The sequence below is a fragment of the Bradyrhizobium sp. B039 genome (genome assembly GCF_038965675.1).
Classification (GTDB): Bacteria; Pseudomonadota; Alphaproteobacteria; order Rhizobiales; family Xanthobacteraceae; genus Bradyrhizobium; species Bradyrhizobium diazoefficiens.
The window spans coordinates 6,482,870-6,538,376 of the sequence record NZ_CP152416.1 but is presented as its reverse complement, the minus strand read 5'-3'; the positions used below and the strand labels follow the sequence as shown (position 1 = coordinate 6,538,376).

At 65.0% G+C, this 55,507-nt stretch carries 54 protein-coding genes (2 of these 54 cut by a window edge); 23 read left to right on the top strand and 31 right to left on the bottom strand.

What is annotated here, in order from left to right; translation table 11 throughout:
- Positions 1–899: the 3' portion of an AraC family transcriptional regulator gene (locus AAFG50_RS31170; protein WP_028174327.1), read on the top strand. Its footprint begins 34 nt before the window's first position; 899 of the gene's 933 nt are visible here — the last part of the coding sequence; its start codon lies beyond the left edge, outside the window; it ends in the stop codon at positions 897–899.
- A gap of 19 nt (positions 900–918) precedes the next feature.
- On the opposite strand, the gene AAFG50_RS31165 is transcribed toward AAFG50_RS31170, so the two are convergent.
- The 8 genes from AAFG50_RS31165 to AAFG50_RS31130 form a co-directional block, all read right to left on the bottom strand.
- The gene (locus tag AAFG50_RS31165; RefSeq protein WP_028174328.1) at positions 919–1,845 is read right to left on the bottom strand and encodes a catalase family peroxidase; all 927 of its coding nucleotides are present in this window, start codon (positions 1,843–1,845) and stop codon (positions 919–921) included.
- Positions 1,846–1,991: 146 nt separating this feature from the next.
- Positions 1,992–2,705 (bottom strand): phosphoribosyltransferase, encoded by a 714-nt coding sequence (locus AAFG50_RS31160; RefSeq protein ID WP_028174329.1) that lies wholly within the window; start codon positions 2,703–2,705, stop codon positions 1,992–1,994.
- A 15-nt stretch (positions 2,706–2,720) separates the two neighbouring features.
- Positions 2,721–3,953, bottom strand: coding sequence for a Zn-dependent hydrolase (locus AAFG50_RS31155; RefSeq protein WP_028174330.1), 1,233 nt, complete (start codon positions 3,951–3,953; stop codon positions 2,721–2,723).
- Positions 3,946–4,731 (bottom strand): ABC transporter ATP-binding protein, encoded by a 786-nt coding sequence (locus tag AAFG50_RS31150; protein WP_028174331.1) that lies wholly within the window; start codon positions 4,729–4,731, stop codon positions 3,946–3,948. The genes AAFG50_RS31155 and AAFG50_RS31150 overlap by 8 nt, the downstream gene beginning before the upstream one ends.
- On the bottom strand, positions 4,728–5,501 hold the full coding sequence (locus tag AAFG50_RS31145) for an ABC transporter permease (protein WP_011088987.1): 774 nt from the start codon (positions 5,499–5,501) through the stop codon (positions 4,728–4,730). The genes AAFG50_RS31150 and AAFG50_RS31145 overlap by 4 nt, the downstream gene beginning before the upstream one ends.
- Positions 5,502–5,572: 71 nt before the next feature.
- A complete protein-coding gene (locus AAFG50_RS31140) occupies positions 5,573–6,517 on the bottom strand; it encodes an ABC transporter substrate-binding protein (protein ID WP_011088986.1) in 945 nt (314 codons plus the stop codon).
- Between the two features lie 110 nt (positions 6,518–6,627).
- Entirely contained in the window at positions 6,628–7,356 is a 729-nt protein-coding gene (gene hutC / locus AAFG50_RS31135; RefSeq protein WP_028174332.1) for a histidine utilization repressor, read from the bottom strand.
- Positions 7,353–8,711 (bottom strand): formimidoylglutamate deiminase, encoded by a 1,359-nt coding sequence (locus AAFG50_RS31130; protein ID WP_028174333.1) that lies wholly within the window; start codon positions 8,709–8,711, stop codon positions 7,353–7,355. Before AAFG50_RS31130 ends, hutC begins: the two co-directional genes overlap by 4 nt.
- 99 nt (positions 8,712–8,810) lie before the next feature.
- Between AAFG50_RS31130 and hutI the strand changes: the two genes are divergently transcribed.
- The 3 genes from hutI to hutU are packed head-to-tail and all read left to right on the top strand — an operon-like array spanning position 8,811 to position 13,265.
- On the top strand, positions 8,811–10,025 hold the full coding sequence (gene hutI, locus AAFG50_RS31125) for an imidazolonepropionase (RefSeq protein ID WP_028174334.1): 1,215 nt from the start codon (positions 8,811–8,813) through the stop codon (positions 10,023–10,025).
- Positions 10,022–11,581, top strand: a complete 1,560-nt coding sequence (gene hutH, locus AAFG50_RS31120; protein ID WP_028174335.1) for a histidine ammonia-lyase — start codon at positions 10,022–10,024, stop codon at positions 11,579–11,581. The genes hutI and hutH overlap by 4 nt, the downstream gene beginning before the upstream one ends.
- A 13-nt stretch (positions 11,582–11,594) precedes the next feature.
- Positions 11,595–13,265: a urocanate hydratase gene (gene hutU, locus AAFG50_RS31115; protein WP_028174336.1), complete on the top strand. Its 1,671-nt coding sequence runs from the start codon at positions 11,595–11,597 to the stop codon at positions 13,263–13,265.
- On the opposite strand, the gene AAFG50_RS31110 is transcribed toward hutU, so the two are convergent.
- Positions 13,266–13,886, bottom strand: a complete 621-nt coding sequence (locus AAFG50_RS31110) for a TetR/AcrR family transcriptional regulator (protein WP_028174337.1) — start codon at positions 13,884–13,886, stop codon at positions 13,266–13,268.
- Between the two features lie 254 nt (positions 13,887–14,140).
- On the opposite strand from AAFG50_RS31110, the gene AAFG50_RS31105 reads away from it, so the two are divergent.
- The 8 genes from AAFG50_RS31105 to AAFG50_RS31070 are packed head-to-tail and all read left to right on the top strand — an operon-like array spanning position 14,141 to position 22,505.
- On the top strand, positions 14,141–15,001 hold the full coding sequence (locus AAFG50_RS31105; RefSeq protein ID WP_097532463.1) for a xanthine dehydrogenase family protein subunit M: 861 nt from the start codon (positions 14,141–14,143) through the stop codon (positions 14,999–15,001).
- Positions 14,998–15,522, top strand: coding sequence for a (2Fe-2S)-binding protein (locus AAFG50_RS31100; protein ID WP_028174339.1), 525 nt, complete (start codon positions 14,998–15,000; stop codon positions 15,520–15,522). Before AAFG50_RS31105 ends, AAFG50_RS31100 begins: the two co-directional genes overlap by 4 nt.
- The gene (locus AAFG50_RS31095) at positions 15,519–17,894 is read left to right on the top strand and encodes a xanthine dehydrogenase family protein molybdopterin-binding subunit (RefSeq protein ID WP_028174340.1); all 2,376 of its coding nucleotides are present in this window, start codon (positions 15,519–15,521) and stop codon (positions 17,892–17,894) included. Before AAFG50_RS31100 ends, AAFG50_RS31095 begins: the two co-directional genes overlap by 4 nt.
- A 23-nt stretch (positions 17,895–17,917) precedes the next feature.
- Positions 17,918–19,159 (top strand): ABC transporter substrate-binding protein, encoded by a 1,242-nt coding sequence (locus AAFG50_RS31090; RefSeq protein ID WP_028174341.1) that lies wholly within the window; start codon positions 17,918–17,920, stop codon positions 19,157–19,159.
- Positions 19,160–19,170: 11 nt separating this feature from the next.
- Complete coding sequence (locus AAFG50_RS31085; RefSeq protein ID WP_028174342.1) at positions 19,171–20,046, top strand: branched-chain amino acid ABC transporter permease; 876 nt, start codon at positions 19,171–19,173, stop codon at positions 20,044–20,046.
- Positions 20,043–21,041 carry a branched-chain amino acid ABC transporter permease gene (locus AAFG50_RS31080; RefSeq protein WP_028174343.1) on the top strand — a complete coding sequence of 333 codons (999 nt, stop codon included), beginning with the start codon at positions 20,043–20,045 and terminating at the stop codon, positions 21,039–21,041. Before AAFG50_RS31085 ends, AAFG50_RS31080 begins: the two co-directional genes overlap by 4 nt.
- The gene (locus tag AAFG50_RS31075; RefSeq protein ID WP_028174344.1) at positions 21,038–21,793 is read left to right on the top strand and encodes an ABC transporter ATP-binding protein; all 756 of its coding nucleotides are present in this window, start codon (positions 21,038–21,040) and stop codon (positions 21,791–21,793) included. The genes AAFG50_RS31080 and AAFG50_RS31075 overlap by 4 nt, the downstream gene beginning before the upstream one ends.
- Positions 21,786–22,505, top strand: a complete 720-nt coding sequence (locus tag AAFG50_RS31070; RefSeq protein WP_039185714.1) for an ABC transporter ATP-binding protein — start codon at positions 21,786–21,788, stop codon at positions 22,503–22,505. Before AAFG50_RS31075 ends, AAFG50_RS31070 begins: the two co-directional genes overlap by 8 nt.
- A 2-nt stretch (positions 22,506–22,507) precedes the next feature.
- Here AAFG50_RS31070 and AAFG50_RS31065 read toward each other — a convergent pair whose 3' ends face one another.
- From AAFG50_RS31065 to AAFG50_RS31050, 4 genes are all read right to left on the bottom strand, one after another.
- Complete coding sequence (locus tag AAFG50_RS31065; protein ID WP_028174346.1) at positions 22,508–24,517, bottom strand: EAL domain-containing protein; 2,010 nt, start codon at positions 24,515–24,517, stop codon at positions 22,508–22,510.
- Positions 24,518–24,812: 295 nt separating this feature from the next.
- On the bottom strand, positions 24,813–25,697 hold the full coding sequence (gene blaBJP, locus AAFG50_RS31060; protein ID WP_028174347.1) for a BJP family subclass B3 metallo-beta-lactamase: 885 nt from the start codon (positions 25,695–25,697) through the stop codon (positions 24,813–24,815).
- 168 nt (positions 25,698–25,865) lie between these two features.
- A complete protein-coding gene (locus AAFG50_RS31055) occupies positions 25,866–26,150 on the bottom strand; it encodes a TonB-dependent receptor plug domain-containing protein (protein WP_028174348.1) in 285 nt (94 codons plus the stop codon).
- A gap of 62 nt (positions 26,151–26,212) precedes the next feature.
- Positions 26,213–27,478, bottom strand: coding sequence for a hypothetical protein (locus tag AAFG50_RS31050; protein ID WP_028174349.1), 1,266 nt, complete (start codon positions 27,476–27,478; stop codon positions 26,213–26,215).
- A 297-nt stretch (positions 27,479–27,775) separates the two neighbouring features.
- Here AAFG50_RS31050 and AAFG50_RS31045 point away from each other — a divergent pair, with 297 nt between their 5' ends.
- Positions 27,776–28,585, top strand: coding sequence for an extracellular solute-binding protein (locus tag AAFG50_RS31045; protein WP_028174350.1), 810 nt, complete (start codon positions 27,776–27,778; stop codon positions 28,583–28,585).
- On the opposite strand, the gene AAFG50_RS31040 is transcribed toward AAFG50_RS31045, so the two are convergent.
- The gene (locus tag AAFG50_RS31040) at positions 28,559–29,257 is read right to left on the bottom strand and encodes an ABC transporter permease (RefSeq protein WP_028174351.1); all 699 of its coding nucleotides are present in this window, start codon (positions 29,255–29,257) and stop codon (positions 28,559–28,561) included. The two genes, AAFG50_RS31045 and AAFG50_RS31040, sit on opposite strands and share 27 nt — an antisense overlap.
- A 128-nt stretch (positions 29,258–29,385) precedes the next feature.
- On the bottom strand, positions 29,386–30,438 hold the full coding sequence (hisC, locus tag AAFG50_RS31035; protein WP_028174352.1) for a histidinol-phosphate transaminase: 1,053 nt from the start codon (positions 30,436–30,438) through the stop codon (positions 29,386–29,388).
- 227 nt (positions 30,439–30,665) lie between these two features.
- Here hisC and AAFG50_RS31030 point away from each other — a divergent pair, with 227 nt between their 5' ends.
- The 5 genes from AAFG50_RS31030 (at position 30,666) to AAFG50_RS31010 (ending at position 36,609) form a co-directional block, all read left to right on the top strand.
- Complete coding sequence (locus AAFG50_RS31030; RefSeq protein ID WP_028174353.1) at positions 30,666–32,144, top strand: FAD-binding oxidoreductase; 1,479 nt, start codon at positions 30,666–30,668, stop codon at positions 32,142–32,144.
- 264 nt (positions 32,145–32,408) lie between these two features.
- Entirely contained in the window at positions 32,409–33,260 is an 852-nt protein-coding gene (locus tag AAFG50_RS31025; RefSeq protein ID WP_011088963.1) for a 3-hydroxybutyryl-CoA dehydrogenase, read from the top strand.
- Positions 33,261–33,399: 139 nt separating this feature from the next.
- A complete protein-coding gene (locus AAFG50_RS31020; RefSeq protein ID WP_011088962.1) occupies positions 33,400–33,864 on the top strand; it encodes a group III truncated hemoglobin in 465 nt (154 codons plus the stop codon).
- A gap of 245 nt (positions 33,865–34,109) precedes the next feature.
- On the top strand, positions 34,110–34,763 hold the full coding sequence (locus tag AAFG50_RS31015) for a Rieske (2Fe-2S) protein (RefSeq protein ID WP_011088961.1): 654 nt from the start codon (positions 34,110–34,112) through the stop codon (positions 34,761–34,763).
- Between the two features lie 118 nt (positions 34,764–34,881).
- Positions 34,882–36,609, top strand: coding sequence for a methanol/ethanol family PQQ-dependent dehydrogenase (locus AAFG50_RS31010; protein ID WP_028174355.1), 1,728 nt, complete (start codon positions 34,882–34,884; stop codon positions 36,607–36,609).
- A gap of 275 nt (positions 36,610–36,884) precedes the next feature.
- On the opposite strand, the gene AAFG50_RS31005 is transcribed toward AAFG50_RS31010, so the two are convergent.
- The 6 genes from AAFG50_RS31005 to xoxF5 form a co-directional block, all read right to left on the bottom strand.
- Positions 36,885–39,197, bottom strand: coding sequence for a molybdopterin cofactor-binding domain-containing protein (locus AAFG50_RS31005; RefSeq protein ID WP_028174356.1), 2,313 nt, complete (start codon positions 39,195–39,197; stop codon positions 36,885–36,887).
- Position 39,198: 1 nt separating this feature from the next.
- Positions 39,199–39,651 (bottom strand): (2Fe-2S)-binding protein, encoded by a 453-nt coding sequence (locus tag AAFG50_RS31000; protein WP_011088958.1) that lies wholly within the window; start codon positions 39,649–39,651, stop codon positions 39,199–39,201.
- A 638-nt stretch (positions 39,652–40,289) separates the two neighbouring features.
- Positions 40,290–40,853: an S-(hydroxymethyl)glutathione synthase gene (gfa, locus tag AAFG50_RS30995; RefSeq protein WP_011088956.1), complete on the bottom strand. Its 564-nt coding sequence runs from the start codon at positions 40,851–40,853 to the stop codon at positions 40,290–40,292.
- Between the two features lie 32 nt (positions 40,854–40,885).
- Positions 40,886–41,995: an S-(hydroxymethyl)glutathione dehydrogenase/class III alcohol dehydrogenase gene (locus tag AAFG50_RS30990; protein ID WP_028174357.1), complete on the bottom strand. Its 1,110-nt coding sequence runs from the start codon at positions 41,993–41,995 to the stop codon at positions 40,886–40,888.
- Between the two features lie 57 nt (positions 41,996–42,052).
- Positions 42,053–42,544 (bottom strand): c-type cytochrome, methanol metabolism-related, encoded by a 492-nt coding sequence (locus AAFG50_RS30985; protein WP_038966766.1) that lies wholly within the window; start codon positions 42,542–42,544, stop codon positions 42,053–42,055.
- A gap of 111 nt (positions 42,545–42,655) precedes the next feature.
- The gene (gene xoxF5 / locus AAFG50_RS30980; RefSeq protein ID WP_011088953.1) at positions 42,656–44,464 is read right to left on the bottom strand and encodes a lanthanide-dependent methanol dehydrogenase XoxF5; all 1,809 of its coding nucleotides are present in this window, start codon (positions 44,462–44,464) and stop codon (positions 42,656–42,658) included.
- 515 nt (positions 44,465–44,979) lie between these two features.
- Between xoxF5 and AAFG50_RS30975 the strand changes: the two genes are divergently transcribed.
- Positions 44,980–45,948 (top strand): helix-turn-helix domain-containing protein, encoded by a 969-nt coding sequence (locus tag AAFG50_RS30975; RefSeq protein ID WP_028174358.1) that lies wholly within the window; start codon positions 44,980–44,982, stop codon positions 45,946–45,948.
- Positions 45,949–45,986: 38 nt separating this feature from the next.
- On the opposite strand, the gene AAFG50_RS30970 is transcribed toward AAFG50_RS30975, so the two are convergent.
- The 6 genes from AAFG50_RS30970 to AAFG50_RS30945 form a co-directional block, all read right to left on the bottom strand.
- Positions 45,987–46,412 carry a hypothetical protein gene (locus AAFG50_RS30970; RefSeq protein ID WP_028174359.1) on the bottom strand — a complete coding sequence of 142 codons (426 nt, stop codon included), beginning with the start codon at positions 46,410–46,412 and terminating at the stop codon, positions 45,987–45,989.
- A gap of 141 nt (positions 46,413–46,553) precedes the next feature.
- Complete coding sequence (locus tag AAFG50_RS30965; protein ID WP_028174360.1) at positions 46,554–47,555, bottom strand: tripartite tricarboxylate transporter substrate binding protein; 1,002 nt, start codon at positions 47,553–47,555, stop codon at positions 46,554–46,556.
- Positions 47,556–47,589: 34 nt separating this feature from the next.
- Positions 47,590–47,748 (bottom strand): hypothetical protein, encoded by a 159-nt coding sequence (locus AAFG50_RS30960; protein ID WP_231166554.1) that lies wholly within the window; start codon positions 47,746–47,748, stop codon positions 47,590–47,592.
- A 180-nt stretch (positions 47,749–47,928) separates the two neighbouring features.
- A complete protein-coding gene (locus AAFG50_RS30955; RefSeq protein ID WP_028174361.1) occupies positions 47,929–48,852 on the bottom strand; it encodes a transporter substrate-binding domain-containing protein in 924 nt (307 codons plus the stop codon).
- Positions 48,849–49,205, bottom strand: coding sequence for a cytochrome c (locus AAFG50_RS30950; protein ID WP_028174362.1), 357 nt, complete (start codon positions 49,203–49,205; stop codon positions 48,849–48,851). The genes AAFG50_RS30955 and AAFG50_RS30950 overlap by 4 nt, the downstream gene beginning before the upstream one ends.
- 10 nt (positions 49,206–49,215) lie before the next feature.
- Positions 49,216–50,880, bottom strand: coding sequence for a methanol/ethanol family PQQ-dependent dehydrogenase (locus tag AAFG50_RS30945; protein ID WP_028174363.1), 1,665 nt, complete (start codon positions 50,878–50,880; stop codon positions 49,216–49,218).
- Positions 50,881–51,221: 341 nt separating this feature from the next.
- On the opposite strand from AAFG50_RS30945, the gene AAFG50_RS30940 reads away from it, so the two are divergent.
- From AAFG50_RS30940 to AAFG50_RS30925, 4 genes are all read left to right on the top strand, one after another.
- Positions 51,222–51,614 carry a calcium-binding protein gene (locus tag AAFG50_RS30940; protein ID WP_028174364.1) on the top strand — a complete coding sequence of 131 codons (393 nt, stop codon included), beginning with the start codon at positions 51,222–51,224 and terminating at the stop codon, positions 51,612–51,614.
- Between the two features lie 171 nt (positions 51,615–51,785).
- Positions 51,786–51,866, top strand: coding sequence for a pyrroloquinoline quinone precursor peptide PqqA (gene pqqA / locus AAFG50_RS30935; protein ID WP_008562446.1), 81 nt, complete (start codon positions 51,786–51,788; stop codon positions 51,864–51,866).
- A gap of 25 nt (positions 51,867–51,891) precedes the next feature.
- The gene (locus tag AAFG50_RS30930) at positions 51,892–52,797 is read left to right on the top strand and encodes a hypothetical protein (RefSeq protein ID WP_028174365.1); all 906 of its coding nucleotides are present in this window, start codon (positions 51,892–51,894) and stop codon (positions 52,795–52,797) included.
- Positions 52,798–53,056: 259 nt separating this feature from the next.
- Entirely contained in the window at positions 53,057–53,266 is a 210-nt protein-coding gene (locus AAFG50_RS30925) for a hypothetical protein (protein ID WP_011088944.1), read from the top strand.
- A gap of 10 nt (positions 53,267–53,276) precedes the next feature.
- On the opposite strand, the gene AAFG50_RS30920 is transcribed toward AAFG50_RS30925, so the two are convergent.
- The 4 genes in view from AAFG50_RS30920 to AAFG50_RS30905 are tightly spaced (at most 46 nt apart) and all read right to left on the bottom strand, a layout consistent with a single transcriptional unit that may run on beyond the window.
- Positions 53,277–53,624 carry a hypothetical protein gene (locus tag AAFG50_RS30920; RefSeq protein WP_074076720.1) on the bottom strand — a complete coding sequence of 116 codons (348 nt, stop codon included), beginning with the start codon at positions 53,622–53,624 and terminating at the stop codon, positions 53,277–53,279.
- A gap of 26 nt (positions 53,625–53,650) precedes the next feature.
- Entirely contained in the window at positions 53,651–54,448 is a 798-nt protein-coding gene (locus AAFG50_RS30915) for a pentapeptide repeat-containing protein (protein WP_074076721.1), read from the bottom strand.
- 46 nt (positions 54,449–54,494) lie between these two features.
- On the bottom strand, positions 54,495–55,235 hold the full coding sequence (locus AAFG50_RS30910; RefSeq protein WP_028174368.1) for an ABC transporter ATP-binding protein: 741 nt from the start codon (positions 55,233–55,235) through the stop codon (positions 54,495–54,497).
- Positions 55,225–55,507, bottom strand: the 3' end of a protein-coding gene (locus tag AAFG50_RS30905; RefSeq protein WP_028174369.1) for an ABC transporter permease subunit. 455 nt of this gene lie beyond the right edge of the window; 283 of the gene's 738 nt are visible here — the last part of the coding sequence; its start codon lies beyond the right edge, outside the window; it ends in the stop codon at positions 55,225–55,227. Before AAFG50_RS30905 ends, AAFG50_RS30910 begins: the two co-directional genes overlap by 11 nt.

Genomic DNA, 55,507 nt, shown 5'->3' with positions numbered 1-55,507 from the left:
GGCAGTTCCTGCGTTTGAAGGATGCGCCGCCCTCGCTGGTTACGCGCTCGCTGCGTAGCGCCGAGCTCGCGGTGACCGAAACCCGGAATGACAACCCGGTGCCCGGCCTGTCCGGATCGCTCGCCGCCGAAGATGCCTTTCTCGTCAGCCTGAAGCTGCACGACTACCCGGATTGCGAGCTCTGGGAGCGCGGCAAATGCATCATGACCGCGGACGTCCATGCGGGTACGACCTATTTGTACGACCTCAAGTGCGATCCGCGCTACGTGATCGACAAGCCGTTCCACTCCCTGTTCTTCTACATTCCACGTTCGGCGCTCGACAGCATCGCCGAACAGTGCAACGCGCCGCGGGTTGACGAGCTCGACTGTCAGATCGGTGTTGGCCATGACGACCGAATCGTCCGACACATCGGCGCGTCGCTGCAGGAGGGCCTGCGCCGGCCGGACGAGGCCAATCAGCTTTTCATCGATCACATGATGCTCGGGCTGACCGCCCATGTCGCCCAGACCTATGGCGGGCTCCAGCGCACGTCCGGGCTTGCGCGCGGCGGTCTCGCGCCATGGCAGGCGAAACGCGCCTGCGAGAGGCTCGAATCGGATCTCGGCGGCAAGCTCTCGCTGCAGAGGATCGCGGCCGAGCTCGACCTTTCGGTCAGCCATTTCTCCCGCGCGTTTCGAATCTCGGTCGGTGTGCCGCCGCACCAATGGCTGCTTCAGCAGCGCGTGAAGGCCGCCAAGCAGTTGATGAGCGTCCGCGACCTGCCGCTGTCGGAGATCGCGATCTCGGCCGGGTTTGCCAACCAGAGTCACTTCACGCGCGTGTTCTCCTCGATCGTCGGCGTCAGCCCGGCAGCGTGGCGCCGCGAGATGCTCGGTGCATCGAACGGCGAGACGTGAAGCCGGGTGCCTTCCGTCCTCAGCGGCGCTTCGCGAGCGAGATCATGTAGGCGGCGCGCCGCGCCGCAAAGATTTCGTCCGGCGGGTGACCGATGCCCTCGGCGAGATTGGCCGGATTGAAGATGGTGACGTCGCAGGCCTGATCCGGCTCGAAGCCCGTGATCACGATCGTGCCCAGGCGCACCTCGTCGCGAAGATCCTCGTCCGGCCAGCGTGTGGTGACATCCATGGTCGGGTCGCCGGGGCGGTCGAGCAGCGCCATCACGTTGAAGCGGACATTGCCCGCAGCGATCCGCGTGCCGAGGTCGTCGTGCAGGAAGTCGGCCGGCTTCGTCCTGGCTTCGTCCTCGCTCAGCGTGATCTCGCCGCGGGCCGGGACGACCTTGAACTTGATGAAGCGCGTCTCATTCTCGGCATTGGTCGCCGGAAAGGAATGCACGCCCCAATAGGTGGTGCCGGCGAAGCTTCCGGGCAGCGGACGCGCGGCGACGTAGTTCGCCTGGTTGAGCGTTTCGGGATTGGCCGTCGAGAAGGCCTTGACCTTCGCCATGTCAGGCTTGCCATCGGGGCCCGGGATGCGCGCCTCGAGGAAGGCCAGCATCTGGTCGAGCGTTCGTGCAAAGTGCACAGGCGCGCTTTCCACGAGAATGTCGGATCGATGATCCTCGTCGCCGAGCCTGAAGCTGAAGCCGCGCAGCACGAGGTTGTTGGTATCCGCGACGTTGGGATTGCCGCCGCCGACCGAGAAGCGCGCCAGCACACGCGATGGCCTAGTGAAGCTCCGCGATCGCGTAATCTCCTCCGCGCGGTCCGACGGGGTGTAGGTACCCCGAACGCACCAGCCCTTGGCGAAGCTGGCGCGGACCTTCGGCGGATTGCCGGCGACGGCCTTCAGGGCCTCGACGATGGAGGCGGGCGTTGCGGCATCGTTCGGGCTCTCGGCCATGGCGGATCTCTCGCGTGTGCGAGCCAGATTCTAGCCGCGATACGGACCCGCGATCTTTCCCAAAGCGGTCGGGTTTTGCCCAATCCTGCTCAAGACAGGTGCCTCGGGCCGGCCAACATAGCCGATGCTCGCAATCGCCTGACCCATCAGGGAATGTTGGGTTGCGTCTCCGCGAGCGGTATCCAGCCGCCGTCGCCACGTTGGAAGAGCGGGCACCCGAAGACTGCGCGAACCGGAAGGGCCGTGGTCGAGGCATGCCAGCGATTGGTTTGCTTCATCGCAACGACTATGCCGGCAATTTCGACGCCGATCGTCTGCAAAAGCCGCACCGCCGCGAGCGCAGTCGCGCCGGTCGAGATCGCATCGTCGACCAGCACCACCCGGCGGCTTTCGAGCAGGGGCAGCAGGTTCGGATCCAGCCGCAGCCTTTTGCCGGCGTCGGGGCTGGTGATTGAACTCACGGGCTCGGACAGCACGTCGTCGTACCAGAATTTGCGCGAATAGCCGAGCGGGACATAGCGCGGCTGTCCGAGCCGTTCTGCGACCTGCGATGCGAAGGCAAGACCAAGGGTCGGGAGCCCGACGATGATCTCGGCATCGAGCGCGCGCGCCTGCGTCGCCATATGGTAGGCCAGCGCGGCGACGACGAGGTGTGAGGCCTGATTGGCGATCAGCGATGCGACGGCGCGGTCGCCATCGGGCAGTTGGCGCAGCGGCAGAACCAGGATACGGCCGCAGGGGAGTGTCGCGGGATAGCCCAAGCGATAAGGTGGCATAGCCGGGAAACGCAAGGGAACCTCCGGCGTCAGCTCCTGCCAGTAGCCGGTCGTCGCCTCGGTATAAGTCTCGCTTGCGCTCATGCCGGCATCAGAGGCCTAACCCCCGAGGATTCGCCGGCAGGCGTCGACGAAGACCTGCGCGCCCGTGACGATGTCGGCGTCCGCGGTGTTCTCGGTCCAGTGATGGCTGATGCCGCCGATCGACGGCACGAACAGCATCCCCGCGGGCATGATGGTCGCGAGCATCTGTGCGTCGTGGCCGGCGCCGCTGGGCATGCGGATGGATCGTCCGCCGGCGACAGCCTTGCTCGCAGCTTCGATCGCGTCCTGAAAGCCTGAGTTCATCAAGGCGGGAGCACCGGTCCGCAGCTTCTCCACGGTCACGGCGCAGGGGCCGCTGGCGTTGACCTCGTCCGCCATGGCCTTCAGCAATCCCTCCAGCCGCGCGATGACCGCCGGGTTGTCGTCGCGGATCTGGAACAGCATTTCGGCGCCACCCGGAATGATGCTCGGCGCGCCCGGATCGAGCGTGATGCGGCCCGTGGTCCAGACCGTGCGCGGACCGCACGCGGCCGGGAAGCGCTCGTCGATCGCGACGCAGAATTTGGCCAGCGCAAGGCCGGCATCCTTGCGTGCAGCCATGCGGGTGGTGCCGGCGTGGTTCTGCTCGCCGACGAAATTGATCCGGTATTGCCAGATGCCGACGATCGAGGTCACGACGCCGACCGCGAGCTGTCCGCTCTCGAGCGTATCGCCCTGCTCGATATGCGCCTCCAGATATCCGACGTGCCGCCCCTTCTCGGCGGTGATGCGCGAGCGTCCCGCGAGCCCCATGTCGGCAAGCGCATCGCGCATGGGCCGCCCGTTGGTGCGGTCGCGCGCGGCGTCGATGTCAGCCTCGGTCACTTGCCCCACATAGGAGCGCGAGCCGAGGAAGCTGCCAAAATGTCCTTCCTCGTCGCACCAGGCAGCGACTTCGACCGCGCCGTTCACGGACGGATCGGCATTGAGCACCCGCGCGGCTTCGAGCGCGTAGACGACACCGAGCGGACCATCGAGCCAGCCGGCGTAGTTCTGGCTTTCCAGGTGCGAGCCCGCCAGAAGCTTTGGGCCGGGCTTGGCGCTCGTCCCGAACACATTGCCGATGCCGTCAATCGCGGCGGAGAGATCCGCGTCGGGCAGCTTCTGCACCAGCCAGTCCAGCGATTGCTTGTGCGGTTCGGAGAAGGTCGGCTTGTGCACGCCGGTCTTGTAGGCGCCGATGGCGCGCAGCGCATTGAGGTCGGCGAGAACGCGTGCGCCGTCGAAGGAAGGACCATTGTCAGGCATGTTCGGCAACCTTCAACGCCTCGGCACGGATTTCCTCGACCAGCCGTTCCTTGAGCTGGACGAATTCCGGCGTGGTCTTGATCTTGTAGGAACGCGGATGCGGCAGGTCTATGGCAATCTCGGCCTTGATGCGGCCGGGGCGTGCGCTCATGACGATGACGCGGCTGCCGAGGAAGATCGCCTCCTCGATGTCGTGGGTCACGAACAGCACGGTCTTCTGGTCGCGCTCCCAGATCCCGAGCAGCATTTCCTGCATCAAGGCGCGAGTCTGGTTGTCGAGCGCGCCGAAGGGCTCGTCGAGCAGCAGAATCTTTGGATCATTGGCAAGCGCGCGGGCGATTGCCGTGCGCTGCTGCATGCCGCCGGAGAGCTGCTTGGGCCAATGGTTCTCGAAGCCGGACAATCCGACCTGGCGGATGAAGGCGTCGGCGATCTTGTACCGTTCGTCCTGCGACACGCCGCGCTCGCGCAGGCCGAAGGCGATGTTCTCGCGCACGGTCAGCCAGGGAAACAGCGTGTAGGACTGGAACACCATGCCGCGATCCGCCCCCGGGCCCGTCACCTCGCGCCCGTCGAGCGTGACGCGCCCGCCGGTCGGCCGGTCAAGGCCGGCGACGATACGAAGCAGCGTGGACTTGCCGCAGCCGGAGGGGCCGAGGATGGTGACGAAGTCGTTGTTGCCGATGATGAGGTCGGTCGGCTCCAGCGCCCTGGTCGGCGCATTGCCGTGGCGCGCGGGGAAGGTCCGTGAGACCTGTTCGATCTTCAGCGTCGTCATGCGAGCTTCCACGGAAACAGCCAGGCGTTGAACGCCTTGAACAGGAAGTCGGAGACGAGGCCGATCAGCCCGATCACGATGATGCCGAAGATGATCTGGCCGGTGTTGAGCAGCGCCTGGCTGTCGGTGATCATATGGCCGATACCGGAGGACGAGCCGATCAGCTCGGCGACGATGACATAGGTCCAGGCCCAGCCCAGCACCAGCCGCAGGATCTCGGCGATCTCCGGCGCGGAGGAGGGCAGCAGCACACGGCGGATGATGCCGCGGTCGCTGGCCCCGAGCGTATAGGCCGCCTCGACCAGATCGCGCCGCGTCGCGCCGACGGTCACCGCCACCATCAGGATCACCTGGAACACCGAACCGATGAAGATGACGAGCAGCTTTTGCAGCTCGCCGATGCCGGCCCACAGGATCAAGAGCGGGATGAAGGCGGAGGCGGGCAGGTAGCGTGCAAAGGAGACGAACGGTTCGAGAAAGGCCTCGACCGGCTTGTAGGCACCCATCAGCACGCCGAACGGCACCGCGATGATCGCGGCGAGCGCGAAGCCGCCGACGACGCGCCAGATCGTCATGCCGATGTCGAACATGAAGCCTTGCTTCGTCAGCAGGTCAAAACCTTCCTGCACCATAGTCAGCGGGTTGGCGAGGAAGGTCTTCGACACATGGCCGCCGAAGGTCGCCCAGGACCAGAGGGCAACGAACAGCACGAAGAAAGCGAGGCCAAAGGCCACACGCTGCCTCGATGTCACGGGATCCAGGGGACGCATCAAACTGTCTATCCGAATAATCGATCACGCGCCGGCTCCGCCTCCTGGCGGAACCGGCAGCTTGCAGAAGTCTACTTGATGAAGCTCGCGTCGTAGAGGTCCTCGACCTTCGGCGCGGCCTTGATGATGCCGATCTCGAGCAGGAGCTCGGCGGCGTCCTTGTTGAAGGTCAGGAAATCGCCCGCGAAGAACTTCTGGTTCGCGGCCTTGTCCTGCCAGCGCAGATATTTCGCCGAGTTGCCGAACTGCTCGCCGGTCTGCTTCACGTCCGCGCCCATGATCTCATAGGCCTTGGCCTGGTCCTTGGCGATCAAGTCGAGCGCCTCGAAATAGCTGTTGGCGAGCGCCTGCGCCGCCTTCGGATTCTCGCTCAGGAATTTCGGCGTGCAGCCAAACGTGTCCATCACGATCGGATAATCCAGCGTGGTGGCGATGATCTTGCCCTTGTCGGGCGCGGCGCGCACGGTCGACAGATACGGCTCGTAGGTCATGGCGGCGTCGTTCTGGCCGGAGACGAAGGCCTGCGCGGCCGCGGCGGGCTCGAGATTCACCACGGTCACGTCCTTCGTGGTGAGGCCGTTCTTCTTGAGCATCCAGGCCAGCGCAAAATACGGCGAGGTGCCCGGCGCGGAGGCCGCAACCGTCTTGCCCTTCAGATCCTTGATCGCGGCGATGTCGTTGCGCACGGCCATGCCGTCGGCGCCATAGCTCTTGTCGAGCTGGAAGATCTGCTTGGTGGCGACGCCGTTGGCGTTCCAGGAGATCCAGGTCTCGACCGTGGTTGCCGCGCACTGGATGTCGCCGGAAGCAATCGCAAGATGGCGGTCCTTCTGCGGGATCTTCTTGATCGTGACGTCGAGGCCGTTCTTCTTGAAGATGCCGGCTTCCTTCGCCAGCGTCAGCGGCGCGAAGCCGGTCCACCCGGAGATGCCGACGCCGACCTTGACGTCGTCGGCGAGCACGGGAGTGGAGGCCGCCAGGGCAATGATTGTCGCAAATACCTTTGAACTACGCATGATTGTCGTCCTCTTGCCGATCGATGGATTGACGTCCTGTTGATCTGTTCGTGTCGGTCCATGCGGACCTTTGCCCGAAGCGTTGCACGAATTGTGCCGACATTGGTCTCTCAGCCTCCCTTGAATCGGGCGACAAGGCGGTGGGAGTCACCGGGATAGAGCAGCCGCACGGCGGTGATCGTGCGCGTACTGCGCCAGGTGTAGCGGTCGATCACGAGGCAGGGCGCGCCGACGGCGATGTCGAGCGCTTGCGCCGCGCGATCGTCCGCAACGATGGCGCTGATCGTATGCTCGGCCTCTGTCCATGGGACATGGTGAAGCAGCCACGAGCCAGGCGGTTCGCGCGAGAAGTCCGCGGTCGCGGCATTCGGCACGGACGAGAGGTCGATCAGCCTGTCCTCGACGGCAAACGGCACGTTGTCGGCGCTGTGGCGGCAGGCGATCGCGATCACCTTGCCGGCCTTCTTCACGCCAAGACGGTCGCGGTCGGCGGCGGTCGCCATGCGCAGCTTGCGATGGATCAGCTCGTAGCCGTAAGCGCGGCCGAGCGCGGTGATCTCGGCGCGGATGTCGGCGATCTTGAGCACCGCGGACTGATGCTGCGGCCGGCGGACGAACGATCCGGCGCGCCGCCGCCGCTCGATCAAGTCGGCCTGCGCGAGTTCCGACAGCGCCTTGTTCACGGTCATGCGCGAGCAGCCGTAGCGCGCCACCAGTTCGTGCTCGAACGGAATGCGATGACCCGGCGGCCACTCGCCGGTCAGGATACGATTCTCGATGTCGGCGCGGATCCGCTTGTAGAGCGTCGGCTGGTCGGCGCCATCAGTAGCGAGGCTCATGCGAGCAGCCTCCGCACCGATGCGTTGAAGCGCTCGCGCGCTGCCTGGCGCAGCCGGTGCCGTCCGCCCTCGACGACCTTGTCGCCGCCGGCCCAGACGCAATCAATTGCGCCGCTACCTGCCGCAAAGATCCAGCCGTCGATGGCCGCATCGCCCTGACGTCCCGCGAGCGACGGATGCGCGGCATCGAGCGTGACGATGTCGGCGCGCGCCCCCGGAGTGAGGCCGGCAGTCGGCTGCGCAAGTGCCTGCGAGCCGCCGGCGAGCGCTTGATCGAACAGCGTGCGTCCGGTCGAGGCGCCTGCGCCGCCGGAGAGCACATTGCGCTGGCGATGCTTCAGCCGCTGGCCATATTCGAGCTGGCGCAGCTCGTCGGCGACACCGACCAGCACGTTGGAATCGGTGCCGACGCCGAGCCGGCCGCCGGCGTCGAGGAACTCGCGGGCTGGAAAAATGCCGTCGCCGAGGCTCGCTTCGGTGATGGGGCAGAGGCCGGCTACCGCGCCCACCTTGGCGAGCGCGGTGACCTCCTCGTTCGTCGTGTGTGTCGCGTGGATGAGGCACCAGCGTTGATCGACCGGTGCGTGCTCCAGCAGCCATTGCACGGGGCGCCGGCTCGACCAGGCCAGGCAATCCTCGACTTCCTTCACCTGCTCGGCGGCATGAATGTGCACGGGGCCGCCGTCGGCGAGCGGAATGATCGCGGCGAGCTCGTCCGGCGCCACCGCGCGCAAGCTGTGCGGCGCGATGCCGATATTGGCCCCTGGCAAGTTTGCGATCGCTTTGCGCGAGGCAGCCATCAGGGCCGCAAACCGATCGACGGAGCAGATGAAGCGGCGTTGGCCGGCATGTGGTGCTGCGCCCCCAAAAGAGCCATGCGCATAAAAACTCGGCAGCAGCGTCAGCGCAATACCCGACGCTTCGGCAGCCTGCGCAATGCGCGTGGCCATTTCGGCGAGGTCGGCGTAGGGCGAGCCGTCGCGATCGTGATGCAAATAGTGGAATTCGCCGACGCGGGTTAAACCCTGCTCCAGCATCTCGACATAAAGCAGCGTTGCGACGGCCGCGACATCGTCCGGCGTCATCGCCAGCGCGAAGCGGTACATCGTCTCGCGCCAGGTCCAGAACGTGTCGGTCGAGTCGCCGCGCTGTTCCGCAAGTCCCGCCATGCCGCGCTGGAAGGCGTGGCTGTGCAGGCTTGCCAGCCCCGGAAGCGCGATTTCGTGGCGCTCGTCGCCGGCGACCGGCGTCACGCCCGGTGTCACCGCCGCGATCGCGCCGGCGGTGATCACCACCTGCACGTCATTGGCCCAGCCCGAGGGCAGGAGCGCGGAGGCGAAATGCAGTCGGGTCATGATTACACGCCGGCTGGACAGAACCGCCTTACGATTATATGTCTAGACATATAAGTCAAGCATCCCAGGGCGCAGGGACATCCGCGAAGGGACAGTTGCATGGCAGAGCGCTTCGACCGGATCTGGCACAATGCCCGCCTCGCCACGATGCGGGCCGATCGCCCCGATCTCGGCGAGATCGAGCACGGCGTGATTGCCGCGCGCGGCGGCCACATCGTCTATGCGGGTGCGGCGGCGGACTTTCCGGCTGACGCAGATGCCATCAAGCGGATCGATTGCGCTGGGCGCTGGATCACGCCGGGCCTCGTCGACTGCCACACTCATCTGGTCTATGGCGGCAACCGTGCGCACGAGTTCGAGCTGCGCCTGAAGGGGGCAAGCTATGAGGAGATCGCGCGCGCCGGCGGCGGCATCGTCTCGACGGTGGCCGCGACGCGCAAGGCAAGCGAGGCCGAGCTCGTCGCAAGCGCACTGCCGCGGCTCGACGCGCTGATCGGCGAGGGCGCCACCACGGTCGAGATCAAGTCCGGCTACGGCCTCGATGTCGACACCGAGATGCGGCAGCTCGCGGCCGCGCGCAGCCTCGGCCGCCAGCGGCCGGTTGCGATCCGCACGTCCTTCCTCGGCGCCCATGCGTTGCCGCCCGAGGCCGATGGTGACAAGGATCGCTATATCGATCTCGTGTGCAAGGAGATGCTGCCCGCGGTTGCCAAGACTGGTCTTGCCGATGCCGTCGACGCTTTCATGGAGGGCATCGCGTTCTCGGCTGAGCAGACCGCGCGGGTGTTCGAGACGGCGAGGGGACTCGGGCTGCCGGTGAAGCTTCATGCCGACCAATTGTCGAACCTCGGCGGTGCCGCGCTCGCGGCCAAATTCTCCGCACTGTCGGCCGATCATCTCGAGCATACCGATGAAGCAGGTGCGGCCGCGATGGCGAAGGCGGGAACGGTGGCTGTGCTGTTGCCGGGCGCCTTCTATTTCATCCGCGAGACGCAGAAGCCGCCGGTCGAGTCGTTCCGCAAGCACGGCGTCCACATGGCGCTGGCGTCGGACTGCAATCCCGGCAGCTCGCCGCTGACCTCGCTGCTGCTGGCGATGAACATGGGCGCGACGCTGTTCCGGATGACAGTGGCCGAATGCCTCACTGGGGTCACCCGCGAAGGCGCGCGGGCGCTTGGCGTGCTCGATGAAACCGGCACGCTAGAGGCCGGCAAATGGTGCGATCTCGCGATCTGGGACATCGAGCGGCCCGCCGAGCTCGTTTACCGCATCGGCTTCAATCCGCTGCACCGCCGGGTTTGGAGGGGGCAATGACGGAGCAGGACGCGGCGATCGTCGTCAAACCGGGAACGGTCAGCCTCGACGATCTCGCGCGCGTGCTTGCGGGACAGCCCGTCGTGCTCAATCCGTCGTTCTGGCCGCGTGTCGAAGCAGCCGCGGCGATCGTCGCCAAGGCGGCGCAAGCAGACACCCCCGTCTACGGCATCAATACCGGCTTCGGAAAGCTCGCCTCGAAGCGCATCCCGCCTGACCAGACCGCGCTGCTCCAGCGCAACCTCATCGTCTCGCATTGCTGCGGTGTCGGTCCGGCGACGCCGGAGCCGATCGTGCGGCTGATGATGGCGCTGAAGATCATCTCGCTCGGGCGCGGCGCATCTGGCGTACGCCGCGAGGTGATCGAGCAGTTGCAGGGAATGCTGGCGCGGCGCGTCTGTCCGCTGGTTCCGCAGCAGGGCTCGGTCGGCGCCTCCGGTGACCTCGCGCCGCTCGCGCACATGACCGCCGTCATGATCGGCGAGGGACAGGCGATTGTCGACGGCAAGACCGTGTCCGGCGGCGAGGCACTCGCTGCCGCCGGGCTTGCGCCGCTGACCCTCGGGCCCAAGGAGGGGCTCGCGCTGATCAACGGCACGCAGTTTTCGACCGCCTATGCGATTTCCGGCGTGCTGCGTGGGTTTCATCTGGCTCGTGCCGCGCTCGTCACCGGCGCGCTGTCGGTCGATGCGGCGATGGCCTCCACAGCGCCGTTCCGCCCTGAAATCCAGGCGCTGCGCGGCCATGCCGGGCAGATCGCCGCGGCTGCGACGCTGACCGCGCTGCTCGACGGCAGCGACATCCGCCTGTTGCATCTCGAAGGCGACGAACGCGTGCAGGATCCCTATTGCCTGCGCTGCCAGCCGCAGGTCGCAGGGGCCGCACTCGATCTGATCACGCAGGCTGCGCGAGCCCTGATCGTCGAGGCCAACGCCGTCACCGACAACCCGCTCGTCCTGGTCGAGACCGGCGAGATCGTCTCCGGCGGCAATTTCCACGCCGAGCCCGTGGCGTTTGCGGCCGATACGATCGCGCTCGCGCTGTCGGAGATCGGCGCGATCAGCGAGCGGCGCATCGCGACGCTGGTCGATCCCGCGCTGAATTTTGGCCTGCCGCCGTTCCTCACGCCCGATCCCGGCATCAATTCCGGCTTCATGATCGCCGAGGTGACGGCGGCCGCGCTCTATGCCGAGAACAAGCAGCGTGCGGCTGCCTGCTCGATCGATTCGACGCCGACCAGCGCCAACCAGGAAGACCACGTGTCGATGGCTGCGCATGCGGCGCGGCGCCTCGCCGATATGACGGACAATCTCGCCGCCATCCTCGGCATCGAGCTTCTGGTCGCCGCGCAAGGCATTACGCTGCGCGCGCCGCATGCGACCAGCGCGCCGCTCGTCGCCGTCATCGCCGCGCTTCGCGAACAGGTGCCCGCGCTCGGCGCCGACCGCTACATGGCCGGCGATCTCGCCAAGGCAGCCGCGCTCGTCGAGGCCGACGCGCTGCCGGCGGCTGCGATCGGCGTGCTCCCATCTGACCCATTTCCGAGACTTGCCTGAAGAGGTGTTCCGCATGAACCGCCGACTGGACAACGACCGCACCATCCGCGCGCCCCGCGGCAGCGACATCAGCGCCAAGAGCTGGCTGACGGAAGCCCCCTTGCGCATGCTGATGAACAATCTCGATCCTGATGTCGCGGAGCGCCCGAGCGAGCTCGTCGTCTATGGCGGCATCGGCCGCGCCGCGCGCGACTGGGAGAGCTTTGACCGGATCACGGCGGCGTTGCGCAAGCTCGAGGACGACGAGACGCTGCTGATCCAGTCCGGCAAGCCGGTCGGCGTCTTCCGCACCCACGCCGATGCTCCTCGCGTGCTGATCGCGAACTCCAACATCGTGCCGCATTGGGCGACGTTCGACTATTTCAACGAGCTCGATCGCAAGGGCTTGATGATGTACGGCCAGATGACGGCCGGCTCCTGGATCTATATCGGCAGCCAGGGCATCGTGCAGGGCACCTACGAGACCTTCGTCGAGGTCGGTCGTCGCCATTATGGCGGCAGCCTTGCCGGCAAATGGATTCTCACCGCCGGCCTTGGCGGCATGGGTGGCGCGCAGCCGCTGGCCGCGACCATGGCGGGAGCCTCGATGCTCGCAGTTGAATGCCAGCCGAGCCGGATCGAGATGCGGTTGCGCACCGGCTATCTCGATCGGCAGGCCGCGACGCTCGACGAGGCGCTCGCGATCATGGAAGAGTCCGCAAAGACGAAGAAGGCAATCTCAGTCGGCCTGCTCGGCAATGCCGCGGAGATTTTTCCGGAGCTGGTGCGTCGCGGCGTCAAGCCGGACATCGTCACCGACCAGACCAGCGCCCATGACCCGATCAACGGCTATCTCCCCAAAGGCTGGACGATCGCCGACTGGGAAGCCAAGCGCGCGTCCGATCCGAAGGCCGTCGAGCGCGCCTCGAAGACCTCGATGGTCGAGCATGTCCAGGCCATGCTGGATTTCCACGCGCAAGGGATTCCGACGCTCGACTACGGCAACAACATTCGCCAGATGGCGCAGGACATGGGCCTGAAGAACGCCTTCGATTTGCCCGGCTTCGTTCCTGCCTATATCCGCCCTCTGTTCTGCCGCGGCGTCGGGCCGTTCCGCTGGGCTGCGCTGTCGGGCGATCCCGAGGACATCTTCAAGACCGACGCCAAGGTCAAGGAGCTGATGCCTGATGATAAGCATCTGCACAATTGGCTCGACATGGCCAAGGAACGCATCAAGTTCCAGGGGCTGCCGGCGCGCATCTGCTGGGTCGGCCTCGGCGATCGTCACCGGCTCGGCCTTGCCTTCAACGAGATGGTGGCGCGCGGTGAGCTCAAGGCGCCGGTCGTGATCGGCCGCGACCATCTCGACAGCGGCTCGGTGGCAAGCCCGAACCGCGAGACCGAAGCCATGAAGGACGGATCGGACGCGGTGTCCGACTGGCCGCTGCTCAACGCGCTGCTCAATTGCGCCAGCGGCGCGACCTGGGTGTCGCTGCATCATGGCGGCGGCGTCGGCATCGGCTATTCGCAGCATGCCGGCATGGTGATCGTCGCTGATGGCACGCCGGAAGCTGCAAAGCGCATCGCGCGCGTGCTCTGGAACGATCCGGCCACCGGCGTCATGCGCCATGCCGACGCGGGCTACGACATCGCAATCGACTGCGCCCGTGACAAGGGGCTCGATCTGCCGAGCCTTTCGAAGTAGCTAGCCGCTCATCAGCAGCTTTGGCATCGTCGTCTTCGCGCCGTCCATGAAGGTCTGGACGGCGTCGCGGACGATCGCGTCGAGATCGGGCGGGATCGGCGTTTCGTAGATGAATTTGCGGATGGCGAGATAGAAGATGCGGCCGTGCAGGCCCCAGAACAGCTCGGTCTCGCGCTCACTCAGTGGGTGGGACTTCGCATCGGGCAGCTTGAGATCGTGACGCAGCTCGGCGGCCGCGGGCTCGATGATCTCGCGGCGGACAATGTCGAGATAGCGGCCGGTGATGCCGAAGGACTTCATGCCGGAGAAGACGAAGATCCGCACCCAATTGTACTCGAACACGCGTTCGACATAGTCGAGATAGAAGCGCGTCAGCCGCGCCTCCAGCGACAGCGAGCGGTCTTGGATCATCGGCCCCCAGTCGGGCGACCAGCGGCTGAGATAGACCTCCTGGTACACCCGCTCGATCAGCGCTTCCTTGCTCGGGAAGTGGCGATAGATCGCCGAATGGGTGATGCCCATGCGCTTTGCCAGTTCGCGGGTTTGTCCCTCGAAGCCATGCTCGGCAAAGAAGCGGATCGCTTCGTCCACGATTGCGCGCTCGCGGTCGGCCGCGCGCATGTTGCGGCGCTTTGGCGCGGTCTTGCTGCCTGTCTCGGGCCGTCGTCGGACCGGTCGCTTCGCTGGTTTCTGCGCTTTTCGGGCCATTTCGTCGCTGAATCGCACGTCTTGTTGCCTTCATAGCCCAAGGTGCATTTGTGACCAAATGGTCATTTCCTGTTGACCGTCCCCGGAGGCATGTCAGGATTTTGAGACCAGATGGTTACAAATCTGGCATCCCGGCTGATGAGCCGACGGATATCGAGGGAACGGCGGTGAAGGCGAGGGCTTTCAGCTATTTTCGTGCTGCGACGATCGACCAGGCGCTGGATGCTCATGCGCGCGCCGGCGATGACGCACGCTTCATCGCCGGGGGCCAGAGCCTCGTGCCGGCACTGTCACTGCGGCTGCAGGCGCCGCGGCTCTTGATCGACATCACCCATATTGACGAGCTGCGCGGCGTCAGGCGCGAAGGCGGCTATTTGCGCATCGGCGCGCTGACGCGCCATTGCGAGATGCTGAGCGAGCCGCTGATTGCCGAGTTCGCGCCGCTGCTGCATGCCGCGGCGCCGTTCGTCGCCCATCCCGCGATTCGCAACCGCGGCACCTTTGGCGGCAGCGTTGCGCTTGCCGACCCGGCTTCCGAATTTCCAGCGATGACGCTGGCGCTCGATGCCGAGATCGAGATCGAGGGTCCTTCCGGCGCCCGGCGGGTGAAAGCCGACGATTTCTTCATCGACCTGTTCGAGACGGCCTTGCATCCCGGCGAGCTGATCACCGCTGTCTACGCTCCCCTGTTCAAGGCCGACCAGCGCTTTGCATTCGACGAACTGGCGCGGCGGCGCGGCGACTATGCATTGGTCGGCTGCGGCATGCTTGCGACCTTCTCCGGCGAACGCATCGAGGACATCCGCATCTCCTTTTTCTCTGTCGGCAATACGCCGACACGGGTGAAGGGAACGGAGGCGACCCTGATCGGCTCGTCCCTCGATGCGGAGCGTATCGCTGTCGCCCAAGCCGCGCTCGAAGGCGATCTCGCGCCGCCCGACAGCGACGAGGTGCCGCCGGCGATGCGGCTGCATCTCGCCCGCGTGCTTCTGGGACGCCTGCTCGGACGTCTGGGTGAGGGCGCATGAGCGGCTTCGACGAAACCCTGCTGGGGGACGCCGAGGCGACCGTGCGGGTCCGCCTCGTCGTCAACGGCCGCAAGGTTGCCTGCGAGGTCGCGCCGCGCGAGACGCTGGTCGATTGCCTGCGCAATGCGCTCGAACTGACGGGGACGCATGCCGGCTGCGAGATGGGCGCCTGCGGGGCCTGCCTCGTGCAGCTCGATGGCCGCGCCGTGCATTCCTGCCTGATGTTCGCGGTGCAGGCCGACGGTGCGAAGATCGAGACCATCGAAGGTCTCACCGAAAGCGGCGTGATCGCCGATCTCCAGGCCGAATTCCATCGTCGCAACGCGCTGCAATGCGGCTTCTGCACGCCGGGCATGCTGGTCAACGCACAGGAGCTGCTCTCGCAGGTGGCGCAGCCGAGCCGCGAGCAGATCCGCGACGCGCTGTCCGGCAATTTCTGCCGCTGCACCGGCTATGAGGCGATTGTCGATGCGATCGATGCGGTGGCCGAAGCGCGCAGCCAGGGCGGAGGCGCCACATGATCGCGCCGCTGACCTCGCTCGATCGTCCGAATTCCTATATCGGCCGTTCCGTGCCGCGGCCGAACGCCAAACGGCTGCTGGCCGGACGCGGGCGCTACATTAGCGATCTCAAGCTGCCGCGCATGCTCCATGCCGCGTTCCTGCGTAGCCCGCATGCGCATGCGCAAATCGTTGCGATCAACATCGACGAAGCCCGCGCGCTCGAGGGCGTGCATCTTGTCGCGACTGGGGCTGATCTGGCAAGAATCTGCGCGCCCTGGACCGGCACGCTCGATCATTTCAAGGGCATGACCTCCGCCCCGCAACTGCCATTGCCGCTGGATCGCGTGGTCTGGGCCGGGCAGGCCGTGGTCGCCGTCGTCGCCGAGAGCCGGGCCATCGCGGAAGACGCGCTGGAACTGATCGAGATCGATTACGAGGATCTTCCCCTCGTTGTCGATATCGACAGTGCGCGGGAAGCGGGTGGGCCGGTGATCAATCCCGGCAGCGCCAACAACACCTGCTTTCGCGCTCAGCTCGACAACGGCACCGTCGACGAGGCCTTCGCGCATGCGGCCCACGTGGTGGAGGAGGAATTCTCCTTCGGCCGCCACACCGCGGTGACGCTGGAGCCACGCGCGATCGTCGCCGACTATGATCCCGCTGCCGGCGCGCTCACGGTGCATCACGGGACGCAGACGCCTTACCAGTTCCAGGATCTCTATTCGCGCCACTACGGCATCCCCGAGGCCCGCGTTCGCGTCATCGCAACCGACATCGGCGGTTCCTTCGGGATGAAGCTTCATGTCTATCACGAGGACATGGCCGTGGTCGGCCTTTCGATCCTGCTCGGCCGCCCCGTCAAATATGTCGCCGACCGCATTGAATCCTTTGTCTCCGACATCCATGCCCGCGACCATCGCGTCCGGGCCCGCATGGCGGTCGATGCCAAGGGCGAGATCCTGGCGATGGATGTCCTGGATCTGACCGCGATCGGCGCGTTCTCGACCTATCCGCGCACCAGCGTGGTCGAGGGCAACCAGGTGATCCGCCTGATCGGCGCGCCCTACCGCTTCAAGAACTATCGCGCCGCGCTGGAGGTGATCTTCCAGAACAAGGTGCAGACCAGCCAGTATCGCGCCGTCGGCCACCCCATCGCCTGCGCCGTCACGGAGCGGCTGGTCGACATGGCTGCGGCGAAGATCGGCCTCGATCCGTTCGCCATCCGTGCGTTGAATGTGATCGCCGATGATGCCTATCCGCAGACGTCGCCGACCGGCTATCGCTTCGAGGCGCTGTCGCATCAGGCCTGCCTGAAGCGCCTGCACGAGATGATGGATTACGACGGGCTGCGCGCCGAGCAAGCGATGTTGCGCAAGCGCGGCGTCTATCGCGGCATCGGCATCGCAACCTTTGTCGAGATCACCAATCCAAGTCCGGCCTTCTACGGCGTCGGCGGTGCGCGCATTTCCTCGCAGGATGGTGCGATTCTGAGCCTGACGCCGTCGGGCGAGGTGCGCTGCCTGATTTCGGTCACCGAGCAAGGCCAGGGCACGGAGGCGATCATCAGCCAGATCGTCGCCGATCAGCTCGGCATCGCGCAGGAGCGCGTCAAGGTCATCACTGGGGATACCGAGGTCACGCCGCATGGCGGCGCCACCTGGGCCTGCCGCGGCGCCGGCATCGGCGGCGAGACCGCACTCCAGGCTACGCGCTTGCTCAAGCGCAACATCCTGGAGATCGCCGCGCTCATCCTCCAGGAGCAGGCTTCGGCGTTCGACATCATCGATGGCGAGGTCGTCGACGCCGCGACGCGGAACCAGCGGATGCCGATCTCCGAGATCGCGCGGATCGCCTATTTCCGCTCCGACACGCTGCCGCCGGGTACGCAGGCGCAGCTAACGGTGAGCCATCACTTCGCGCCGCAAGGCTATCCCTTTGCATTCACCAACGGCATCCAGGGCTGCTCGCTGGAAGTCGATGTCGAGACCGGCTTCATCAAGGTGTTGAAGCACTTCATCGTCGAGGATTGCGGTCGCGTCATCAATCCGATGCTGGTGGACGAGCAGCTGCGCGGCGGCATCGTGCAGGGGTTAGGGGCGGCCCTGTTTGAGGAGTGCCGCTACAGCGATGCTGGCCAGCTCATGAACGGCTCGCTCGCCGACTATCTCGTGCCGATGCCGATGGAAATGCCTGACATCATGATCGCGCACGTCGAGACGCCGACTGCCGACACCGAACTCGGCGCCAAGGGCGTCGGCGAGGCCGGTACCGCGGCCGCCTCCGCTTGCGTGCTCAACGCCGTCAACGATGCGCTCGCGCCATTCGACGCGACGATCAATTCGATTCCGATCACGCCGACAAAAGTCCTGAAAGCCCTGAAGCGTTTCTAGAAAAAAGACAGTTGGAGGAAGTCATGCCAAAATCCGGTTCGATCCCGAAAATATCCCGCCGCACCGCGCTCGCTGGCCTGTCGGCAAGCGCGGCCCTGCTCGCCATGCCCCGGCTCGGCCGCGCCGCGGACGAGACGATCCGCATCGGCTTTCCGACGCCCCTGACGGGACCGTTCGCCGCGGAAGCGCGCGATCAGGTCAAGTGCGCGGAGCTCGCCGTCAAGCTCGTCAACGACAAGGGCGGCATCGGCGGCCGCAAGGTCGAGCTGCTGGTGCGCGACGACAAGCTCAATGCCGGCGAGGCCGCGACCCGTACGCTCGAGCTGATCGAGAAGGACAAGGTTCACGCGGTGGTCGGCGCGCTCTCCAGCGCCGTGCAGCTCGCGGTCAACGAGGTCACCCGGGCCCGCGGCGTGATCTACGTTTCGATCAGCCAGTCCGACACCATCAACGAGGCCAAGGATTTCAGCAAGTACACGTTCCACGAGGCGCTCAATCCGCACATGACCACCGCAGCGGTGGCGCGGCAGACCCTGAAGAAGGGCATGAAGGTCGCCCATCTCGCTGCCGACTACGCCTATGGCCATGAGATGCTGCGCGGCTTCAAGCGCGCGCAGACGGCGATCGGCGCCGACAGTGTCGGCGAAATTCTGCATCCGTTCGGGGCGGCCGACTATTCCACTTTCATGCCGCGGCTGATGTCGATGCGACCGGACGTGCTCTGCATCTCCAATTTCGGCCGGGACCAGGCCAACGCGATCAAGCAGGCGGTCGATTTCGGCGTGAAGCAGCAGATGAAGATCGTCGTGCCCGTCATCCTGCACAACCAGCGCCTCGCGGTTGGCCCTGACGTGTTCGAGGGCGTGGTCGGCGGTGCCAACTATTATTGGGGCCTTGAGACGCAGAGCAAGACGGCAGCCAGCTTCAACGCGGCATTCAAGGCCGCCAACGGCGGCGCGATCCCGACCGATTACGGTGCCTATGGCTATTCTGGCGTCGGATCGCTGCTGGCCGCCATCGAGGCCGCCGGCGGCACCGACACCGACAAGGTCGTCGATGCCCTGGAGAAGCTGCAGTACGATCTGACCAAGGGGCCGCAGCACTACCGCAAATGCGATCATCAGTCGGTGCAGTCGGTGCTGGTGCTGGAGTCCAAGAAGAAGTCCGCGATGGCCAACGACAACGATCTGTTCGCCATTCTCGCCAATGACGCCGGCTCCGACGACATGCTGCGTAGCTGCAGCGAACTCGGCCACGCGACGTAAGTCTTGTGACGATGGACCTGTCGCTGATCATCATGCAGCTTCTCTCCGGGATCGCCCTTGGGGCGGTCCTGGTGATCACTGCGCTTGGATTGACGATCGTGTTCGGCATGCTCGGGGTGGTGAATTTCGCCCATGGCGCGCTGTTCATGATCGGGGCCTATGCTGGGCTGTATCTGGCGTCGCTTACCGGAAGCTTCTGGTGGGGACTGCTGCTCGCTCCCATCCTGATCGGCGCTTTCGGCATGCTGATCGAGTTCGTCCTGATCCGCAGGCTCTATGGACGCTCGATCGACGATCCGTTGCTGCTCACCTTCGGCCTCAGCTACATCCTCGTCGAAGGCGTGCGCATCGTGTTCGGGAGCGACGGCATTCCGTTTCCAACCCCGCCGCAACTGGTCGGCGTGCTTGATCTCGGCATCGGCTTCTTCCCGCGCTACCGCCTGTTCGTCATCGCGCTGGTGGCCGTGGTGCTGCTGGTGCTCTGGCTGACACTGGAAAAGACCCGCATCGGCTTGATCGTGCGCGCCGGCGCGCGCGATCCCACCATCATGCAGGTGCTCGGCGTCGATATCGGCCGGGTCTGGCTTGCGATCTTCGGCCTCGGCGTCGGGCTCGCCGCGCTCGGCGGCGTGCTCGCCGGTCCCATGCGCAGCGTCAATCCGGAGATGGGCTCGCTCGTGCTTGCGGAGGCGTTCGTGGTGACCGTGATCGGTGGCCTTGGTTCGATCGTCGGGGCTGTCGTTGCCGGCCTCATGGTCGGCATATCCATCAGCATGGTCGCGCTGTTCGCCCCTGAGATGGCGACCATCGTCATGTTCGCGCTGATGGCGGTGGTGCTGCTGATCCGCCCGCAGGGCCTGTTCGGCGTCAGAGGGAGGACCGCGTGATGCTGCCTTCGAGCGGCGAGTCGGTAGCCCGGCCCTCGCGCAATGGGATCGCCTGGATTCTCGACCAGCGTGTGCTGCTCTCGATCGCGGTGCTTGCCGTGCTGCCCTGGCTGCTGCCGTCACAGGCGCTGGCCGTGAACGTCCTGATCTACGGGGTCGTGGTGATGGGCTACAATCTGTTGTTCGGCTACACCGGGCTGTTGTCGTTCGGCCAGGCCGCCTTCTTCGGCGCGGGCGCCTACTTCACCGGCATTGCGATCGGCCGCTACGGCGTGGCCTGGTTCGCCGCGGTGCCGATCGCCGTGCTCCTCAGCACCTGCCTCGCTGCTGCGATCGGCATCGTCTCGACACGCACCCGTGGCATTTACTTCTCCATGGTAACGTTGGCGCTGGCCCAGCTCGTCTATTACGTCGCGCTGCAGGCCTCGTCCTTCACCGGCGGCGAGAACGGCCTGCGCGGCTTCACCGTCGACCGCATCAGCCTGTTCGGCCTTCCCGTCAATTTTCTTGATCCCATCAACAAATACTACGTGCTGATGGTCTTCGCGGCGCTGGCGCTGTGGTTCCAGTCGCGCATCCTGAACTCGCCGTTCGGTGCCGTGATCGAGGCGATCCGCGAGAACGAGCAGCGGGCGCGGGCCTGCGGCTATGACGTCGAGCGCAGCAAGCTGATCGTGTTCATGCTGTCGGGCGCGATCTCCTCGCTTGGCGGCTGCATGCTGGCGCTGCATCTGTCGATCGTGCCGCTGGACATCCTGCACTACCAGACCTCCGGCATGATCGTGATGATGGTGTTGCTCGGCGGCGCCCGCAGCTTCTTCGGCCCGTTCGTCGGCGCGGCGAGCTTCCTGATCCTGGAGGACGTCATCTCGCTCTGGACGCCGCATTGGCAGATCTTTGTCGGCGCGATCTTCGTCCTCTTCGTGCTGTTCCTGCCCAAGGGCATCTGGGGAACGCTGCTCGATGCGCTCGGCATCGGAAAGGCACGGCCATGAGCGGCGAATTGCTTCGCGCCGAAGGGATCGGCAAGCGCTTTGGAGGCTTCGTCGCGCTCGAAGGCATCACCGTGTCCTTTGCGGCGGGACAGCTCACCTCGATCATCGGGCCGAACGGCGCCGGCAAGAGCACCTTCTTCAACATTCTCTCGGGTGCGTTGACGCCGACCTCGGGCAAGCTGCACTTCAGGGGACGCGAGCTGAATGGCCTGCCCCAGCATCGCTTCGTGCATCAGGGCATCTCGCGCTCCTACCAGATCACCAACATCTTCCCGGACCTGTCCGTGCACGAGAACGTGCGCGTGGCAGCACAGGCGCTGACCGTCGGCTACGACATCTGGCGCAACCGTGCCCGGCTGGCGGAGCTGAATGTGCGGGCCGATGCCGCGCTCGATGCTGTCGGGCTGCTCGGTAAGCGCAGCGAACTGGCAAAATTCCTGTCGCATGGCCAGCAGCGCGCGCTGGAGATCGCGATTGCGCTGGTCTCCGAGCCGGAATTGCTATTGCTCGACGAGCCGACCGCCGGCATGGGACCGGAGGAGACCAAGGACATGGTCGCGCTGCTCGAACGGCTCGCCGACAAGCGCACCGTGCTGCTGGTGGAGCACAAGATGAAGATGGTGCTGGGCCTGTCCAAGCGCGTCGTGGTGCTGCATCACGGCCGCCTGCTGGCGGACGGCGCGCCCGACGAGATCAGGAGCAATCCGGAAGTCCGCCGGGTCTACCTCGGACAGAGTGAAGGCTATGGCTGAGACCGGGCTGCTCGAAATCGAGAACCTCCACGCCTGGTATGGCGCGAGCCATGTCCTTCACGGCATTTCCCTGCAGGTGAAGGAGGGCGAAGTGGTTGCGCTCGTCGGCCGCAACGGCGCGGGCAAGACCACGACCTTGCGGGCAATGATGGGCCTTATGCCGAAAGCGACGGGTCGCGTGCGCTTTGCGGGCGGGGAGCTGTTGCCGCTCCGCGCCCATCAGCGCTTTCATCTTGGCCTCGCTTATGTGCCCGAAGAGCGCCGCATCGTCCCTGGCCTGTCCGTGCGCGAGAACCTGCGGCTCGGCCTGGTTGCTGCCGGCAGCGAGATCGATGAGCGCACTGCGATCGACGAGATCGCCGAGACCTTTCCGCGCCTGAAGGAACGCCTCGATCAGGAGGGCGTGACGCTCTCCGGCGGCGAGCAACAGATGCTGGCGATCGCGCGCGCCCTGATCGCCAGGCCCAGGATGGTCCTGCTCGATGAGCCCTCGGAGGGGATCATGCCTGTGCTGGTCGAGGAGATGGGCGTGTTGTTCCGCCGCCTGCGTGATGAAGGCAAGACGTTGCTTCTGGTGGAGCAGAATGTCGAATGGGCCCTGCGGCTTGCCGATCGTGCCGTGATCATCGACCAGGGCGAGGTCGTGCATCAAAGCAGCGCCGCGGCGCTGCTGGCGGACAAGGACATTCAGGAGCGCTACTGCGCGGTGTGACCTCAGGCCACGACCTTGGCCTCGGCGCCGTCGAGGCGTTGCCGCTCCTTCGCGAGGTACTCGCCGATTGCATCGCCCCGCATGGGCTTTGCAAAATAGTAGCCCTGGATGAAGTCGCATCCCAGGCGGCGCAGGCTGTCGAGCTGGGCGCGGGTCTCGACGCCCTCGACCACACAGGCGATTTCCATGTCGTCGCAGAGGCCCGTGAGCGACTTGATGATCTTGTGGCTGACGGGATTGTCGTTGATGTCGGCGACGAAGCTGCGGTCGACCTTGATCTTGTCGAGCGGCAGGCGGTGCACGTGGCTCAGCGAGGAATAGCCGGTGCCGAAATCGTCCAGCGAAATGCCGCAGCCCATTGCCTTCAATGCCGCGATCGACTGCTGCGCGCGCACGAAGTCGAAGGTGACGGCGGTCTCGGTGATCTCGAAATCGATCCGGTGTGGCGGCAGCCCGCTCGTCTCCACGATGGTGATCAGCGGCAGGATCCCTTCGGGTGAGCAGATGTCGTGGGCGGAGAGGTTGAACGACAGGCGGATGTGGTCGGGCCAGGTCCTGGCCGTCGCGAGTGCGCGGATCAGAAGCGCCTGCGTCAGCGGCCGGATCAGGCCGATGCGCTCGGCGGCCGGGATGAAGTCGGCCGGCGAAACCAGGCCGAGGCGGGAGCTGTGCCAGCGCGCCAGGACCTCGAAGCCGGTAGTGTGCTCGCTCATGGCGTCCACGATCGGCTGGAACACCAGGACCATCTCGGTGCTGAAATCGGCGGTGCGCAGCAGATTCTCGATGACGCCACGGCTGCGGATCTCGGCCTCGAGCTCGCTCGAGAAGATCACGGTGCGGCCGCGCAGATGGCGCTTGGCGTGATAGAGCGAATAGTCGGCGCATTCATAGAGCGCTTCCGCCGTCGTTGCCGACTGCGGGAACAATGCGAAGCCGATCGAGCAGGATAGACCGGTATGGGCGGTGTCGAGCTGGTAGGGAAGCTTGACCTGGTCGCCGATGCGTTCGCCGAGCCGCGTCAGATCCGCCTCCTCGGGGTCGCCGCACACGACAAGACCGAACTCGTCGCCGCCGAGCCGGGCGAACTCCACCCGCTGCGGGCCGAAGCCCTCGCAGACCTCGCGGATGCGCCGGCCCGCCTCGATCAAGACGCGGTCGCCGACGCTGTGGCCGTAATTGTCGTTGATCGGCTTGAAGCCGTCGAGGTCGATGATGCCAACCGCGACGCGAACATTCCTGCGCTCGGCATCGGTAAAGGCGCTCGACAGCTCGGCGAAGAAGCGGCGGCGATTCGGCAGCTCGGTGAGGGAATCGAGATTTGCGAGGCGGAAGTTCTCGTCCGAGAGCGCCTGGGTCGCCGCCTGCTGCGCCAGCAGCGACTTGCGGCTGGCGACGAGATCGGCGAAGTCGCGATAGTAGATGAACAGCACCGTCACCATCGCGCCGGAGACCAGCAGATTGTTGACCGCGATCGCCTTCAGCGTCGGCTCGCCGGTGGCCCAGAAGAACAGCACGTAGGGCACGTCGACGACCAGCGTCACGATCAGCGCCGCGGAGCGCAGATGCATCAGCGAGAAGATGCAGCCGATCACGGTCACCGCCATGTAGAAGGCGACCTGGCTCTTGGCGAAAGGATCGCCGTAAGGGTAGAGGGCGAAGGACCAGATGGTGAAGCCTGCGCCGATCGGCAATGTCATCCAGTTGGTGGCGCGCAGATTGCGCAGGATGTCGGCGTCGCTGCGCACGAGGTGACGCTGGCGCAGCCACCAGAAGGTGCGCAGGGCCGCAAGCACGGTCAGCACGCTCGGCACGATCATCGTCAACCAGTCCGGCGCCACGTTCACATATGTGTAGGCGACCGCGATCGTGTTGCTCATGAGAATGAAGTAGAGCAGCGGGACCTGCTTGGAGAAGGCGTCGAACTGCGCGCGCGTCAGGTCCGGGTTGTCCGCCGGTACGCGAAACAGCCGCATGGCGGCGGCGAAGTGAGACTTCAAATTGGCGACAGGCATTGAAATACGGGCCCCGGATCCCTTCAAAACGAGGGCGATCTTGCACAGCGGGGGTAAAGGGCGCGTTAGACGAGTTTCGTGCGGAAAGGCTAGCGCTGGTTGCACGCTGCCGCAGCCGTTCCGCTCGCGTGCGTTGGTGAGGTCGCGTTAACGATATGAGGCCATGGAAACGAGCAGTAACGAGTGCAAAGTACTGCAAGGCTGCGGCTACACTCTGCTAACTATGTGTGTCGCCGCAACCTGTTGCCGCACCTCTCCCCGCCCGAGGAGAGGTGGAAGGCAGCATCTGATGACGCTATTTCTTCTCCAGCGCCGCGGTCTGCTTGGCGAGCTGCTTGTCGAAATCCTCCGACAGGCTGGTCGCGTAGGTCACGAGCTCGCCCGGCTTGATGAACGGGTTCGGCGCGCCATCCTTCATCTCTGCGCGCTTGGCCTGCATGCCATAGACTTCCGGATGCGGCCCGAGCAGCACGTCGATCTTCATCGCCTTGGCCTTGGCGAAAGTCGCGCGGTAGTCGTCGACGATGCCGGCATAGGTCGGCTGGCCGACCAGCCGGTTCAGCGCCACCGTGCCGCTACAGAAGAACAGCACCTCGCGGTCCTCCTTGCCGTCCTTGACGGTCATCTCCCAGCTCGTGCAGCCCGGCGAGTGGCCGGGTGTTGGGTGTGCCGTCAGCGTGGTGTCTCCGAGCGTGACCCTGTCGCCTTCCTTCACCGCGCGATCGACTTTCACCGCGGGGAAGGCGAGATCCTCGTTTTTCTCGTCACCCGGATAGTAGCCGCCTTCGAGCAGTGGCTTGTCGCGCTCGCCGGCAACGAGCTGCGCGCCGGTCTCCTTCTTGATCTCGGCGAAGCCGCCGGTGTGGTCGAGATGCGCGTGCGTGTTGAGGATGAGCTTGATATCGGCAACCTTGAAGCCGAGCTTCGCAATATTGTCCTTGATCATGCCGGTTGACTGGGGCATCGCCGTGTCCATCAGGATCAGGCCCTGCGATGTCTTGATGACATAGACGGCAATGCCGTCGGTTCCGACATAGTAGATGTTGTCGATGAGCTGGAACGGCTCGAACGGCGCCGTCCATTTCTTCATGGCGACTGCCAGAAAATCCTTGATGGTTTGCGCCTGCGCGCCAGTCGAGAGCAGGGTCAGAGCACACAGCGCGGCCGTCAGCCTTCTCATAGTTTACCTCCCACAGTGTTCTTGGCGTTTTGGTCTGGCGCGGGCGTTGTGGCCCGAGCGGTGCGCAAGTTACGTCGTGGCTGGCGCTCGGGGCAACTGCCACGTGTCCGCAAAAATTCATGGGCCGTGCGGGAATATCGGTGCGTTTGGTGAAAGCTGAGCGCGAGCCTATCGCCCGATCGTCACGCCGGCGGTCGAGCGCATTGCGTCCCGCAGGCTCGTCGCCTTCATGTCGTCGAGGACCTGCCGCGTGAGCACGGTGGTCTGGCCGGGCGTATTGAGGATCGTCTCGCCACGCGAGGACGAGAGCCGGTCGGCTTTGTAGGGCGCCGCGGGATCGACGGCGGGTGCCGTTGCCGGAACGTGGCGCGGCCGCTTACTGGACGCCGCCAATGCTCCTTGCGAGATGCAGAGGGCGACGATCACGATCAATCGCAACGATGCCGCGGGCATGCGATCTCCCATATCCGGGGCGTCAGCCTAGCATATGGCGAGTATCCCCGCAGGGAAAAGGATCAGGCGAGAGCGGCCTGGCGTTCCCGCACCGGCTCGCGGACCCGGTCTGGCTTCCCTGGCTCGGCGAGCCGGGTAAAGCTGCGATGGCTAGCCTGTGCGGGCGCCTCGACGATGACGCCCTCGCAAACGATCTGCCCGCCCAGCATCCTGAACTCGAGCTTGTCGTAGCGCGGCATCGTCTCGCCGGGCGCGGGCGGCAGCAGCTCGACCCGGCCCTGGATGTTCAGCGTGGCATCGCCGGTGCCTTGAAGCCGCGGATTCCACATCCTGATCCCGGTCTCCGCCCAGCGCTGCCGGATCAGCGCCGCGCGATCGACGGGTTCCGTCGCCTTTGCGCGAACTTTCGGCGCGCTGCGGATCTCCGGTGCGGGAGACGCAAGGATCGGCTCCGGCGCGATGTCCGCGTCGACCCCGGAGGTGTCGGCAGAAGTGTCCTCCGTGGCGACCGCTGTGACCGGTGCGGGATCGCTTGCGGGGGCCGGCTCGATCTCCATGATGACGTCGGCGGTTAACCCGCTGTCGACGCTGACGGCTGGGATATCAGCCGCAGAGACCTCGATCTCGACAAGAGCGACAGGCGGGTCGTCCACGACGGCCGGCTCAACATCCACGAGGACGCTAGGAGGTGGCTCGTGGCTGACGACGACGTCGAGGGTAGCAGCCGGAGCGATTTCAACGTCGACGGACGAAACCGGTGCCGCCTCGGCGACGACGGGCTCAACGCCGGCCGAGAGTTCGCGAGATGGACTGCCACTGACGATGAGTTCGGGAATGTCGACCGGCGCGCTATCGACGTCGACGGACGGGACCGAGGCCTCTTCGGCGCCGACCGGCTCGACGTCCGTCCTGAGTTCCGCAGGTGCGGCCTCGCTGACGATGAGTTCGGGAACATCAACGGGCCCGGTCTCCTCGTCGACAGACGAGATCGAAGCCCCCTCCACGACGACCGCGTTGACCTCCGTCGGCGTCTCCGGGGGTGAACCGTCGCTGTCGCTGGTATCAGTTTGCACCGTCGGCGGACTCTCCGCGATGACAGAGATCGCGGTGTCGTCCTCGGCGACCGGATCCGCAACCGCGGTGCCCGGGTCGCTGAGCGTTGGATCGGCGCTGATGCTGATGTCGGGAGTGCGTGCGGCCTCTGCAACGTCGACGACGATGGCAGGCGAATCGTCCGTGGCGATCGGCGCGGCGTCAATGCTGCCGCCGTGCGGCAAGGGCCGAAGCCTCGTAAACGCCCATTTCACCGCAGGGATGCGGCGCAGCAACGATATCAGTCTCGAAAGCACAGGGAGTTGTCCAAGAGGTACTCGGCGTGAAGCAATCGCTGATTCGCCAGCAATATGGAAAACTGCCCCGGCCGCCACACCGATGTCAATCTGGGTAGGACCAATTGCAGAACATCCGCACACCATCGCGCGAGAAGCTGCGGTCGCAATGACACCGCATTATCGCCGTTCGCCATTGTGACTCCAACCACAGTGCAACCGCGCCGCCGAACGTCGGGCTTCCCTGCGTCATCCTCCCCGCGTAGTTTGAGATGTCTGGGGAGCGAGGACGTCACAATGAGGAAGCTTGCCGCCATCGCAGCGGTTCTGGTCTGGTCAACATGCGCATTTGCGCAGGATCGCACCATCATCGTGGCCTCGACGACATCGACGGAACAGTCGGGCCTGTTCGCCTATTTGCTGCCGCTGTTCTCGAAGGCCGAGGGCATCAACGTGAAGGTCGTAGCCGTCGGCACCGGCCAGGCGCTGGATATCGGGCGGAGAGGCGATGCCGACGTGGTGTTCGTCCATGACAGGCCCGCCGAAGACCAGTTCATGTCCGAAGGGCAGGGCGTGAAGCGTTTCGACGTCATGTACAACGACTTCGTCATCGTCGGGCCGAAGAGCGATCCGGCGCGGATTGGCGGCGGCAAGGACGTCGCTGACGCGCTGCGCAAGATCGCGGCGGCGAAGGCGCCGTTTATCTCGCGCGGCGACAAGTCCGGCACGCACGCAGCCGAGCTGAGATTGTGGAAAGAGGCAGGCGTCGATCTCAGTGCCGGCAAGGACAGTTGGTATCGCGAGATCGGTCAGGGCATGGGGCCGGCGCTGAACATGGCCTCGTCCTCGAACGCCTATCTTCTGTCGGATCGTGGCACCTGGCTGTCGTTCAGGAACCGCGGCGAGCTCGCCGTCCTGACCGAGGGCGACAAGCGGCTCTTCAACCAGTACGGCGTCATGCTCGTGAATCCGGCAAAGCATTCCAACGTGAAGGCGCAGGATGGGCAGGCCTTCATCGACTGGCTGGTTTCCCCGAAGGGACAGCAGGCGATTGCCGGCTACAAGGTCGGCGGCGAGCAGCTATTTTTCCCCAACGCGTCCAACTAGCAGGAAAGCGACGGTCGACACCGCCACACTGAGCGCGAGCAGGATCAGCCCGAGCCCCAGTGCCAGCGGCAGGTCGCCCTTGCTGGTTTCCAGCGCGATGGCGGTCGTCATCGTGCGCGTGAAGCCGCGGATGTTGCCGCCGACGACGATGATGGCGCCGACCTCGGCGATGGCGCGCCCGAAGGCCGCGAGAAAGGCCGTCAGCAGCGAAGTCCGTCCCAGCGCGAACAGGAGCCCCATGCTGCGCAGGACCGACAGCCCGTCGATCCGCGCCAGATCGCCATACTCCGCCCAGAGCAGGCTCGCCGGCCTGTGCACCAGCGCCACCACGATCGGTGTCGCGAGCAGCGTCTGCGCGATCACCATGGCCGCCGGCGTGAACAGCAGGCCGGCCGCTCCGAGCGGGCCGGACCGTGACAGCAGCAGATAGAGCGCGAGCCCGACCACGACCGGCGGCAGGCCGAGCAGCGCATTGGTCAGCACGATGATGACCTGACGTCCGCGAAAACGGGCGATCGCGAGCAAGGCGCCGAACGGTGCGCCGATCAGGAGCGCGACGATGCTCGCGGTCAGGCTGACGCGCACCGACAAGGCGACGATGCCCACAAGCTCGGAATCGGCCTCGCCGACCAGCGCGAAGGCGGCACCAACGGATCGTGCGAAGTCGTTCATCCGCGCCTGAACTTCAATGTTCGGGCGGCCTCCGGGGCGTCGATGTCGAGGCGGCAAAGGCGCGTCACAGACTGGTCCCTGCAACTTCCATTGTGGTGAGCAAGCGGCGGGCCGCCGCATGCCCTCAACTAGATCAACTCGCGCAGCACTTCAATCAGCCGGCCGCACTGCTCATCCGTTCCGACCGTGATGCGCAGGAAGTCCTCGATGCGCGGCTTCTTGAAATGGCGGACCAGCACGCCGCGTTGGCGAAGGACGGCCGCGAGATCGGCACCGCTCCGGCGCCGATGACGCGCGAACACGAAGTTCGCAAGCGACGGCAGCACCTCGAAGCCGAGTTGCGCGAGATCGCGCGTGAGCACGTCGCGGCTCGCGATGATGCGGGTGCGGCTCTCGAGGAACCATGCCTCGTCCTCGATCGCAGCGACGGCGCCGGCGATGGCGAGGCAATCGACGGGATAGGAGTTGAAGCTGTCCTTCACGCGCTCCAGCGCCTCGATCAGCGGCCGCTGGCCGATGGCAAATCCGACCCGCAAGCCTGCGAGCGCGCGCGACTTCGAGAAGGTCTGGATGACGAGCAGATTGTCGTGGTGCGCAACGAGCGGCACGGCGCTCTCGGCGCCGAAATCGACATAGGCCTCGTCCACCACCACCAGCCGGTCCGGGTTTTCGGCGAGCAGTGCCGCGACCGCGTCGCGCGGAAGGGCGATGCCGGTGGGCGCGTTCGGATTGCAGAGAAGAATGGCGCTCGACGGCCGCCTGTAGTCGGCGATCTCGATCCGCATCGCGGCATCGAGCGGCACCTCCTCGTGAGCGACGCCATAGAGGCGGCAATAGACCGGGTAGAAGCTGTAGGTGACGTCGGGAAACAGAAGCGGCCTGTCGTGCTTCAGAAGGGCCGGGAAGGTGTGGGCCAGAACCTCGTCGGAGCCGTTGCCGACGAACACCTGCTCGGCCGCAACATCGCAATACGCCGCGATCGCCTCGCGCAGGCGCGTGGCGCGCGGATCTGGATAAAGGCGCAGCCGCTCCCCAGCCGACGCGATCGCCGCCAGCACGCGCGGCGAGGGCGGATAGGGATTCTCGTTGGTATTGAGCTTGACGACGCCATCCTGCTTGGGCTGCTCGCCCGGGACGTAGGGCGACAGCGTGTGGACGACGGGACTCCAGAAGCGGCTCATGATCTCCAATCCAGGTTGATCTTGGCACAGTAAGGCACGCCGGGCGTCGACGGAAGTGCGCTTCCCGTTCAGCAGCCGAGGCAGGTTTGCGCAAGCGTCGCAGCCGGGGACGTTCCCGCGAGCGTTACCTTCGTGCTAGGCTCATCGCGCAAACGTCCAGAATTGAGAACGACAACGAAGGCCGGCGCGCCCCAGGCTGCGCAGAAGAGCCGCAAAGCGAGGAACACATGCCGGGCGCAGCCCTTCTCACCGCTCCCTCCATTCCGACTGCGCCCGTGACGCCAGCCATTCTCGACCGCTTGCGAGCCATCGTGGGCGACAAGGGCCTGATCCTGGACGAGCAGGACAAGCGCCCGTTCGTGACCGATTGGCGCGGCGAGCTGACAGGGCAGGCCGCGGCGGTCGTGCGTCCGGCCAATACCGCGGAAGTCTCCGCTGTCGTCAAGCTCTGCTACGACAACGGCATTGCCATCGTGCCGCAGGGCGGCAACACCGGCCTGATGGGTGGTGCCACGCCGTGGCCGGCGCACCGCGGCATCGTGCTGTCGCTCGGTCGCATGAACCATGTGCTGAATGTCGATCCCGTCGGCTACGCCATGACGGTGGAGGCGGGCTGCATCCTCCAGACGCTCCAGGACACGGCCGCGCGCCACGACCGCTTCTTTCCGCTCAGCCTCGGTGCCCAGGGCTCGTGCATGATCGGCGGTAATCTCTCCACCAACGCCGGCGGCGTGCAGGTGCTGCGTTACGGCAATGCGCGAAATCTGGTGCTGGGTCTCGAGGTCGTGCTGGCCAACGGCGATGTCTGGGACGGGCTGCGCGCACTCAAGAAGGACAACACCGGCTATGACCTCAAGCATCTGTTCATGGGTGCCGAGGGGACGCTCGGCATCATCACCAAGGCGGTGCTGAAGCTCTGGCCCGCGCCGAAGGACGTGTGCACGGCATGGCTCGCGATCCGCGATCCCAGGGCGGCGATCGAGCTCCTGTCGGAGGCGCATGCCGCGTCCGACGACAATGTCGGCTCCTGCGAGCTCATGAGCCGCGCCTGCACCGACATGGTGCTGCGCCATATTCCCGGCACCCAGGACCCTCTCAAGGCCGAGACCGAATGGTATCTCCTTCTCGAATGGTCGTCGGCCCGGCCGCGGCAGGACGGCGGCACGGGCATGCCGGACCGGATGGAGCAGTTCTTGGCCGATCAGCTCGAGGCGGGCCGGGTGCTCGATGCGGTGATCGCGCAAACCGAAGCGCAGTCGCGCAACATGTGGCGCATTCGCGAGAGTGTGGCCGAGGCATCGCGCGCCGAGGGGCCGGGCCTCAGCTACGACGTGTCGGTCGCAATCTCGCGGATTCCCGAGTTCATCGACAGGGGTCTCAAGGCCGTGCTCGAGATCCTGCCGACGATCCGCCCCTATCCGCTCGGGCACATCGGCGACGGCAATGTGCACTTCTCCTTCATGGGCCCGAAGGGCATGGATCGCGAGACGCTCAACCAGTGCTCTGCGGCGATCACGCGGGTCGTCAACGACCTGATCACGTCCATGGCCGGCTCGATCTCGGCCGAGCACGGCATCGGCATCGAGAAGCTCGACGAGCTCCAACACTATCGTTCCAGGACCGAGCTCGACATCATGCGCACGATCAAGCGGGCGCTCGACCCCAAGAACATCATGAATCCGGGCAAGGTGCTCCGTCTCGGATGAGGCGACTGACGCCGCAGGTTGCCTCCGCTGATCGATCCGGTCCTGACCGCAGCCTGGACGGGCGCATGCGCCGCATGGCGCGGGCCAAACGGGCCCGAGGCCTCCAAATCATGCCCTTTTGCGGCTTTATTCCCGCGATGGATGCTTTAAGGAAGGGGCAGGATCAGGTCGCGCCTCCCCCGCGGCGGTGCTAGACCCTGATGCAGGAACAATGGGGCCGCGCCGCTACCGGCACGCCCGCAAGGATGAGAAGGATGTGACGCAATGATCCAAACCGTTGGCATCATCGGGGCAGGGACCATGGGGAACGGCATCGCGCAAATCTGCGCAGCGGCCGGGCTCTCGGTCGTGATGGTCGACATTTCCGATGCGGCGGTGAACCGCGGGCTTTCGACCGTCGGCGGCAGCCTCGAGCGCCTGGTCAAGAAGGAGAAGATGTCGGCGGCCGACCGCGAGGCGACGCTCAAGCGCATCACCGGCACCACCGATCGGGCGAAGCTGGCCGATTGCGACCTGGTGATCGAGGCCGCCACCGAGAACGAGGAGCTCAAGGTCAAGATCCTGAAGGACCTCTGTGCGACGCTGTCGCCGCGCACGCTCGTTGCAACCAATACCTCGTCGATCTCGATCACGAAACTTGCCGCCGCAACCGATCGCCCCGACCGCTTCATCGGCATGCACTTCTTCAATCCTGTGCCGGTGATGGCGCTGCTCGAGCTCATCCGCGGCCTGCAGACCTCCGACGACACCCACGCCAAGGCGCTCGATTTCGCCCAGCGCGTCGGCAAGGTGGCGATCACGGCCAAGAACAGTCCGGGCTTCGCGGTCAACCGCATCCTCTGCCCGATGATCAACGAGGCGATCTTCGCCCTCCAGGAGGGGATCGCGACGGCGGAAGAGATCGACGCCGGGATGAAGCTCGGCTGCAACCATCCGATCGGGCCGCTGGCGCTCGCCGATCTCGTCGGGCTCGACACCATGTTGTCGGTGATGGAGGTCTTTTACAAAGGTTTCAACGACCCCAAATACCGTCCGGCCCCCTTGCTGAAGGAAATGGTCGATGCCGGCCATCTCGGCCGCAAGACCGGGCAGGGTTTCTACACTTACGGCGCCTGATGACAGGCGTAGGCGGCGGGGCCTTCGAGCCTCGCCGCCCGTCCCGCAATTTGCGCTGCGACAAAGACGCCGCGCGCAATTGGCCCGACAATGTCGAACGGGCGGCCCGCGGGAACAACGGAACGGATAACAAAGGACAATGTCGGATCGACTGAAGGCCGAGCGTGAGGCGGCAGCCGCGCGCCGGAACCTGCTGACCCAGGATGCGATCGAGCGCACCGGGATCACCGAAGAGATGATCGCGGAACTCGTCACCCGCTTTTACGGCCGCGTGCGCGAGGACGCGCTGCTGGGGCCGGTGTTCGCGGTCGTGCAGAATTGGGACGAGCATCTCGCCAAGCTCGGAGACTTCTGGTCGTCAGTCGTGCTGATGAGCGGCCGCTATCATGGCTCGCCGATGCGTGCGCATCTGCCGCTCGGCCTTGTCGGTGATCATTTCGACCGCTGGCTCGATCTGTTCGAACAGACCGCGCGCGACGTCTGTCCGCCCGCGGCGGCTGCGCTCTTCATCGACAAGGCACGGCGCATCGCCGACAGTTTTGAAATGGCGTCGGCAACCGTCGCAGGCCGCATCGCTTCGCCGCGTCACGTGCTCAGATCGTGAAACACAAATGCCTGCCTGAGAAACGTGCAGCTCACATCGCGCGATGGCGCGTTGCACCAATTCCAACATCATCGGTCTGATCTGCAAAATCATCATGCCGCTCGCGTGGTGCGACGTAGAACTGGTAAAAATACGTTTGAACGCGTTCACTCTCGTTCAATCAAAGCGAGCAGAGCCATATTGATGCACTGCGGCGCCAATTCTTCGCCTTTTTTTCGGCAGAGTTCCAGCGCCTGCTAGCGGGCATGTCGCGCGCATCGTTCAACATCAATTCCTCATCTTCCGAGAACCCTGCGGAACCTGAAGTTGACGCGGGCGCAGAGCAGACGCGGCGAACGCTGCTGCTGGGTGCGCTCGCCACCACCGCCTGCCTCGGCTGTTCCGCATCGGCGCGCGCAGGCGAGGATCCGCCCGGCTCCGACGAACGACCGCAGAAGGGCGATGTGCTCGTCTTCTCCGAAGGTGACCAGGAGGGAAAGCTGATCACGGCGGCCGACCTGCAGGCCGGCGGGCCGCCGGTGCATGCCTGGCCGAAGGATCCCAAGACCTCGGTCGTGCGCAGCGCCTCGCGGCTCAACGAGATCCTGGTCATCCGGCTCGATCCCGCCGAGCTCGACGAGCAGACCCGCGCGCGCGCCGTCGACGGCATCATCGCCTATTCGGCGATATGCGCCCATGCCGGTTGTCCCGTCACCGCCTGGGTGAAGAGCGACGTCGGCGACAAGGAGGTGCTCAAGTGCATGTGCCACAACTCCGAATACGATCCTCGCGCGGGCGCGCAGGTCGTGTTCGGGCCGGCACCGCGACGGCTCGCGGCGCTGCCACTGGCGTTCGCTGAAGGTTCGCTCAGCGTCGCCGGAAACTTCATCGGAAAGGTAGGTGGCGCGCAGCCAGGATGATGGACGGTCGCGGGTTGTGCCCGCGTCACGAGAGGCCGCATCCGCCGACGGGCGGACGACGGGACGAACGAAAAGAATTCAACACAAGAATTCAAACGGATGAAAAAGGGGAACGTCCATGACCAGGAAGCAATGGTTTCTGTCCGGCTTCGTCGCCTTCACCTGTCTTGCCTCGACCGCCGCCGGTGCCGGCCCGATCGAGAATTATTCGCCGGTCACCGCGCAGCGCCTGGAGAATCCGGAACCGAGCAACTGGATGCTCTATCGGCGCACTTATGACGGGCAGGGCTACAGCCCGCTCGACCAGATCAACACCTCGAACGTAAAGGGTCTCACGCCGGTCTGGACGTTTGCAACAGGCGTCGTCGAAGGCCACGAGGCGCCGCCGATCATCAACAATGGCGTGATGTTCGTGGCGACCCCGATGGGGCAGGTGATCGCGCTGAACGCGAAAACCGGCGACGAGTACTGGCGCTACAAGCGGCAGCTCCCCGACGATCTGTTCCAGCTGCATCCGACCAGCCGCGGCGTCGGCCTGTGGGAGGACAAGCTCTATCTCGCCACCACCGACGATCATGTCGTCGCGCTCGACGCCAAGACCGGCAAGGTGGTGTGGGACACCAAGGTGCAGGACTACAAGAAGGGCCAGTACATGACCCTGATGCCGCTGATCGTCGACGGCAAGGTCATCGTCGGCGGCTCCGGCGGCGAGTTCGGCGTGCGCGGCTATGTCGCCGCCTATGACGCCAAGGACGGCAAGGAGCTGTGGCGGACCTACACCATTCCCGGCGAAGGCGAGCCCGGTCACGACACCTGGCAGGGCGATGACTGGAAGAACGGCGGCGGCTCGGCCTGGATGACCGGCAATTACGACAAGGACACCAAGACGATCTATTGGGGCGTCGGCAACGCGGCGCCGTGGCCGGGCGAGACCCATCCCGGCGACAATCTCTACACCTCGTCGGTGCTCGCGCTCGATCCGAACAACGGCAAGATCAAGACCTATCACCAGTACCACCAGAACGACTCCTGGGACTGGGACGAGGTCGAAGCGCCGATGCTGATCGACCTGCAACGCGATGGCCGCAGCATCAAGAGCCTGGTCCATCCGGGGCGCGATGCGATCTTCTGGGTGCTCGAGCGCACGCCGACCAAGATCAACTACGTGGCAGGCTGGCCGTTCGTCTCCACCGACGTCTGGAAGGGCATCGATGCCGAAACCGGCAAGCCAATCGTCGATCCCGCGCACAAGCCGGTGATTGGCAAGCGCGTGGAGTTCTGTCCCTCTCTATGGGGCGGCAAGGACTGGCCGTCGGCGGCCTACAGCCAGAAGACGGGCCTGGTTTACGTGCCCGCCAACGAGAATTTCTGCGGCGGATTCACCGGCGAGAAGGTCGCACTCAAGCCGGGCGAGCTCTGGCTCGGCACCAAGCCGGAAGACATCGGGCTGAAGACCAAGCCGGGCGCGGATCATTTTGGCGAGCTCCAGGCCTGGGATCCCGTCACCGGCAAGAAGGTGTGGCAGCACAACTTCCCGAAGTCGCAGCTGTTCGGCTCGGTGACGGCGACCGCGGGCGATCTCATCTTTGCCGGCGGCACCAACGACCGCAACTTCCGCGCCTTCAACGCCAAGACCGGCGAGCTGTTGTGGGAGCAGAAGACCAACTCCGGCATCATGGGCATGCCGGTGTCGTATGAGATCGACGGCACGCAATACATCGCGATCCAGTCGGGATGGGGTGTGGACGCGCAGCGGATCCAGGATGCGCTGGTGACCAACAACATCGGCATCGAGGCCAATGTGCCGCAGGGCGGCGTGATCTGGGTGTTCGCGCTGAAGAAATAGCTCCGCGGGCGGATCGAAAGAGGCGGAGCAGCAAGGGGGGTGGCGAATGCGGCGGACGGAAACGTCCGCCGCATTTTGTGTGTGTGTCGAGAGTGCTGTCTTCCCTTCTCCCCTTGTGTGGGAGAAGGTGGCGCGAAGCGCCGGATGAGGGGTCTCTATCCGCGGAGACAAACCCCTCACCCGAGCGAGATCGTAGCAACCGGCGTCGCTGCCCTCTCCCACAGGGGGAGAGGGCACATCGGTTGATGGAGACGGCGCGAGGCCGCGTGCGTTCCTTACGCCTCCAACTGCTTGCCGATCGGCAAGCTCCGGATGCGTTTTCCGGTCGCGGCGAAGATGGCATTCATCAGCGCCGGCGCGAACGGCGGAACGCCGGGCTCGCCGACGCCGCTCGGCGGCGTGCCCGGCGCGGGCGGCACGATGTGGACGTTGGTCACCATGGGAGACTCGTCGATCCTGACGACCTGGAAGTCGTCAAAGTTCTTCTGCTGCACCTTGCCGTCCTTGAAGGTGATCTCGCCATATTTGGCGAGGCTGAGACCCATGATCGCCGCGCCCTCGATCTGCGAGGCGATGCGCTCGGGGTTGACGTAGGTGCCGCAGTCGATCGCGGTGTCGACACGCGGCACCGTCAGCTTGCCCTTGTCGTCGACGGCCACCTCGACGATGGTCGCGATGTAGCTGACGAAGCTGCGGTGTACTGCGATGCCGAGACCGTGGCCCTTCGGCACCTGACGGCCCCATTCGCCCTTCTCGGCCACCAGCTCGACCACCTTGCGCAGGCGCGCGGTGTCGATCGGGTAGCTGTCCTGCGGCTCGCCGTAGTTCCACATGTCCTTCACCGCGGGCTTGACGATCCGCGGGCTGCCGATCAGCGCGAGCAGCGTCTCCTTCTGGTCGCGGCCGGTCGCGTTCGCGATCTCGCCGACCATCGACTGCACCGCGAAGGCGCGCGGGATGTTCGAGACCGAGCGGAACCAGCCGATGCGGGTGAACGCCGCAGCCTCCGGGTTCTCGCAGGAGATGTTGGCGATCTCGAACGGCATGTCGACGAGGCCCATGCCGAGCTCGAAGGGCGCCTGATGCACCGTGCCGGCCGCAAAGGTCGAGGCGATGCTGGGCGCCACGCTGCGGTGGCGCCAGGCGATCACCTTGCCGCTCTTGTCGAGGCCGGCCTCGATCCGCTCGACCGAGACGGTGTGCAGGAAGCCGTTGTGGATGTCGTCCTCCCGCGTCCACTGCACCTTCACCGGCGCGCCCAGCTCCTTCGACAGCAGCGCGGCTTCGAGCGCATAGTCGCATTTCGACTTGCGGCCGAAACCGCCGCCGAGCAGGGTGACGTTGACGGTGACGTTCGCTTCCGGAATGCCGAGCGTCTTGGCGACGTCCTCGCGGGTGCCGCCCGGGCTCTGCACCGGCGCCCAGATCTCGGCCTTGTCGCCCTTGACGTCGGCGACCGCCACCGGCGGTTCCATGGCGACATGGGCGAGATGCGGGACGTAGTACTCGCCGACGATCACCTTGTCGGCGCCCTTCAGGGCGGCGTCCGCATCGCCCTCCTTGCGCACGACGAGGCCGGGCTTGCGCGAGGCCTCCTCGAGCTCCTTGCGGTAGGCGACGGAGTCGTATTTGCCGTTGGCGCCGTCGTCCCAGACCAGTTTCAGCGCATCGCGGCCCTTGATCGCCGCGCCGGTATTGCGCGCGATCACCGCGACGCCGCCGAGCGGCTGGAACTTCGACGGCCACGGCCAGCCGCGCACCTGCATCACCTTCTCGACGCCGGGCACCTTCAACGCCTCGTTCGGATCGAACGAGGCGAGCTTGCCGCCGGTCACCGGCGGGCGCGCGATCACGGCATATTTCATGCCGGGAAGGCGCACGTCCGCACCGTAGCGCGCCTTGCCAGTGGTGATGTCGTGAAGATCGACGATGCCGATCTGGCCCTTGGTCAGATAGCGGAAGTCCTTGGGGTCCTTCAGCTTGAGGCCTTCGACGCTCGGCACCGATTCCTTGGCGGCGTCGGCCGCGAGTTCGCCGAAGCCGAGCTTGCGCCCGCTGCCGCTATGGACGACCTCGTGATTGACCGCCTTGACCTCCGTTGCCGGAACGCCCCAGCGCTTGGCGGCGGCCTGTTCCAGCATGGTGCGGGCGGCGGCGCCGATCTGGCGCATCGGGATGAGGTAATGCCGCGTGCTGCGCGAGCCGTCGGTGTCCTGGTTGCCGAACTTGACCTCGTCGCCATGGGCCTGCTGCACCTTGACCCTGGACCAGTCGGCCTCCATCTCCTCGGCCACGATCAGCGGCAGGCTGGTGCGCACGCCGGTGCCCATCTCGGAGCGGTGGGCGACGATGCTGACGATGCCGTCGGGCGCGACCGCGACGAACACGCGCGGATCGACCACGACGCCATGCGGCATTTTTCCGGCGCCGGTCTCATAGGCAAATGCCTGGCGGGACATCACGGGCGCGGCAAGCACGAAGCCGCCGGTGACGCCGAGCCCCTTCAGGATGCTGCGGCGCGAGACCTTCTCGACACGGATGTTCTTTTCGAAGCTGTGAAGCTTCCGGGGATTGTCGATGAAATTCATGTCACACTCCCGTCGATGCGAGATGGACCGCGTTCTCGATGCGCTGGTAGCAGCCGCAGCGGCAGATGTTGCCGGACATCGCCTCGCGGATCTGGTCGTGCGAGGGTTTCGGGTTGTCCATCAGGAGCGCCGCGGCCTGCATGATCTGGCCGGCCTGGCAGAAGCCGCATTGGGGCACGTTGACCTGGCGCCAGGCTTTTTGAACCGGGTGATCGCCGTTCGGATGCAATCCCTCGATCGTCGTGACCTCGCGGCCGGCGACGTCGTTGATCGACGTGACGCAGGAGCGCACCGCCTCCTTGTCGACGATGACGGTGCAGGCGCCGCACAAGGCCTGGCCACAGCCGAACTTGGTGCCTGTCAGCCCGGCCTCGTCGCGCAGGAACCAGAGTAGCGGGAGATTCGGGTCGCCGTCCCAGCTCTGTTCCTGGCCGTTGATCTTCACCTTGATCATGATCGTCCCTCGCTCTTCATAAGCATGAATTAAATGCGCCGGCATGCGCCGGCGGCGGTTCGTGCGTCGTTGCCGCGTTCCGCCGTCATCCCGCGCGGGCAAATCCCGGAGGGAGGCAGGAACGCCAATGGCGATGTCTGGATGTGTTCGATACCTCCCGTTTTGTTCTTATTTGATTGAACTTCGCGCGGCATCGTCACGGCGCGATCGTAGCAGGGATCGCGCCGGTCCGGCATTCACAGCCGGTTGTTCTCGGCGTGAAGAGGTTGCATCTGTGATTTGTCAAAAGCAGGGCGCGGCATCGCGCCGCGCGCATTGCGCAATTGCAAAGCAGGCCGCAGCAAAAAAGCTTCGTCCGCCAGAAAGACTGTACGGACGAAGCAGGATGCCTCAGTCGAGGGAGGGAGAAACGCAGGTGCCGCCGACTTCAATCGGAAAGCGGGCGGCGCTGCGCAGTCATTCAGAGACCAGGACTGAGGGAGCGTGGCCCTCGTAGACGCAGAGTGCAGAAGCGGCGGCCTCGTCGCGATCGTGGGAAGCCACCTCCGTCCGGCTCGCTGGTGCTGGTCTGAACCAGCGAGCGGACGTGGCGTGGGTCCGGCGGCCCTGCTCGGGCCGCCTCGTTCAGGTCGCCTTCGTCAGGCTGCTTTGGCTTTCGCCACGTGGGTCGCGATCGCGTCCATCAGCGCCGGCGACAAGCAGTCATAAGGCTCGAGCCCGATTTCCTTCAGCCGCGAACGGATGCCGGCCATCTGCTCCGGCTTCACGCCGGATTCGATCACCGAGGAGACGAAGGCGGCGAATTGCGGCGCCTGCGAGCCCTGCTCCTGGAACAGTTCGGGATGGATGAAGTCGAGGCCGTAGAACGGATGGTTCTTGTTCTCGATGCGGCCGTACATGTGCGTGCCGCAGGCCTTGCAGGCGTGGCGCTGGATCACCGCGGAGGCATCGACGATCTCGAGCTTGTCGCCGTTCTCGAGCACGGTGACGTTCTGGCGCGGCACCACCGCGACGACGGAGAATGTCGCGCCCTGCGGCTTCCAGCACTTGGTGCAGCCACAGGCGTGGTTGTGGGCGACGTCGCCCTTGATGCCGACCTTGACCTGATGGTCCTTGCATTTGCAGGCGAGCGTGCCGCCGGCGAAGCTGCCGCTGCCCTGTTTGAGGCCGTTGTCGATCGATGGGTGGAGTGCAATAGTCATGGGACGATCCTCCTTGGGGTGATGGCAGTGAGCTAGTAGACGACGACGGAACGGATGGATTTGCCCTCATGCATGAGGTCAAAGCCCTTGTTGATCTCTTCGAGCTTGAGCACGTGGGTGATCATCGGATCGATCTGGATCTTTCCGTTCATGTACCAGTCGACGATCTTCGGCACGTCGGTGCGGCCGCGCGCGCCGCCGAAAGCCGTGCCGCGCCAATTGCGGCCGGTGACGAGCTGGAACGGGCGGGTGGCGATCTCCTTGCCGGCTTCGGCGACGCCGATGATGATCGAGGTGCCCCAGCCGCGATGGCAGGCTTCCAGCGCCTGGCGCATCACGGTGGTGTTGCCGGTGCAGTCGAAGGTGTAGTCGGCGCCGCCGTCGGTGAGGTTGACGAGATGCGGAACGATGTCGCCGGTGATCTTCTTCGGGTTGACGAAGTGGGTCATGCCGAACCGGCGGCCCCATTCCTCCTTGGAATCATTGACGTCGACGCCGATGATCTTGTCGGCGCCGGCCATCTTGGCGCCCTGGATGACGTTCAGTCCGATGCCGCCGAGGCCGAACACCACCACGTTGGCGCCCGGCTCGACCTTGGCGGTGTTGACGACCGCGCCGACGCCGGTGGTGACGCCGCAGCCGATGTAGCAGCTCTTGTCGAACGGCGCGTCTTCGCGGATCTTGGCGACGGCGATCTCGGGCAGCACGGTGAAGTTCGAGAAGGTCGAGCAGCCCATGTAGTGGTAGATCGGCTTGCCCTTGTAGGAGAAGCGGCTGGTGCCGTCGGGCATCACGCCCTTGCCCTGCGTCGCGCGGATCGCGGTGCAGAGATTGGTCTTCTGGCTCAGGCAGCTTTTGCACTGCCGGCATTCCGGCGTGTACAGCGGGATGACGTGGTCGCCCGGCTTGACCGAGGTCACGCCGGGGCCGATCTCGCGGATGATTCCGGCGCCCTCATGGCCGAGGATGGACGGGAAGATTCCTTCGCTGTCGAAGCCGTCGAGCGTGTAGGCGTCGGTATGGCAGATGCCCGTCGCCTTGATCTCGACCAGGACTTCGCCGGCCTTCGGTCCTTCCAGATCGACTTCGACGATATCGAGTGGTTTCTTGGCTTCGAAAGCAACGGCGGCACGTGTCTTCATCGTAAACTCCTCAAATTCTCGCAGGACGCCAAGAGCTGGTATCGGTCCTGGTAACGTTCATTTCTTGCCCATGCAGGCGTCTTCCGCCTTGGTGTAGGTCTCGTTCTTCTCCTCCTTCTTGGAGGGACGCTGCCGGCCCCACGCCTCGTTGGAGCGGGCGCGCAGATAGACGTAGAGATCGTCCATGTAGCAGGCGACGTTGGGGTTGTCGCCGAAGGCTGGCATGACGTTCTCCTGCGCGGTCGAGATGTTCTTGCGACCGGAGGCGACGACGCCGAGGAAGTCGCCATAGCTCATGGTCTTGACCGAATCCTTCAATGCCGGTGCGTAGGTGGATCCCATGCCGTCGGGGCCATGGCAGACGTGGCAGTCGGAGTGATAGCGGCGATATCCGGAATAGGTGAACCAGTCCACGGTGCCGTCGGCCGAAATCTTGTAGGTCGGGTTTCCTTCCTTATCGAGCCACTTTCCGTCGTCTTCCTTCTTGACGGCGGTCGGGTCGCCCGGACCGTCCGCAACGGCTATTCCCCCCGAAGTCACGAAGATGATCGCAGCAATGACAAAGCAGATTTTACGCAAGAGATTATCCTCGAAGGCGTTCGGTGGAGACGAGCCGGCGCGTGGAGTTGATCCACGCGCCGGAGCGACACGAAGGTAGGGCTAGTTCGCCGGCAGCGAGAACACGGTCAGCGTACCGCCGAGTGCCGTGTAGTTGCTGAGGGCCGCGTAGCCACCGACTGCGCCGAGACCGGCGGTCGGATCGGTCAGGCCTGCGGCGAGACCGATGCCGGCCCATCCGCCGACGCCCGAGAGCACTGCGACGTACTGCTTGCCGCCGTTCTCATAGGTCGTGACGTTGCCGATGATGCCGGACGGAGTCTTGAACTTGTAGAGCTCCTTGCCGGACTTGGCGTCGACCGCCTTCAGGTAGCCTTCGAGCGTGCCGTAGAACACCACGCCGCCGGCGGTTGCGAGCGCACCCGACCAGACCGAGAACTGCTCCTTGTTCGACCAGACGATCTTGCCGGTCTTGCCGTCCCAGGCGATGAAGTTGCCCATGTGGCTTTCACCCTGCGGCGGATACATCGAGAGCGTCGCACCCACATAGGGCTGGCCCGCGGTGTAGCTCACCTTGAACGGCTCGTAGTCCATGCAGACGTGGTTGGTCGGAACGTAGAACAGCTGCGTGTCCGGCGAGTAGGCTGCCGGCTGCTCGTCCTTGGTGCCGAGCGCGGCCGGGCAGATGCCCTTCACGTTGTGGTCCTCGCCCGCCTTGTCGGTCGAAGCTGCGTCGAGCACCTTCGGACGGCCATAGGTCGGCGAGTTCTTGTCCATGTCGACGCCGGAGGTCCAGTTCACCTTCGGATCGTACTTTTCGGCAACCAGCAGTTCGCCGCTTTCACGGTCCATGGTGTAGCCAAGGCCGTTGCGGTCGAAATGCGTCAGGAGCTTGCGCGCCTGGCCATTGATCTGCTGATCCGAGAGGATCATCTCGTTGACGCCGTCATAGTCCCACTCGTCGTGGGGCGTCATCTGGTAGACCCATTTGGCCATGCCGGTGTCCGCGTCGCGCGCGAAGATGGTCATCGACCACTTGTTGTCGCCCGGACGCTGCTTCGGATTCCAGGTCGAAGGATTGCCCGACCCGTAATAGACGAGGTTCAGAGCGGGATCGTAGGACATCCAGCCCCACGTGCAGCCGCCGCCGATCTTCCATTGGTCGCCCTGCCAGGTCTTCAGCGAGGAGTCGGCGCCGACGGGCTTGCCGAGCGACGTCGTCTTGGCCGGATCGACTTTGATCTGGTCGTCCGGACCTTCGGAGAAGGCGCGCCAGACCTGCTTGCCGCTCTTGAGATCGTAGGCGGTGACGTGGCACTGCACGCCGAATTCGCCGCCGGAGATGCCGACCAGGACCTTGTCCTTGACGACCAGCGCCGCCGAGGTGCCGGTCTGGCCCTTGCTCGGATCGCCGTTCGTCGCCGACCAGGCCACCTGGCCCGTCTTGGCGTCGAGCGCGACGAGGTTGGTGTCGGCCTGATGCAGGATGATCTTGCCGTCGCCATAGGACAGGCCGCGGTTGACCGTATCGCAGCACATCACCGGGATGACGTTCGGGTCCTGCTTCGGCTCGTACTTCCAGACGATCTTGTTCTCGTTGGAAAGGTCAATAGCGTAGACCTTGTTCGGGAACGGCGTATGGACGTACATCATGTTGCCAATGATCAGCGGGCCACCTTCATGGCCGCGCAGCACGCCGGTCGAGAAGGTCCAGGCGACCTGGAGCTTGCCCACGTTTTGTGCGTTGATCTGGTTCAGCTTGGAATAGCGGGTATTGGCATAGTCGCCCGCCGGCATCACCCAGTCCTTCGGGTTCTGCGACATCTTGATCAGCTCATCATTGGCTGAAGCGCTGCCGACGGCGAGAGCCGCCGCGGAGCCAAGATAGGTCGCCAGTAGCACCTTGCGCATAGTTATTCCTCCGTTGGTATCGTTTATTGTTTCCGAAGCGTTGCTCAATCACCGGGCTTCTCGTCCGGCGTCTGCTCGTGCAGGGCGGTCACGATTGGGACCAGAAACGATGGTGCGGTGTTTCCTCCTCCTGATGAGAGCCACGGGTCCACGTGCAGGAGCGGCCCGTTCTTGTTGTTCCTGCCGCAATCCCTAACGACTTCGTCATCGGGAAACTTGCCCAAGAGGGAAGCCGGTTTGCTTCACAGCGCACGGACGCGAAGATTTTGATTTTGCAGTAGCGAATTCAGCGGCTTCCGCGTCGCTTCGGGACCGCGCTCTGCGCTCAGGTTCCCCTTGACGGCGCTGCAACTAAGGCGGAGGATTAACCTTCAAGGGTGGCAATGAAACGATGGCGCTCGTTGCAGAAGACCGCTCAAATTCGAGGTAAACGTCACGCAATCTCGGCTGAGGGCTCCGGAAGCGCTGGTCGCGATTCGCGTCGAAATTTCCGAATCAAACCAGTGGCTGGATTAATGTCCGACACCATTCACACGCTTTCGACGACGGGAATGACGCCGAAGCGCCAGATCCAGAGCTGGATCGACGGGCTGACCAGTCTGTGTGGGCATTTCGACGTCGATCCGCTGGAGGCGTCCTCGCTCGAGGGCCGCATCGACTACACCACCGTCTCGCGCCTGAAGCTGTGTCAGATCGAGGTCAGCCAGCATCGCATCGCGCACACGCTGGCGCGCGCCAAGGCCAACGAACACCCGTACATAAAAATCCACTTCCAGACCTACGGCGTGTCCTATTTCGAGCAGGAAGGCCGTCACATCGAAATCAATCCCGGCGACATCATCGCCTATGACGTATCCTGCCCGCATTCGATCATCAGCCCCGCCTTCACGCGTCACGACGTGGTGATCGTGCCGAAGGCACTGCTGCGCGACCGCGGCTTCCCGTCGCAGCGGATGCCGGCCTGCAAATTGTCGGCGAAGACGGGCACGGGGCGGATCGCCCACGATTTCGTCCACGCGACATTCGACGAGGCGGCCAAGCTGTCGGCGAATAGCGCGGTCGGCGTCGCCGATTCGCTGATCGACCTTTTGCTGCTGCCGCTGCGCGAAGCCGACACGATGTTCGATCGGGTCGGGCCCGAGGCGATGTATGTGCGCGCGCAGTTCTTCATCCGCGAGCACCTGCGCGATCCGGATCTGTGCATCGACCAGATCTCCGCCGAGCTCGGCTGCTCCAAGCGCTATCTGCACATGCTGTTCTCCGAGCGCGGCACCACGGTGAGCGATTACATCTGGCAGGCGCGGCTTCAGAACTGCCGTCAGGAGCTCGAGGCCCACGCCGGCAAGACCATCACCGACGTGGCATTCTCCTGGGGCTTTTCCAGCTCATCGCATTTCAGCCGCGTGTTCCGGAAATATTTCGGCGTGGTGCCGTCCTCGATCCACAAGGGGCAGCAGAGCGCCGCGGCCGCGAACGAGCATTAGGCGCACGCCGGGGAGCTCCCGGCGAGCGGCCAATGCGCTCATGCCGTCGTCGCAATGTAGGGAATGCTGGCCAGCAGAGCGGCAAGCAGGACCGCGTTGCACAGCATCCCGCTCCAGTGCAGCCGGCGCAGCCGCCGCGGAGCCTCGGTGTCGCCCGCATCACTCGCGCTGAGCTGGTCGTCCATCCGCTGCATGAACCAGCGGCGCCCGCCAATCGCCACAGCTGCAAGCAGGCCGACCGCCGCGGCGAAGAGCAGCCGTCCGGCGAGGAGGAAAGCCGCCGTCCCGATGATTCCGGCAACGCCCATGACCAGGAAATGGGCATTGAACATTCCACGCAGCAGCAGGGCGACGGGCCGGATGTCGAGCTTCACCAGCAGGAAGGCGGGCGAGGCCAGCGTGAAATAGCCCATCGGAAAGAGCAGGATGATCATGGCGGCTATGGCGATGGCATCTGGCGTCATGCGATCGGCCTTTCTCGTTCGGACCCCGAGGTTCTCCGGCACCACCTATGATAGTGGGGGCCGTCGCCGACATCGACCTAGGCTTTGGTCGGATGCCGTGCCGCACCGCGGAAGCGTGTCCGATGCGCCATGCCCAAAGGTTCAAGCCGGCTCGAGGCCCAACGACCGCGCGCTCTCGATCCAGATCGGCAGCTCGCGCTGATACAGCGCATTGGTCTCCTTGAAGCCGATCGCGGGTTCGAGCACGAAGGTCGCGAGCACCTCCTTCACCTTCGGATCGCTGTTGGCGGCGACGCAGAGCTCGGCCAGCCGGTCGACCACCGGCTGCGGCGTTGCCTTCGGCACCGCCCAGCCGGTGAACCCGCTGACGGTGAAGAATTTCGACGTGGCGCCCTGTTCGGGGAGGGTCTTGATGGCCGGAATCGCGTCGACCTTCTTCGAATGCACCGCGAACACGGTGCCGCGGTCGCTTTGCAGGACCGATTGCGCGGCCGTGTAACTGCCCATCGCGGCATCGAGCGTGCCTTCCAGCATTCCGGTCCACATCGGGGCTTCGCCGCGGTAATGGACCGGCTCGATGTTGAGGCCGTATTGCTTGTTGAGCTCGTTGATCGTCATGTGCGGGGACGAGCCCGCGCTGTAGGTGCCGAAGTTCACCTTGCCGCTCTTGCGCGCGAACGTGACGAAATCTTCCAGCGTCTTGACGCCGGTCTTGGGGTTCGCGACCAGCAAAAGGCCGGCGCCCGGAATGACGCTGACGAGCGTCAGGTCCTTGTCCATGTCGTAGCCGGGATTCTTCATCACCACCCGGTTCATGATGTAGGTGGTCGAGATCGAGCACAGGATAGTGTAGCCGTCGGGCTCCGCGCGGGCAACCTCGGCCGTGCCGATCGCGCCGGCGGCGCCGGGCTTGTTCTCGATCACGACGGTCTTGCCGACCTGCTTGGAGATGAATTCGCCGTAGGCGCGCGCGAGCAGGTCGGTCTGTCCGCCGGCCGGGTAGCTGCAAATCATGCGAATCTGCCGCGACGGCCAGGTGCCTTGAGATGTGCCTTGCGCCGAGGCGCCACGTGCGAGGAAGGGCATCGCGAGTGCGGTGGTGCCGGCGGCGACGAAGTGGCGGCGATCGAGTTTTGCGGACATGATTCTCTCCCGGATTTTTACCGAAGCTACTGCATCACGCCGTCTCTGCCATGGTCGGCAGGCGAGACAGATTGGCGCATTGGAAGGCATGGCGCTGCTTGTTCGGACCGACGACGATCAGCGCGCGCAGCAGCTCGCCGGTCTTGATTTCCCGGGAGAGGGTGGCGCGCAGGTCTGTGGCGGAGGCGCTCACGACTTCACCAAATGGCCGAATGAACCGCCGCATTATACGAAGTGAGACGCTGCCAGCCACATCCGCCGTCATTCCGGGAGCGCGCGAAGCGCGCAGGCCCGGAATCCATTGGGGCCGCATGCTCTGCGGAGAAATGGATTCCGGGTTCGCCCTGCGGGCGCCCCGGAATGACGAACAGAATCACCGCTGAATGATCTTCATCCAGACATCGCCGAGGATCGCGGGCTCCCGCGGCGGCAAATAGGTCAGGCCGGCCTGCCTGCCGAATTCGGCGATCTTGCCTTCAGCTGCGAGCTCGGTCAGTGCCTTGTTGACGGCGTCGATCAGGGCAGGGTCACTGGCAAGCCCGACATAACCACGATTGGCGCCGATCGGATAATAGTAGCCGGACGCGGTGATCGCCGTATCCGGATGCGCGGCGCGGTGGGCATCGAAGCGGCCGAGGTCGATCAGTGTCGCATCATAGTCGCCGCTGGCGAGCGCGCCGAGGAGATCGTCGCGGCCGGGAACGAGATGCGTAATGCCGTCGATCAGGCGTCCCTTGTCGAAGGTCATCAGGATCGCATCGCCGAGCGAGCCGCTCTCGATGGCGAGGCGGAGCCCGGCAAGATCGCCGATGTCGGCGATCTTGCGCCCCTTCGCCTTCGGCCCGAGCACCACCGTCATCGGCGAGTAGACGTAAGGCTGGCTCGGTGCGAGCACGCCGAGCGCGACGCGGCGCCGCCGGTCCTCGCGCGTGGCACCGGTGAAATCCGGCAGGCGCGCCGTCTTCATGCCGGGCTTGACGAGGGAATCCGTCGTCAGCGCATAGCCGCCGACCAGCGAGCAGCGTCCGTCGGAGAGCAGCGCATTGGCCTCGAGCTGCGGGCTGGAATCCTCGTCCAGCCTGCTCTCGAACCACTGGATCTTCAGCGGTCGTCCGATCCGCTCCGCGATCGCCTGCGCCAGCAGCACATCGAAGCCGGAATCCGCCTTGCCCTTGTGATGCACCGAGAGCGGCGGCCGGTCCTCGTCGAGACAGACGCTCAACGGACCATCGGCCGCATGCGCAGCATTGGCCGCGAGGACCGCGGCGAGGCTCCAGGCGGCGAGCCAGCGCCTCATGGCTTTCTCCGGCTCGAGATGAAGACCCAGAGCTCCCCGATCTGGTCCTCGCTGAGGATGTCGCCCCAGGGCGGCATCTTGTTGTTCTTGCCGTTCTTCACGGTGGTGACGAAGCGCGTTTTGTCGTCGGGGAAGGCGCGGAGGTCCGGCGTGATGGTGCCGGAGTTCATCAGATTGGGGCCGTGGCAGTGCGAGCATTTCTCGGCATAGGTCGACTTGCCGTGGTCGATCTGCGCCTGCACGGGATTGCCGGTTGCGTCATCCGCGGCACGAGCGGTCGCCGCAAGCGCGACCGTCAGCACCGCGACGGCGGCGATCTTCGCCGCCGTCTTGTAAGCCACTTCTCTCAGCATCTTGCCGGGGCTATTGCTTGACCGCAAAGACCCACAGCGAGCCGCCGGGCGGCACCTTGGCGAGCCGCTCGTCGCCGGAGAACAGCGAGTAGACGCCGCCGTAGCCGCTGGTGACGGCGATGTACTGCACGCCATCCTGCTGCCACGTCACCGGTTGTCCCTCGATGCCGGAGCCGGTCTGGAACTGCCAGAGCTTCTTGCCGGAGTCGGCATCGAAGGCCTCGAACTCGCCGGTCAGCGCGCCCGTGAACACGACGCCGCCCGCGGTCGACAGCACGCCGGAGAAGCGCGGGATGTCGGCGGGCGCCTCCCACTTGGCCTTGCCGGTCATCGGATCGATCGCCTTCAGATGGCCCCGCGCGCCGTCGCCGAATTCCCAGGGATCGGTGAGGTCCATGCCGAGATACCATTCGCCCTGCTTGAAGGTGACCGGTTCGGCCTTGTACTTGCCGCCGAAGGCGAGCGTGTTGGCGTAGGCCAATCCGGTTTGCGGATTGAACGACATCGGCTCCCAGTTCTTGCCGCCGAGGATCGACGGATAGACCGTCACCTTCTTGCCCTCGCGTGCGTCCTTTGAAACGTCGGTCTCGATCGGCCGGCCCGTCTTCATGTCGACGCCGGTCGCCCAGTTCACCTTCACGTAGGGATTGGCCGCGAGCAGCTTTCCGTTGGTGCGGTCGAGCACGTAGAAGAAGCCGTTGCGGTTGGCATCCATCAGCACTTTGGTCGGCTTGCCCTCGACGTTCATGTCGGCGAGGACCATCTCGGCCACGCTGTCATAGTCGAACGGATTGTTCGGCGAGAACTGGTAGTGCCACTTGATCTTGCCGGTCTTGGGATCCATCGCCAGCACGGAGCAGGTGTAGAGGTTGTCGCCGGGGCGCACCGCCGAGTTGAACGGGCCGGGATTGCCGATGCCCCAATAGACTGTGTTCAGCTCGGGATCGTAGGAGCCGGTGATCCAGGTCGAGCCGCCGCCGAGCTTCCAGGTATCGCCCTTCCAGGTGTCGCCACCGGGCTCGTCGGGAGAGGGGATCGAATGGGTGCGCCAGAGATGCTTGCCCGTCGCCGGATCCCAGCCGTCGATGAAGCCGCGGGTGCCGAACTCGGCGCCGGAGATGCCGGTGATGACGACGCCGTCGGCGACCAGCGGGGCCACCGTCATCGAATAGCCTTCCTTGATGTCGGCCGCCTTCTGCCGCCACAGCTCCTTGCCGTCCTTGGCGTCGAGCGCGATCACGTTGGCGTCGAGGGTGGTGCGGAACACCTTGCCGTCGTAGAGCGCGGCGCCGCGGTTGATGATGCCGCAGCAGACGATGCGCGGCGTCTCGGCGGGATACTCGATCTTGGATTTCCAGATCTGCTTGCCGGTCTTGGCGTCGACCGCCATGGTCGCGTTGTGCGAGGTCACGTAGATCACGCCCTGGTACACCAGTGGCTGCGATTCCTCGCTGCGATCGTCATTGAAGGAGTAGTTCCAGATCGGGACGAGGTTTTTCACCGTGTCCTTGTTGATCTGGTTCAGGGTCGAGAAGCGCTGGAGATTGTAGCCCATCCCGTAGTTGAGAACGTTCGATGTATCGGTCGCACCCTTGACCAGTTGCTCGGTGGTCTGGGCGTTTGCATACGTTGATGCAAGCATGACGAGGCTCGCGGCCATCGCAAAGCGTTTCATCCGTTCCTCCAAATATGCGCGCCTTTTGACGCTGCGACAGCAACACTCCGCCCGAATGCAAAACGCGTCAATACGAAAGTCGTAAACGTCATGACGGTATGTTGGACGCAGATGTCAGTTACCTTACGGCAACCTGACGACCGACTCTCACTTGTGCGCAGGCGCTGAAAAAATTCCACGGCATGAGGCAATGCCAGCGCGGGGCCGCCGCGCGCGGGCCGGCGGGTTCCGCGAGTTGTGCGGCGCGATACTTGCAATTCCAGACTTGAACCGGGCCTCGCTTGTGGACTTATGTCGTTTCGATCCGGCTCGAATCGGAGCTCTTGGTGAGGGAGGTTTTCATGATATCACGCCGCTCTGTTGCGCTTGCGCTCACGGTTGCATTGCTGTCCGGTCCGGCCTGGTCGGCCTCCGGCGATGCCGTCAAGATGTTTGATACCGACAATGACGGCACGCTCGACCTTGCCGAGGTGAAGAAGGCGGCTACGGCGCTGTTCGCCAAGCTCGATCCCGACCACGACGGGACGCTGGACGCGCGCGAATTGCGCGGACGGCTGACCGCGAAAGAGCTCGCCGCCGCCGACCCCGACCGCGACGGGACTCTCACGCTCGACGAATATCTCGCTGTGGTGGAGCAGCGCTTCAACGCTGCGAATCCGGACAAGGACGGCACGCTGGATGCGAAGGAGTTGAACTCGCGCGCCGGCCGCGCGCTGCTGCGCTTGTTGCGGTGAAAGCAGCCGCGCTTGACTGGGAGCGAAGACGGTTTGCCCGAGAGGGAAATTCGCAAGCGATATGCGACAGTTCGCTGTGTTTGCGCTCCGATTCCAGACTTGCGCTGTGCCTGACGCAGCCCTAGGTTTTGCCTCGCGCGATGTCGCGCTCAATACCTTGGGAGACCCCGGATGGCTTGGAAAGCTCCGAAGATCGTGGAAGTGCCGGTCGGCATGGAAATCAACATGTACGCCTGCGCTTCCCGCAAGTAAGACTGACGAACCTGCCGCGGCTTCGATGGCAAACGCCGTCGAAGCCGTGGTAGTGTTCGGGATGCGTGCGAGAGCTCAAACCTTCTGGATCATGGCTGCCTGCACATTCGCGCTTGCACCGGCCTGCGTGCACGCCGAGGAGGGCTTTGATACCGAGCACATCTTCGGCTTCATGATCGGCACCGATGTCGGAAATCCCGGCGAGCGCGAATTCCAGAGCCAGACCACGGGGCGGTTCGGCAAGGGCGGCGGCACCTATCGCGCCCTCGCGCAGGAGGTCGAGATCGAGGTGGTGCCGCTCCCGAACTTCCGTATCGAGCTCGGCGCCACCGCCAGCCTGCACGACATCACCGGCGTCCCCGATATCGACGATCGCCGTCAATTCAATTTCCAGGGCGCCTCGCTCGACCTGCGCTATCGCTTGCTCGACCGCGAGCGCGCGCCGTTTGGCCTGACCGTTGCCGCCGAGCTCCACGGCGATCGCATCGACGAGACCAGCGGCGCCAAGGGGCGGATGTACGGCACCGAGTTCACGCTCGCCTTCGATCGCGAGCTGATCCCGAACTTTGCCATCGGCGCCCTCAACCTGATCTATCAGCCGGAATGGGCGCGCTTCGATGTGGCGGGGCTGTCGGAGAAAAGCTCCACGATCGGCGCGGCCTTCGCCGGCCTCGTGCGGGTGCGGCCCAACATGTTGCTCGGCGGCGAGCTGCGCTACTTCCGGCAATACGAGGGCATCGGCCTCGGCGAATTCTCGGGCCAGGCCCTGTTCGTCGGCCCGACCGCCTATTTCCAGCTCTCCGAGCGCTCGCGCCTCACCCTGAGCTGGAGCATGCAGGCCTGGGGCCGCCCGGCCGGATCGGGCGCCAATCTCGACCTCGTCAATTTCGAGCGCCATCAGGCGCGGCTGGTGTTCGGCGTTAATTTCTAATGCAGGGTCGTCATGCCCGAGCTTGTCCCGGGCATCCACGTTCTCTGTACCGCGGAGCAAGGCGTGGATGGCCGGGACAAGCCCGGCCATGACGATGTGGAAGCGTCAAGGGCTCAAGTTCTAGCCTCGCATGTTAGGACCTCGCGCAGCAGAGAGATCGGCTGTTCCGGCCAACCCTCACGGCGGATTGAAACTTCCGGCTCCTCGAAACGTAGCCTTTCATGCTAAACCTTGATCGCCCTTGCGTGAGGATTCCGGCATGAACCCGATCGACCTGGTGGTGACTGTGTGTGCGGTGCTGTCGCCTGCGACCTGCGAGGAACAGCATCTGGTGTTCAACTATGCGGGGTCGCCGCGGCAATGCGCGATGGCGGCGCCACCCTATATCGCGCAATGGGTTGGCGACCATCCGAAGTGGCAGGCGGTACGGTGGCGCTGCGAATATCCGCACGCGAACGACAAGGCGTGACGCGGCCGTCCTATTTCGTGCAGTCCTTCAGATCCTTGTCGGCGATCGAGAACACCGCGTCGGCCTTGATCTCGATGTCGCGGACGACGCACTGCCGCGCGTTGGGATAGCTGACCTTGGCGTCGTAGCGGCCGGGTTCGACGCCGGTGATGCGCAGCCGCTCGTCGTGGTCTACCTCCTTGTCCTTGTCGTTCAGGCACTGGTTCGGTCCCCACTCGGTCTTGCCGGCGGGCGAGAGCTGGAAGCCGGAGATCGTCTCCGTCGTCAGATTCCAGAGCCTTATGCCCTTGCCCTTGGTCTGGGCGGCGGCTTCGCCGGCAAACGTCAACAAGGCGATCAAAGCCAGAAACCAACGCATCAACCGATCCTCCCAAAGGCGCGCCTTTATTCCCTGATCAGGCGCTCGCGGTTCTTTGCCTTGTCGAAATTCCGAGCGCGGTCAAGGCCGATCGGCGCGATCAGCTTCGCTGAGGTAAGATCAGCGCCCTCGAAATCGGCGTCAGTGACGGTAGCTCCGGTCAGGTCGGCGCCGCCGAGCTGAGCATTTTTGAGCGACGCACCGGTCAGGTCGGCTCCCTTGAGGGAGGCAAATTCAAGATCGACGCGCGACAGGTCGGCGTTGCGCGCGTTCAGCCGTTCCAGATTGGCGGATCGCAGCACGGCGCGCATGAGTCCCATCGACTGGTTGCGCATATCGGCGCCAAGATGCGCGTCCGCGATCGAGGCGCCGACCAGGCTTGCGCCGGTGAGGTCGGCAGCGATGCGAGCACCGGTCAGGTCCGCGCCGTCCAGACGCGCGCGCGCCATCTGCGAGGCGAACAGATTGGCGCCCTTCAGGCTCGCGCCCGCCAGATCAGCGTCCAGCAGCCATGCCTGATCGAGGATCGCATGATCCAGACGGGCACCGGCGAGTTTTGTCTTGTTGAGTCGTGCCGCACGGAAAATCACCGTGGAAAGGTCGAGACCCGAGAGATCGAGCCCCGACAACCGCTTGCCGGTGAAATCGGCCGGCGCCCCGGCGCTCGCTTTGGCCAGGATGGCATCGACCTCCTGCCGGCTCATTTCCGCGGAGATCATCGCGGGTGACGTGAGGTCGACGTCACGCATCATGTCCTGCGCGCTCGCCATGGTCGCGACGAGAGCGAGGCCAAGCGTCATGAGGGCGATCATTCGCTTCATCATCAGGCTCCGCTACCGGCCCTGTTTAGCACGCGCTTGGCGTGGTTGCCTATGAGGCATCACGCCCGGCGCGTTCGCCGCTATGTTCGCCTTGGATCCTCGCCACGAGGTCCGCCTTGATCGTGGCGATCTCTGCGTCGCCGCGTGCCCCACGCGGGATGCTGATGGGCACCTCTGCCAGAATGCGCGCCGGCTGCGGCGACAGGAAGAACAGGCGGTCGCCGAGGCGGACCGCATCGTCGAGGCTGTGGGTGACGAGCAACGTCATCACGGGGCGGCTTGCGACCAGCGTCGCGATCTCGTCGCGCAGGCGCCCCGCGAGCGCGTCGTCGAGCGAGGCGAGGGGCTCGTCGAGCACGAGCAGATCGGGCTCGACTGCGAAGGCGCGAGCCAGAGCGACGCGCCGGGCAAGACCCAGCGACAATTCGCCGGGAAAGTGGCTGCGATGCGCTTCCAGTTCCAGGATCCTGAACAGCTCCGACAGCTTCGCCTCGGAGATGTCTGGAGCCGCAAGCCGCACATTCTGCTCGACCGAGCGCCACGGCAGCAGCCGCGGCTCCTGGAACACCATCCCGATCCGCGCTTCCGGCGGTCGCGCGACGGTCCCGTGGAAATCGCGGTCGAGCCCGAGGATGATGCGCAGCATCGTGCTCTTGCCGCAGCCGGAGGGACCGATCAGCACGCCGACCTCGCCGGATTGAACCGCGAACTTGACCGGCGCCAGCACCTCGTGCGTTTCGCCCGCGGCACTCCTGAACGTCTTGCCTGTGATATCGACTTCAAGCCGCACGGGGCCGCCACCTTGTTGCACGGGCCTCGAACGGCTGCACCAGCACGGTCTCGATCACGAGCACGACGGCGGCGAATGTCAGGGAGTAGGCGAGTAGCCGCGGCGTGTCGAACAGCTGGAAGGCGACACCGATCTCGAAGCCGACGCCGTTCGGCCGTCCCAGGAGTTCGGCGACCAGCACGATCTTCCACACCAGCGACAATCCGGAACGCGCCGAGGCCGCGATATAGGGCGCAAGCTGCGGCAGCACGACATGGCGGAAGGCACGCCAG

Excerpts from the sequence above, each read along its gene's own strand:
- AAFG50_RS30950 (WP_028174362.1), bottom strand. The coding sequence starts at position 49,205 with ATGCTGAGAGAAGTGGCTTACAAGACGGCGGCGAAGATCGCCGCCGTC.
- AAFG50_RS30925 (WP_011088944.1), top strand. The coding sequence starts at position 53,057 with ATGAACCCGATCGACCTGGTGGTGACTGTGTGTGCGGTGCTGTCGCCT.
- AAFG50_RS31165 (WP_028174328.1), bottom strand. The coding sequence starts at position 1,845 with ATGGCCGAGAGCCCGAACGATGCCGCAACGCCCGCCTCCATCGTCGAG.
- pqqA (WP_008562446.1), top strand. The coding sequence starts at position 51,786 with ATGGCTTGGAAAGCTCCGAAGATCGTGGAAGTGCCGGTCGGCATGGAA.
- AAFG50_RS30940 (WP_028174364.1), top strand. The coding sequence starts at position 51,222 with ATGATATCACGCCGCTCTGTTGCGCTTGCGCTCACGGTTGCATTGCTG.
- AAFG50_RS31015 (WP_011088961.1), top strand. The coding sequence starts at position 34,110 with ATGTCGCGCGCATCGTTCAACATCAATTCCTCATCTTCCGAGAACCCT.
- AAFG50_RS31065 (WP_028174346.1), bottom strand. The coding sequence starts at position 24,517 with ATGCCTGTCGCCAATTTGAAGTCTCACTTCGCCGCCGCCATGCGGCTG.
- AAFG50_RS31140 (WP_011088986.1), bottom strand. The coding sequence starts at position 6,517 with ATGCGTAGTTCAAAGGTATTTGCGACAATCATTGCCCTGGCGGCCTCC.
- AAFG50_RS31030 (WP_028174353.1), top strand. The coding sequence starts at position 30,666 with ATGCCGGGCGCAGCCCTTCTCACCGCTCCCTCCATTCCGACTGCGCCC.
- AAFG50_RS31100 (WP_028174339.1), top strand. The coding sequence starts at position 14,998 with ATGAGCGGCTTCGACGAAACCCTGCTGGGGGACGCCGAGGCGACCGTG.
- hutI (WP_028174334.1), top strand. The coding sequence starts at position 8,811 with ATGGCAGAGCGCTTCGACCGGATCTGGCACAATGCCCGCCTCGCCACG.
- AAFG50_RS30970 (WP_028174359.1), bottom strand. The coding sequence starts at position 46,412 with ATGACGCCAGATGCCATCGCCATAGCCGCCATGATCATCCTGCTCTTT.
- AAFG50_RS31040 (WP_028174351.1), bottom strand. The coding sequence starts at position 29,257 with ATGAACGACTTCGCACGATCCGTTGGTGCCGCCTTCGCGCTGGTCGGC.
- hutU (WP_028174336.1), top strand. The coding sequence starts at position 11,595 with ATGAACCGCCGACTGGACAACGACCGCACCATCCGCGCGCCCCGCGGC.
- AAFG50_RS31085 (WP_028174342.1), top strand. The coding sequence starts at position 19,171 with ATGGACCTGTCGCTGATCATCATGCAGCTTCTCTCCGGGATCGCCCTT.
- AAFG50_RS30930 (WP_028174365.1), top strand. The coding sequence starts at position 51,892 with ATGGCAAACGCCGTCGAAGCCGTGGTAGTGTTCGGGATGCGTGCGAGA.
- AAFG50_RS30945 (WP_028174363.1), bottom strand. The coding sequence starts at position 50,880 with ATGAAACGCTTTGCGATGGCCGCGAGCCTCGTCATGCTTGCATCAACG.
- AAFG50_RS31095 (WP_028174340.1), top strand. The coding sequence starts at position 15,519 with ATGATCGCGCCGCTGACCTCGCTCGATCGTCCGAATTCCTATATCGGC.
- AAFG50_RS30965 (WP_028174360.1), bottom strand. The coding sequence starts at position 47,555 with ATGTCCGCAAAACTCGATCGCCGCCACTTCGTCGCCGCCGGCACCACC.
- hisC (WP_028174352.1), bottom strand. The coding sequence starts at position 30,438 with ATGAGCCGCTTCTGGAGTCCCGTCGTCCACACGCTGTCGCCCTACGTC.
- AAFG50_RS30990 (WP_028174357.1), bottom strand. The coding sequence starts at position 41,995 with ATGAAGACACGTGCCGCCGTTGCTTTCGAAGCCAAGAAACCACTCGAT.
- AAFG50_RS31075 (WP_028174344.1), top strand. The coding sequence starts at position 21,038 with ATGAGCGGCGAATTGCTTCGCGCCGAAGGGATCGGCAAGCGCTTTGGA.
- hutH (WP_028174335.1), top strand. The coding sequence starts at position 10,022 with ATGACGGAGCAGGACGCGGCGATCGTCGTCAAACCGGGAACGGTCAGC.
- AAFG50_RS31160 (WP_028174329.1), bottom strand. The coding sequence starts at position 2,705 with ATGAGCGCAAGCGAGACTTATACCGAGGCGACGACCGGCTACTGGCAG.
- AAFG50_RS31020 (WP_011088962.1), top strand. The coding sequence starts at position 33,400 with ATGTCGGATCGACTGAAGGCCGAGCGTGAGGCGGCAGCCGCGCGCCGG.
- AAFG50_RS31155 (WP_028174330.1), bottom strand. The coding sequence starts at position 3,953 with ATGCCTGACAATGGTCCTTCCTTCGACGGCGCACGCGTTCTCGCCGAC.
- AAFG50_RS31005 (WP_028174356.1), bottom strand. The coding sequence starts at position 39,197 with ATGAATTTCATCGACAATCCCCGGAAGCTTCACAGCTTCGAAAAGAAC.
- AAFG50_RS31000 (WP_011088958.1), bottom strand. The coding sequence starts at position 39,651 with ATGATCAAGGTGAAGATCAACGGCCAGGAACAGAGCTGGGACGGCGAC.
- AAFG50_RS31010 (WP_028174355.1), top strand. The coding sequence starts at position 34,882 with ATGACCAGGAAGCAATGGTTTCTGTCCGGCTTCGTCGCCTTCACCTGT.
- AAFG50_RS31090 (WP_028174341.1), top strand. The coding sequence starts at position 17,918 with ATGCCAAAATCCGGTTCGATCCCGAAAATATCCCGCCGCACCGCGCTC.
- AAFG50_RS31045 (WP_028174350.1), top strand. The coding sequence starts at position 27,776 with ATGAGGAAGCTTGCCGCCATCGCAGCGGTTCTGGTCTGGTCAACATGC.
- AAFG50_RS31150 (WP_028174331.1), bottom strand. The coding sequence starts at position 4,731 with ATGACGACGCTGAAGATCGAACAGGTCTCACGGACCTTCCCCGCGCGC.
- hutC (WP_028174332.1), bottom strand. The coding sequence starts at position 7,356 with ATGAGCCTCGCTACTGATGGCGCCGACCAGCCGACGCTCTACAAGCGG.
- AAFG50_RS30920 (WP_074076720.1), bottom strand. The coding sequence starts at position 53,624 with ATGCGTTGGTTTCTGGCTTTGATCGCCTTGTTGACGTTTGCCGGCGAA.
- AAFG50_RS30915 (WP_074076721.1), bottom strand. The coding sequence starts at position 54,448 with ATGATGAAGCGAATGATCGCCCTCATGACGCTTGGCCTCGCTCTCGTC.
- AAFG50_RS31130 (WP_028174333.1), bottom strand. The coding sequence starts at position 8,711 with ATGACCCGACTGCATTTCGCCTCCGCGCTCCTGCCCTCGGGCTGGGCC.
- AAFG50_RS31055 (WP_028174348.1), bottom strand. The coding sequence starts at position 26,150 with ATGCCCGCGGCATCGTTGCGATTGATCGTGATCGTCGCCCTCTGCATC.
- AAFG50_RS31070 (WP_039185714.1), top strand. The coding sequence starts at position 21,786 with ATGGCTGAGACCGGGCTGCTCGAAATCGAGAACCTCCACGCCTGGTAT.
- AAFG50_RS31145 (WP_011088987.1), bottom strand. The coding sequence starts at position 5,501 with ATGCGTCCCCTGGATCCCGTGACATCGAGGCAGCGTGTGGCCTTTGGC.
- xoxF5 (WP_011088953.1), bottom strand. The coding sequence starts at position 44,464 with ATGCGCAAGGTGCTACTGGCGACCTATCTTGGCTCCGCGGCGGCTCTC.
- AAFG50_RS31110 (WP_028174337.1), bottom strand. The coding sequence starts at position 13,886 with ATGCGCGCGGCCGACCGCGAGCGCGCAATCGTGGACGAAGCGATCCGC.
- AAFG50_RS31025 (WP_011088963.1), top strand. The coding sequence starts at position 32,409 with ATGATCCAAACCGTTGGCATCATCGGGGCAGGGACCATGGGGAACGGC.
- AAFG50_RS30955 (WP_028174361.1), bottom strand. The coding sequence starts at position 48,852 with ATGAGGCGCTGGCTCGCCGCCTGGAGCCTCGCCGCGGTCCTCGCGGCC.
- AAFG50_RS30975 (WP_028174358.1), top strand. The coding sequence starts at position 44,980 with ATGTCCGACACCATTCACACGCTTTCGACGACGGGAATGACGCCGAAG.
- blaBJP (WP_028174347.1), bottom strand. The coding sequence starts at position 25,697 with ATGAGAAGGCTGACGGCCGCGCTGTGTGCTCTGACCCTGCTCTCGACT.
- gfa (WP_011088956.1), bottom strand. The coding sequence starts at position 40,853 with ATGACTATTGCACTCCACCCATCGATCGACAACGGCCTCAAACAGGGC.